The 54656-nt window shown below is 62.9% G+C and carries 58 protein-coding genes and 3 pseudogenes (2 of these 61 only partly in view); 33 read left to right on the top strand and 28 right to left on the bottom strand.

The window, feature by feature from the left end; translation table 11 throughout:
• Both NKI88_RS11315 and NKI88_RS11310 read right to left on the bottom strand, forming a co-directional pair.
• Positions 1-89, bottom strand: the 5' end (the start) of a protein-coding gene (locus NKI88_RS11315) for a (R)-mandelonitrile lyase (RefSeq protein ID WP_352655135.1). It extends 307 nt beyond the left edge of the window; the window shows 89 of its 396 coding nt (coding positions 1-89); it begins with the start codon at positions 87-89; its stop codon lies beyond the left edge, outside the window.
• A gap of 48 nt (positions 90-137) precedes the next feature.
• Positions 138-689, bottom strand: a complete 552-nt coding sequence (locus NKI88_RS11310; RefSeq protein WP_023683763.1) for a methyltransferase family protein — start codon at positions 687-689, stop codon at positions 138-140.
• A 147-nt stretch (positions 690-836) separates the two neighbouring features.
• Here NKI88_RS11310 and NKI88_RS11305 point away from each other — a divergent pair, with 147 nt between their 5' ends.
• The 3 genes from NKI88_RS11305 to NKI88_RS11295 all read left to right on the top strand — a co-directional run bounded on the left by NKI88_RS11305 (position 837) and on the right by NKI88_RS11295 (position 5219).
• Positions 837-1697, top strand: a complete 861-nt coding sequence (locus NKI88_RS11305) for an alpha/beta fold hydrolase (RefSeq protein ID WP_023671967.1) — start codon at positions 837-839, stop codon at positions 1695-1697.
• 247 nt (positions 1698-1944) lie between these two features.
• Complete coding sequence (locus NKI88_RS11300) at positions 1945-3996, top strand: elongation factor G (protein ID WP_023683761.1); 2052 nt, start codon at positions 1945-1947, stop codon at positions 3994-3996.
• A 725-nt stretch (positions 3997-4721) separates the two neighbouring features.
• Positions 4722-5219 carry a methyltransferase family protein gene (locus NKI88_RS11295; RefSeq protein WP_023671969.1) on the top strand — a complete coding sequence of 166 codons (498 nt, stop codon included), beginning with the start codon at positions 4722-4724 and terminating at the stop codon, positions 5217-5219.
• 22 nt (positions 5220-5241) lie between these two features.
• On the opposite strand, the gene NKI88_RS11290 is transcribed toward NKI88_RS11295, so the two are convergent.
• Both NKI88_RS11290 and trxB read right to left on the bottom strand, forming a co-directional pair.
• Positions 5242-6138, bottom strand: a complete 897-nt coding sequence (locus NKI88_RS11290) for a LysR family transcriptional regulator (protein WP_023671970.1) — start codon at positions 6136-6138, stop codon at positions 5242-5244.
• A gap of 80 nt (positions 6139-6218) precedes the next feature.
• The gene (gene trxB / locus NKI88_RS11285) at positions 6219-7193 is read right to left on the bottom strand and encodes a thioredoxin-disulfide reductase (RefSeq protein WP_023705868.1); all 975 of its coding nucleotides are present in this window, start codon (positions 7191-7193) and stop codon (positions 6219-6221) included.
• A 254-nt stretch (positions 7194-7447) separates the two neighbouring features.
• Between trxB and NKI88_RS11280 the strand changes: the two genes are divergently transcribed.
• Positions 7448-7924: an Lrp/AsnC family transcriptional regulator gene (locus NKI88_RS11280; RefSeq protein WP_023689719.1), complete on the top strand. Its 477-nt coding sequence runs from the start codon at positions 7448-7450 to the stop codon at positions 7922-7924.
• On the opposite strand, the gene NKI88_RS11275 is transcribed toward NKI88_RS11280, so the two are convergent.
• From NKI88_RS11275 to NKI88_RS11250, 6 genes are all read right to left on the bottom strand, one after another.
• On the bottom strand, positions 7914-8264 hold the full coding sequence (locus NKI88_RS11275; protein ID WP_352655132.1) for a hypothetical protein: 351 nt from the start codon (positions 8262-8264) through the stop codon (positions 7914-7916). The genes NKI88_RS11280 and NKI88_RS11275 overlap by 11 nt on opposite strands.
• An 82-nt stretch (positions 8265-8346) precedes the next feature.
• Complete coding sequence (locus tag NKI88_RS11270) at positions 8347-9327, bottom strand: phosphodiester glycosidase family protein (protein WP_352655130.1); 981 nt, start codon at positions 9325-9327, stop codon at positions 8347-8349.
• A 189-nt stretch (positions 9328-9516) separates the two neighbouring features.
• On the bottom strand, positions 9517-10170 hold the full coding sequence (locus NKI88_RS11265) for a D-glycero-alpha-D-manno-heptose-1,7-bisphosphate 7-phosphatase (protein WP_352655128.1): 654 nt from the start codon (positions 10168-10170) through the stop codon (positions 9517-9519).
• Positions 10163-10735: a D-sedoheptulose-7-phosphate isomerase gene (locus tag NKI88_RS11260; protein ID WP_023701614.1), complete on the bottom strand. Its 573-nt coding sequence runs from the start codon at positions 10733-10735 to the stop codon at positions 10163-10165. Before NKI88_RS11260 ends, NKI88_RS11265 begins: the two co-directional genes overlap by 8 nt.
• A gap of 8 nt (positions 10736-10743) precedes the next feature.
• The gene (rfaE1, locus tag NKI88_RS11255; protein WP_352655126.1) at positions 10744-12237 is read right to left on the bottom strand and encodes a D-glycero-beta-D-manno-heptose-7-phosphate kinase; all 1494 of its coding nucleotides are present in this window, start codon (positions 12235-12237) and stop codon (positions 10744-10746) included.
• 124 nt (positions 12238-12361) lie between these two features.
• Entirely contained in the window at positions 12362-12994 is a 633-nt protein-coding gene (locus tag NKI88_RS11250; protein ID WP_023671977.1) for a LysE family translocator, read from the bottom strand.
• A 134-nt stretch (positions 12995-13128) separates the two neighbouring features.
• Between NKI88_RS11250 and rfaD the strand changes: the two genes are divergently transcribed.
• The 3 genes from rfaD to waaC are packed head-to-tail and all read left to right on the top strand — an operon-like array spanning position 13129 to position 16030.
• Positions 13129-14079, top strand: coding sequence for an ADP-glyceromanno-heptose 6-epimerase (rfaD, locus tag NKI88_RS11245; RefSeq protein ID WP_352655124.1), 951 nt, complete (start codon positions 13129-13131; stop codon positions 14077-14079).
• A complete protein-coding gene (waaF, locus tag NKI88_RS11240) occupies positions 14052-15059 on the top strand; it encodes a lipopolysaccharide heptosyltransferase II (RefSeq protein ID WP_352655122.1) in 1008 nt (335 codons plus the stop codon). Before rfaD ends, waaF begins: the two co-directional genes overlap by 28 nt.
• On the top strand, positions 15056-16030 hold the full coding sequence (waaC, locus tag NKI88_RS11235; RefSeq protein WP_352655120.1) for a lipopolysaccharide heptosyltransferase I: 975 nt from the start codon (positions 15056-15058) through the stop codon (positions 16028-16030). Before waaF ends, waaC begins: the two co-directional genes overlap by 4 nt.
• Before the next feature lie 24 nt (positions 16031-16054).
• Here the strand turns inward: waaC and greA are convergent, their stop codons facing one another.
• Both greA and NKI88_RS11225 read right to left on the bottom strand, forming a co-directional pair.
• A complete protein-coding gene (gene greA / locus NKI88_RS11230; protein ID WP_023683753.1) occupies positions 16055-16528 on the bottom strand; it encodes a transcription elongation factor GreA in 474 nt (157 codons plus the stop codon).
• Positions 16529-16816: 288 nt separating this feature from the next.
• Positions 16817-17353: a tetratricopeptide repeat protein gene (locus NKI88_RS11225; RefSeq protein ID WP_023683752.1), complete on the bottom strand. Its 537-nt coding sequence runs from the start codon at positions 17351-17353 to the stop codon at positions 16817-16819.
• Between the two features lie 229 nt (positions 17354-17582).
• Between NKI88_RS11225 and NKI88_RS11220 the strand changes: the two genes are divergently transcribed.
• The 3 genes from NKI88_RS11220 to NKI88_RS11210 all read left to right on the top strand — a co-directional run bounded on the left by NKI88_RS11220 (position 17583) and on the right by NKI88_RS11210 (position 20204).
• On the top strand, positions 17583-18008 hold the full coding sequence (locus tag NKI88_RS11220; protein WP_023683751.1) for a DUF3775 domain-containing protein: 426 nt from the start codon (positions 17583-17585) through the stop codon (positions 18006-18008).
• A 198-nt stretch (positions 18009-18206) separates the two neighbouring features.
• Positions 18207-19283, top strand: coding sequence for an extensin-like domain-containing protein (locus NKI88_RS11215; RefSeq protein WP_352655162.1), 1077 nt, complete (start codon positions 18207-18209; stop codon positions 19281-19283).
• Positions 19284-19415: 132 nt separating this feature from the next.
• Complete coding sequence (locus NKI88_RS11210) at positions 19416-20204, top strand: extensin-like domain-containing protein (protein ID WP_023683749.1); 789 nt, start codon at positions 19416-19418, stop codon at positions 20202-20204.
• Between the two features lie 20 nt (positions 20205-20224).
• Here NKI88_RS11210 and NKI88_RS11205 read toward each other — a convergent pair whose 3' ends face one another.
• Complete coding sequence (locus tag NKI88_RS11205; RefSeq protein WP_023683748.1) at positions 20225-20944, bottom strand: gamma-glutamylcyclotransferase; 720 nt, start codon at positions 20942-20944, stop codon at positions 20225-20227.
• Positions 20945-21056: 112 nt separating this feature from the next.
• On the opposite strand from NKI88_RS11205, the gene NKI88_RS11200 reads away from it, so the two are divergent.
• Together NKI88_RS11200 and NKI88_RS11195 are read left to right on the top strand one after the other, a co-directional pair.
• Positions 21057-21764, top strand: a complete 708-nt coding sequence (locus NKI88_RS11200) for an LssY C-terminal domain-containing protein (protein WP_286440051.1) — start codon at positions 21057-21059, stop codon at positions 21762-21764.
• Positions 21765-21834: 70 nt separating this feature from the next.
• Complete coding sequence (locus tag NKI88_RS11195) at positions 21835-23145, top strand: hemolysin family protein (RefSeq protein WP_023705877.1); 1311 nt, start codon at positions 21835-21837, stop codon at positions 23143-23145.
• 28 nt (positions 23146-23173) lie between these two features.
• Here NKI88_RS11195 and NKI88_RS11190 read toward each other — a convergent pair whose 3' ends face one another.
• The gene (locus NKI88_RS11190; protein WP_050587720.1) at positions 23174-24052 is read right to left on the bottom strand and encodes a DMT family transporter; all 879 of its coding nucleotides are present in this window, start codon (positions 24050-24052) and stop codon (positions 23174-23176) included.
• A gap of 258 nt (positions 24053-24310) precedes the next feature.
• On the opposite strand from NKI88_RS11190, the gene NKI88_RS11185 reads away from it, so the two are divergent.
• Positions 24311-25606 carry a glucoamylase family protein gene (locus tag NKI88_RS11185; RefSeq protein WP_023705879.1) on the top strand — a complete coding sequence of 432 codons (1296 nt, stop codon included), beginning with the start codon at positions 24311-24313 and terminating at the stop codon, positions 25604-25606.
• Positions 25607-25771: 165 nt separating this feature from the next.
• Here NKI88_RS11185 and NKI88_RS11180 read toward each other — a convergent pair whose 3' ends face one another.
• On the bottom strand, positions 25772-26377 hold the full coding sequence (locus NKI88_RS11180; protein ID WP_023671992.1) for an NADPH-dependent FMN reductase: 606 nt from the start codon (positions 26375-26377) through the stop codon (positions 25772-25774).
• 89 nt (positions 26378-26466) lie between these two features.
• On the opposite strand from NKI88_RS11180, the gene NKI88_RS11175 reads away from it, so the two are divergent.
• The gene (locus tag NKI88_RS11175; protein WP_023683744.1) at positions 26467-26835 is read left to right on the top strand and encodes a winged helix-turn-helix transcriptional regulator; all 369 of its coding nucleotides are present in this window, start codon (positions 26467-26469) and stop codon (positions 26833-26835) included.
• A 500-nt stretch (positions 26836-27335) separates the two neighbouring features.
• On the opposite strand, the gene NKI88_RS11170 is transcribed toward NKI88_RS11175, so the two are convergent.
• On the bottom strand, positions 27336-27731 hold the full coding sequence (locus tag NKI88_RS11170) for an acyl-CoA thioesterase (RefSeq protein ID WP_023671995.1): 396 nt from the start codon (positions 27729-27731) through the stop codon (positions 27336-27338).
• Between the two features lie 224 nt (positions 27732-27955).
• On the opposite strand from NKI88_RS11170, the gene NKI88_RS11165 reads away from it, so the two are divergent.
• The 3 genes from NKI88_RS11165 to NKI88_RS11155 are packed head-to-tail and all read left to right on the top strand — an operon-like array spanning position 27956 to position 31697.
• On the top strand, positions 27956-29572 hold the full coding sequence (locus NKI88_RS11165) for a GMC family oxidoreductase (protein WP_023724935.1): 1617 nt from the start codon (positions 27956-27958) through the stop codon (positions 29570-29572).
• Positions 29569-30783: a mandelate racemase/muconate lactonizing enzyme family protein gene (locus NKI88_RS11160; RefSeq protein ID WP_352655117.1), complete on the top strand. Its 1215-nt coding sequence runs from the start codon at positions 29569-29571 to the stop codon at positions 30781-30783. Before NKI88_RS11165 ends, NKI88_RS11160 begins: the two co-directional genes overlap by 4 nt.
• Complete coding sequence (locus NKI88_RS11155; RefSeq protein ID WP_023683741.1) at positions 30780-31697, top strand: NAD(P)-dependent oxidoreductase; 918 nt, start codon at positions 30780-30782, stop codon at positions 31695-31697. Before NKI88_RS11160 ends, NKI88_RS11155 begins: the two co-directional genes overlap by 4 nt.
• A 92-nt stretch (positions 31698-31789) precedes the next feature.
• Here the strand turns inward: NKI88_RS11155 and NKI88_RS11150 are convergent, their stop codons facing one another.
• Positions 31790-32728: a diacylglycerol/lipid kinase family protein gene (locus NKI88_RS11150; protein WP_352655115.1), complete on the bottom strand. Its 939-nt coding sequence runs from the start codon at positions 32726-32728 to the stop codon at positions 31790-31792.
• Positions 32729-33388: 660 nt separating this feature from the next.
• Here NKI88_RS11150 and NKI88_RS11145 point away from each other — a divergent pair.
• Positions 33389-33625 (top strand): hypothetical protein, encoded by a 237-nt coding sequence (locus NKI88_RS11145; RefSeq protein WP_023733333.1) that lies wholly within the window; start codon positions 33389-33391, stop codon positions 33623-33625.
• A gap of 118 nt (positions 33626-33743) precedes the next feature.
• Here NKI88_RS11145 and NKI88_RS11140 read toward each other — a convergent pair whose 3' ends face one another.
• On the bottom strand, positions 33744-34376 hold the full coding sequence (locus NKI88_RS11140) for a hypothetical protein (RefSeq protein WP_352655113.1): 633 nt from the start codon (positions 34374-34376) through the stop codon (positions 33744-33746).
• Positions 34377-34663: 287 nt separating this feature from the next.
• Here NKI88_RS11140 and NKI88_RS11135 point away from each other — a divergent pair, with 287 nt between their 5' ends.
• The 3 genes from NKI88_RS11135 to NKI88_RS11125 all read left to right on the top strand — a co-directional run bounded on the left by NKI88_RS11135 (position 34664) and on the right by NKI88_RS11125 (position 35773).
• The gene (locus tag NKI88_RS11135) at positions 34664-35179 is read left to right on the top strand and encodes a hypothetical protein (RefSeq protein WP_023705887.1); all 516 of its coding nucleotides are present in this window, start codon (positions 34664-34666) and stop codon (positions 35177-35179) included.
• Between the two features lie 61 nt (positions 35180-35240).
• Positions 35241-35378 carry a hypothetical protein gene (locus tag NKI88_RS11130; RefSeq protein ID WP_352655111.1) on the top strand — a complete coding sequence of 46 codons (138 nt, stop codon included), beginning with the start codon at positions 35241-35243 and terminating at the stop codon, positions 35376-35378.
• A gap of 23 nt (positions 35379-35401) precedes the next feature.
• Complete coding sequence (locus NKI88_RS11125) at positions 35402-35773, top strand: DUF2314 domain-containing protein (protein WP_352655109.1); 372 nt, start codon at positions 35402-35404, stop codon at positions 35771-35773.
• A 116-nt stretch (positions 35774-35889) separates the two neighbouring features.
• Here the strand turns inward: NKI88_RS11125 and NKI88_RS11120 are convergent, their stop codons facing one another.
• Both NKI88_RS11120 and NKI88_RS11115 read right to left on the bottom strand, forming a co-directional pair.
• Complete coding sequence (locus tag NKI88_RS11120) at positions 35890-36858, bottom strand: hypothetical protein (RefSeq protein WP_352655107.1); 969 nt, start codon at positions 36856-36858, stop codon at positions 35890-35892.
• A gap of 46 nt (positions 36859-36904) precedes the next feature.
• The gene (locus NKI88_RS11115) at positions 36905-37951 is read right to left on the bottom strand and encodes a CapA family protein (RefSeq protein ID WP_352655105.1); all 1047 of its coding nucleotides are present in this window, start codon (positions 37949-37951) and stop codon (positions 36905-36907) included.
• 146 nt (positions 37952-38097) lie between these two features.
• On the opposite strand from NKI88_RS11115, the gene NKI88_RS11110 reads away from it, so the two are divergent.
• The 4 genes and pseudogenes from NKI88_RS11110 to NKI88_RS11095 all read left to right on the top strand — a co-directional run bounded on the left by NKI88_RS11110 (position 38098) and on the right by NKI88_RS11095 (position 44850).
• Positions 38098-39363 carry a hypothetical protein gene (locus NKI88_RS11110; protein ID WP_352655103.1) on the top strand — a complete coding sequence of 422 codons (1266 nt, stop codon included), beginning with the start codon at positions 38098-38100 and terminating at the stop codon, positions 39361-39363.
• Positions 39364-39485: 122 nt separating this feature from the next.
• Complete coding sequence (gene uvrB / locus NKI88_RS11105) at positions 39486-42662, top strand: excinuclease ABC subunit UvrB (protein ID WP_352655101.1); 3177 nt, start codon at positions 39486-39488, stop codon at positions 42660-42662.
• Between the two features lie 340 nt (positions 42663-43002).
• Positions 43003-44528: pseudogene (locus NKI88_RS11100) on the top strand (ABC-F family ATP-binding cassette domain-containing protein).
• A gap of 148 nt (positions 44529-44676) precedes the next feature.
• On the top strand, positions 44677-44850 hold the full coding sequence (locus NKI88_RS11095; RefSeq protein ID WP_023672009.1) for a hypothetical protein: 174 nt from the start codon (positions 44677-44679) through the stop codon (positions 44848-44850).
• A 49-nt stretch (positions 44851-44899) separates the two neighbouring features.
• Here NKI88_RS11095 and NKI88_RS11090 read toward each other — a convergent pair whose 3' ends face one another.
• Positions 44900-45514, bottom strand: a complete 615-nt coding sequence (locus NKI88_RS11090) for a glutathione S-transferase family protein (protein ID WP_352655099.1) — start codon at positions 45512-45514, stop codon at positions 44900-44902.
• Positions 45515-45734: 220 nt separating this feature from the next.
• On the opposite strand from NKI88_RS11090, the gene NKI88_RS11085 reads away from it, so the two are divergent.
• On the top strand, positions 45735-46163 hold the full coding sequence (locus tag NKI88_RS11085) for a VOC family protein (protein ID WP_352655097.1): 429 nt from the start codon (positions 45735-45737) through the stop codon (positions 46161-46163).
• Positions 46164-46165: 2 nt separating this feature from the next.
• Here the strand turns inward: NKI88_RS11085 and NKI88_RS11080 are convergent.
• Positions 46166-46348 (bottom strand): annotated as a pseudogene (locus NKI88_RS11080) (hypothetical protein); the annotation flags it as partial.
• On the opposite strand from NKI88_RS11080, the pseudogene NKI88_RS11075 reads away from it, so the two are divergent.
• A pseudogene (locus NKI88_RS11075) lies at positions 46265-46587 on the top strand (DUF1428 domain-containing protein). The pseudogenes NKI88_RS11080 and NKI88_RS11075 overlap by 84 nt on opposite strands.
• 7 nt (positions 46588-46594) lie before the next feature.
• On the opposite strand, the gene NKI88_RS11070 reads toward NKI88_RS11075, so the two are convergent.
• Together NKI88_RS11070 and NKI88_RS11065 are read right to left on the bottom strand one after the other, a co-directional pair.
• Positions 46595-48229 (bottom strand): tetratricopeptide repeat-containing sulfotransferase family protein, encoded by a 1635-nt coding sequence (locus NKI88_RS11070; protein ID WP_352655095.1) that lies wholly within the window; start codon positions 48227-48229, stop codon positions 46595-46597.
• A 204-nt stretch (positions 48230-48433) separates the two neighbouring features.
• Complete coding sequence (locus NKI88_RS11065; protein WP_352655093.1) at positions 48434-48607, bottom strand: hypothetical protein; 174 nt, start codon at positions 48605-48607, stop codon at positions 48434-48436.
• Between the two features lie 330 nt (positions 48608-48937).
• On the opposite strand from NKI88_RS11065, the gene NKI88_RS11060 reads away from it, so the two are divergent.
• The 3 genes from NKI88_RS11060 to NKI88_RS11050 are packed head-to-tail and all read left to right on the top strand — an operon-like array spanning position 48938 to position 49645.
• The gene (locus NKI88_RS11060) at positions 48938-49207 is read left to right on the top strand and encodes a hypothetical protein (protein ID WP_023672014.1); all 270 of its coding nucleotides are present in this window, start codon (positions 48938-48940) and stop codon (positions 49205-49207) included.
• Positions 49204-49470 (top strand): hypothetical protein, encoded by a 267-nt coding sequence (locus NKI88_RS11055; protein WP_023711156.1) that lies wholly within the window; start codon positions 49204-49206, stop codon positions 49468-49470. The genes NKI88_RS11060 and NKI88_RS11055 overlap by 4 nt, the downstream gene beginning before the upstream one ends.
• A gap of 37 nt (positions 49471-49507) precedes the next feature.
• On the top strand, positions 49508-49645 hold the full coding sequence (locus NKI88_RS11050; RefSeq protein ID WP_023683725.1) for a hypothetical protein: 138 nt from the start codon (positions 49508-49510) through the stop codon (positions 49643-49645).
• Positions 49646-50194: 549 nt separating this feature from the next.
• On the opposite strand, the gene NKI88_RS11045 is transcribed toward NKI88_RS11050, so the two are convergent.
• On the bottom strand, positions 50195-50611 hold the full coding sequence (locus tag NKI88_RS11045) for a Kazal-type serine protease inhibitor domain-containing protein (protein ID WP_352655091.1): 417 nt from the start codon (positions 50609-50611) through the stop codon (positions 50195-50197).
• A gap of 484 nt (positions 50612-51095) precedes the next feature.
• Between NKI88_RS11045 and NKI88_RS11040 the strand changes: the two genes are divergently transcribed.
• The 3 genes from NKI88_RS11040 to NKI88_RS11030 all read left to right on the top strand — a co-directional run bounded on the left by NKI88_RS11040 (position 51096) and on the right by NKI88_RS11030 (position 52493).
• Positions 51096-51308, top strand: a complete 213-nt coding sequence (locus NKI88_RS11040; RefSeq protein WP_006202520.1) for a cold-shock protein — start codon at positions 51096-51098, stop codon at positions 51306-51308.
• A 354-nt stretch (positions 51309-51662) separates the two neighbouring features.
• Positions 51663-51875, top strand: coding sequence for a cold-shock protein (locus NKI88_RS11035; protein ID WP_023672019.1), 213 nt, complete (start codon positions 51663-51665; stop codon positions 51873-51875).
• A 192-nt stretch (positions 51876-52067) separates the two neighbouring features.
• The gene (locus NKI88_RS11030) at positions 52068-52493 is read left to right on the top strand and encodes a BA14K family protein (protein ID WP_023672020.1); all 426 of its coding nucleotides are present in this window, start codon (positions 52068-52070) and stop codon (positions 52491-52493) included.
• Between the two features lie 68 nt (positions 52494-52561).
• On the opposite strand, the gene NKI88_RS11025 is transcribed toward NKI88_RS11030, so the two are convergent.
• The 3 genes from NKI88_RS11025 to NKI88_RS11015 all read right to left on the bottom strand — a co-directional run.
• On the bottom strand, positions 52562-53200 hold the full coding sequence (locus NKI88_RS11025; protein WP_352510485.1) for an MBL fold metallo-hydrolase: 639 nt from the start codon (positions 53198-53200) through the stop codon (positions 52562-52564).
• Positions 53201-53429: 229 nt separating this feature from the next.
• Complete coding sequence (locus tag NKI88_RS11020; RefSeq protein WP_023686110.1) at positions 53430-53744, bottom strand: hypothetical protein; 315 nt, start codon at positions 53742-53744, stop codon at positions 53430-53432.
• Positions 53745-53889: 145 nt separating this feature from the next.
• Positions 53890-54656, bottom strand: the 3' portion of a protein-coding gene (locus NKI88_RS11015) for a branched-chain amino acid aminotransferase (RefSeq protein ID WP_352655089.1). 127 nt of this gene lie beyond the right edge of the window; the window shows 767 of its 894 coding nt (coding positions 128-894); its start codon lies beyond the right edge, outside the window; the stop codon is at positions 53890-53892.

Genomic DNA, 54656 nt, shown 5'->3' with positions numbered 1-54656 from the left:
TCGATGATGGGCGTCTGCAGCACGCGGCCGGTGAAATACTTCTCCGGTGCGATGATGGTCGGCACGCTGCCGCAGGCAATGATCTTCATCTCTGGTGACCCCTGAGTTCAGTAGAACCTACCCTGCCCCGGTGCTCGCTACCACCCCAGCCGAGGCCAGAACAGGCCGGCACGTACGCGATAGTCCGCGTAGGCTCCGGCCAGCGGCGTGCGCGAAAATTTCTTCTCTTCGTCCAGCGCCGCAAACACATAGAGGATAGCGATCCCGGCGACCGGCACCAACGCCCAGACCGACCAGGTCGCGATCCCCCAGCCGATCCAGAAGACGATGTAGGACGTATAGAAGGGGTGGCGGACATGGCCGTAGGGGCCGTGGGTCAGCAGGCTGTGCGGATCGTCGGGTGCGAAGACGAAGCGCAGCCGCACCTTGCGCGACGTGACGATCGCCCACCAGAACAGGGCAGAGCTCGCCAGTTCGACGGCAAGTCCGGTGAGCTTTGCCGAACCCGGCTGCGATTGGATCCAAAGGGTGGCGAGAAAGAACAGCGCCGTGGCGATGACCGCCGCCGAAATCACCATGGCGCCTGGAGACATCGCCTGCGATTGGAAATGCGCCCGCATCGACCAGACATATTGGCCAAGCATCGCGATGCTGCAGATCGAGACAAGAAGATCGAGGACTGGTTCCATTGTCGGGATTCCGCGCGTGATTGCCATGGAGCCAGCGATCGTGCCGGCTATCTCTTTAGAAATCCTTTCTTAACCACATGTTTAAAGAACATATAGAGCCAGCGATGCGATGTTGGCGGTCAGGCAAATCTCAAGGTCTAATCCAGCATGAGCATCACTCACCGCACCATCCGCACGCCGCAGGCCGACTTGCGCCTCAGCCAGTCGTCTGGGTCCGGCATGCCCATCGTCATGATCCATGGGTCGGGCAGTTCGCGCGCCGTGTTTGCCCGTCAGTTCGATAGCCCGCTTGCCGACGGCCATCGGCTGATCGCCTTCGACCTTCCCGGCCACGGCGAGTCCTCCGATGCCCGCGACCCGGCGACCGCCTATACGATTACCGGCCTTGCCCAGACCACAGCCCGGCTTCTCGACGCTTTGGGCATCGGCCACGCCATCATCTTCGGCTGGTCGCTCGGCGGCCATGTGGCGGTCGAACTGGCCAGCTTTCACCATGCGGTCAGCGGCCTGGTGCTGACCGGAGCGCCGCCGGTGTCGCGGGGGCCGCTTGGCATGCTGCGCGGCTTTCACGCCAACTGGGACATGCTGCTGGCCTCCAAGAAGGTCTACTCCGAACGCGACATCGAGCGCTTCGAGGCGCTTTGCTTCGGCGATACCGCCAGTCCGTCTTTCCGCGAAGCCATAAGGCGCACCGACGGCAGGCTTCGCGCCGGCGTGGCGCGCAGCATGTTTGCCGGCAAGGGCGCCGACCAGAAACAGGTGGTCGAGCACGCCCCGTTCCCGGTTGCGGTGATCAATGGAGAGCATGATCCGCTGGTGCGGCTGAGTTACTTCGAGACGGTGGCCTATGGCTTGCTGTGGGAACAATGCCATGTCATATCAGGCGCCGGCCATGCACCGTTCTGGGAACGCCCAGACCTGTTCAACCCGTTGCTGTCGCGCTACGCCGAGATGGTGGTGAAGCAGAGTGCAGCCGCCACGCCCACGCGCCGCACCCAGGCAAGCTGAAATCGCCGGACGGTTCTGATCCCGGGGTCTTGCCTCGGCCGCCTGACGGCGCACCGGATTCCTATTTTCCTTGCCCTGCCGGCTAACCCGTGGGACGATGGGCTTGGGCAGGTGGCTAAGAGAAACAACCCCGCCCCGCGACGGTCGAACAGGCCGGCCGCCGCTCACGACAGGGTGCGATCGGCGCAAAACCGTTTCCACTTTTGCTGATCGCACTCCAAGGGCCAAGCCTGAGTGGAGGTCAGCCATGGGTACTCGCGCCGGAGGACGACGCACGGGACCGAAATGCATTGCCATAGTCGGTCCCTTTGCAAGCGGTAAGACGACACTTCTCGAAGCCATCCTCGCCCGTACGGGCGCCATCCCCCGCCAAAATCCCGTTTCATCGGGAAGCACCGTTTCCGATCATTCGCCCGAGGCGCGGGCGCACGCCATGAGCGTCGAGGCGACCTTTGCCACCACCGAATTCATGGGCGAGCAGATCACCTTCGTCGACTGTCCCGGATCGATCGAATTCTCCTTCGAGGCCGAGCCGGTGCTGGCAGCCTGCGATCTCGCGGTGGTCGTCGCCGAGGCCGACGAGAAGAAGATCCCAGCCTTGCAGCTCATCATGCGCAAGCTCGACGATCTCGGCGTGCCGCGCATCCTGTTCCTCAACAAGGTCGACAAGGCAATCGCCGGCGTACGCGATACGCTGAAGATGCTGCAGCCGACGAGCGCGGCGCCGCTGTTGCTGCGCCAGATTCCGCTGCGCAAGGACAATGTGGTGATCGGTTCCATCGACCTGGCGCTAGAGCGCGCCTACATCTACCGCGAATATGCCGAAAGCCAGGTTGCCGAAATTCCAACTGACGACAAGGCGCGCGAACTGGAGGCTCGCTTCTCCATGCTGGAGACGCTTGCCGACCATGACGACCAGTTGATGGAGCAGTTGCTGGAGGAGATCGAGCCGCCGAAAGACGCGGTCTTCGACGATCTTTCCGCCGACCTGCGCGCCGGCGCCATAACGCCGGTGCTTATCGGCACCGCCGAAAAAGGCAACGGCGTGCTGCGCCTTTTGAAGGCGATCCGCCATGACGCACCGGATGTCGAGGCGACGCGCAAACGGCTCGGCGTCCCCGACGGCAATCACACCGTGGTCCAGGTGATGAAGACCATCCACACCGCGCATGGCGGCAAGCTGTCCGTGTCGCGCGTACTCTCCGGCCAGATCGCCGATGCAGCCGAACTCTATTTGTCGAATGGCGAGACGGCGAAGGTCTCCGGCATCTACAAGATGCTCGGCAAGGACCAGTCCAAGCTCACCGCTGCCAAGGCCGGCGACACGGTGGCGTTGGGCAAGCTGGACGAGGTCAAGACCGGCCAGACGTTGAGTTCCACGAAGGGCGGTATCAAGCCGCTGGTCACGCTTACGCCGCCGCAGCCGGTCTTTGCCTTTGCGCTACGGCCGAAGGAGCGCAAGGACGAGGTCAAAATGTCGGCGGCCATCCAGCGCCTGGCCGAGGAAGATCCCTCGCTCACCTTGCGCCACAACCAGGACTCGGCCGAGACCGTGCTGTCCGGCCATGGCGAGATGCATCTGCGGGTCGTGCGCGAGCGGCTGGAAGGCAAGAATCAGATTCCGGTCGAAGGCCATGCGCCTGCCGTCCCCTATCGCGAGACGATCCGAAAGACGGTGCAGCAGCGCGGCCGCCACAAGAAGCAGTCCGGCGGCCATGGCCAGTTCGGCGATGTGGTGATCGAGATCAAGCCGCTGCCGCGCGGCTCCGGCTTTCAGTTCTCGGACACCATCACCGGCGGCGTCGTGCCCAAGACCTACATCCAGTCGGTCGAAACCGGCGTGCGCGATTATCTGAAATCCGGCCCGCTCGGCTTCCCTGTCGTCGATGTCGCCGTCAACCTCTCCGACGGCTCCTACCACGCCGTCGATTCCTCCGACATGGCTTTCCAGATGGCGGCCAAGCTGGCCATGAAGGAAGGCATGGCGGCCTGCTCGCCGGTGCTGCTCGAGCCGGTCATGAAGGTCGAGATCGTCACGCCGTCCGAAGCCACTTCGAAGATCATCGCGCTGATCCCGCAACGGCGCGGCCAGATCCTTGGCTACGACGCGCGGCCTGACTGGCCGGGATGGGATGTCGTGGAGGCGACCATGCCGCAGGCCGAGATCGGCGACCTGATCATCGAACTGCGCTCGGCGACCTCCGGCGTCGCCAGCTATCGTTGCGCCTTCGATCACATGGCCGAGCTGACCGGTCGGTTGGCCGACGAGGCGATGAACGCCAACGGCAAGGCTGCCTGACAGGCCGAAGGATGATCCGCACAAAAAACGGCGCCCGGATGACCCGGACGCCGCTCTTATTGCGGACCGTCTTCTTGGGAGGAAAACGGCAGGTCCGCCGCACGTATCCGCCGCGCCATGCGGCACTGACAGACGAATAGGTTCGGACGCGGTAGCCGCCTGAGCCCGGATCTTCCGAGTGATGCCCCCATCTCCCGGTCGAACCACACCGCGTCCTATGATCTGCTTAAACGATGAATCGCGCCTGCGGCATGTTACCTGAGGTTACATGTCACTGTTACGCGGCGATTTTGCTCGATTTTTCGCTGGCTACGGCAGGCCCGGAAACAAAAAAGCCGGATCAATGAAGATCCGGCTGAGTTTGATTGGAAGTGCCTGTTAAGGCTAACCTCCAGAGGGGAACACTCGAGGGCGCTAATGGGAGGAGAACGCGCCCAGGAGATGATCTATATATGTGCTGTTCATGCCCAAGAAACAAGCATCTATTTTGCAACACACGCATGCAAAAAGGTACAGGCTGTGGTCTAACCCATGTCTAGGGGCCATAGGACCACGAAAAGTTGCCAAATGAATGGCGCGACCGTGCGGTTGCCTTCGCAGAACCGCAAGTCGGGCTGATTCTCGCGCTCGCGGGCAAAAAGCCGAATGACGTTGAATCGGGCAGCAGGCGTTTATTTTTGCGGCAGCGGGATGGAAAGGGTCGGCCGGAAGAAGGGAGACCTGACATGCGGACACCCCAGGCGATCGCCGGCAGCGCGGTCTTCTTCATCGCCGCACCTTGTGTCGTGGCCGGGCTGGTGCCCTGGCTGCTGACGGACCGCTACCGTCTGCCGCTGTCGACGGTGCCCGGCTTCGTGCCGGCTGGCTCCATCCTAATCGTCGCGGCCATCGCCCTGCTCGTCCATTCCTTTGCCCGCTTCGCGCTCGAAGGCATGGGCACGCCGGCGCCTGTAGCACCCACCGAGAGACTGGTGATCGGCGGCGTCTACCGCCATGTCCGCAACCCGATGTACGTCGCCGTGCTGTCGATCATCCTCGGCCAGGCGTTGCTGTTTTCAAGCTGGAGCGTCGCTGCCTATGCCGCCATCGGCGCGATCGTCATGGGCTCTTTCGTCAGGTTCTATGAGGAGCCGACTCTCGCCCGCCGCTACGGTGGCGAATACGAGACCTACCGCCGCAATGTTCCCGGCTGGCTGCCACGGCTGACGCCTTGGCGGGGGTGACCAGCACCTCCCAAGGGCATGTTTAAAATGACCAGCTGCGCGCTTTGGCGATGATGAAGTCGCGGAAGACGTGCAGCTTGGCCTGGTTCTTCATTGCATCGGGATAGGCGAAATAGGTGTCGAAGGACGGCACCTCGGTCTCCGGCAAAAGCTGCACCAAATCCGATTCCTTGGAGATCACGTAGTCGGGCAGCATGGCGATGCCGGCGCCGCCCTGCACGGCGCGCTTGATCGACAAGATGTCGTTGATCTGCAGCGTCGGCACCCTTTGCCCACCGTCGAAATCGCCGATCGTTTCCAGCCAGTTCAGCTCCGACAGATGCGACGGCACCGGCACACCGAAAGTGACGATGCGATGGTTCTTCAGATCGGCGACCGAGGTCGGCTTGCCGTGCTTGCCGACATAGGACGGCGAGGCATAGAGGTGGAAATGCACGGTGAACAGGCGGCGCTGGATAAGGTCGGGCTGCTGCGGCTGGCGCAGCCGTATCGCGCAGTCGGCCTGGCGCATGGTGAGGTCGAGTTCCTCATTGGCCAGGATCAGCTGCAGGCTGATTTCCGGATAGAGCTCGATGAATTCCTGCACCCGCTCGGTCAGCCAGCCGGCGCCGAGCCCGACCGTGGTCGTTACCCTCAGCACGCCTGAGGGACGGTCCTTGGCCTCGGTCAGCTTCGACTTGATGGTCTCCAGCTTCATCAGCACGTCATGCGCCGTGCGGAACAGCATTTCGCCCTGCTCGGTCAGCACCAGGCCGCGGGCATGGCGATTGAACAGCGGCACCCCGACATCATGTTCGAGCGCGCTGACCTGGCGTGAAATCGCCGATTGCGACAGGTGCAAAGTCTCGGCGGCATGGGTAAACGACCCAGCCTCCGCCGCTGCGTGAAACACGCGAAGCTTGTCCCAGTCCAACGCCATTGAGTTCCCCTCGTTCTGTTTTTGGCGTCTGAATGAAAAATCAGGCTTTTGAACGGCTTGCGACGCCGTCTTGATAGATTTTATTCCGCCGCTTCGCGGTGCACCTCGATGCCGGCCAGGTATTTTTCCGCCTCGAGCGCGGCCATGCAGCCGAGCCCGGCGGCGGTCACCGCCTGACGGTAGATGTCGTCGGTCACGTCGCCGGCGGCGAACACGCCGGGAACGTCCGTGCGGGTCGAATTCGGCGCCGTCCACAGATAGCCGTTCGGCTTCTGCTTCAGCTTGCCGACAAACAATTCCACCGCCGGCGCATGGCCGATCGCCACGAAGACGCCGTCCACCTGGAGATGGGTGACCTCGCCGGTCACCGCATTTCTGAGCTTCAGCCCTTCGACCGAAGGCGGCAGCGGCGTCTTGCCGGGCCGGCCGGTGATCTCGTCGACGATCGTGTCCCAGATGACTCGGACATTGTCCTTTTTCAACAGCCGCTCACGCAGGATGCGCTCGGCGCGGAAATCGTTGCGCCGGTGGATGACGGTCACGCTCTTCGCCAGATTGGAGAGATAGAGCGCCTCCTCCACCGCCGAATTGCCGCCGCCGATGACAGCGACATCCTTGCCGCGATAGAAAAAACCATCGCAGGTGGCGCAGGCCGACACGCCGAAGCCCATGAAGGTCTGTTCGGTGGGGATGCCCAGCCATTTCGCCTGCGCGCCGGTGGCAATGATCAGCGCGTCGGCCGTGTAGGTGGTGCCGGAATCGCCCGTGGCGCGGAACGGCCGCACATTGAGGTCAACCTCGGTGATGATGTCGTTGATGATATCGGTGCCGACATGCTCGGCCTGCTTCAGCATCTGCTCCATCAGCCACGGGCCCTGGATCGGATCGGCGAAGCCCGGATAGTTTTCGACATCGGTGGTGATCATCAGCTGCCCGCCCTGCTGCAAGCCTGCTACGAGCATCGGCTTGAGCATGGCGCGCGCGGCGTAGACTGCGGCGGTATAGCCGGCCGGGCCGGAACCGATGATAAGGACAGGCGCGTGCTTGGTGGTCATCTAAAGCCTCTGCGGGGCAGACAATCGAGTGTGCCTTGGAACGACGTGAAATGTTGCTGGTAATGTAAGGGTTGCCAACCACACCAGCAAGACGATCAGGCCGTCGTCCCCGGAAAGCTTCGGCCTACAGGCTTATTCGCGCAATGGCCGCTTTCGTTACGGTTGCGAAATCGCCCGACCAAAGGGCTGGCATCGACACAAAAGTCGTTTAAGGACGAGAGTGCGAAAGATTCTTGCGCTAAGCCGAGACCGCCATGCCCCTGAAAGCCGACCTCGACGCCATCGACTGGAAGATTCTGCGCGAGCTTCAGGCCGACGGGCGCATGACCAATGTCGAACTGTCGAGCCGCGTCGGCATTTCCGCCCCGCCCTGCCTGCGCCGTGTCCGGCGGCTGGAGGAAACCGGCATCATCAGAGGCTATCGCGCCTTGCTCAACGCGCCGGCGCTCGGCATGGATGTCGTCGCCTTCTGCCTGATCGGCCTGCATCACCAAGCCGACGCGGAGCTCAAAGCTTTCGCCGAGCGCACTCGCGGCTGGCCGATCGTGCGCGACGCCTGGATGGTCTCGGGCGAATCCGACTTCCTGCTGCATTGCGTGGCGAGCGACCTCGGCACGTTCCAGACCTTCGTCATCGAAGAACTGGCCTCGGCCCCCAATGTCGACACGGTGCGCACCGCGCTGACCATCCGCCGCGTCAAGGACGAAGGGCTGGTGGCGTTCAGCGCCTGATAAGCGAGATTAACTTCGAAAAAGCATGTGCGACGCCGACCAAGACATACCCCAACAGACACACTGCTACCTCTCCGACAACTGGCAAAAGAATGAAGCCGTCGCCAGGGCCGGGGCTCTCGCCAGGAGACATCTCCGGCAAAGCTAAAAAGCCTAGCAAAATAGGTGAGCAAGCAAGCCAGACGAATGTGATGACATGCGGCAACCATTTGAGACGGAAAATGTTTTTTGACGCGAGAAACGCCGCGCCGATCACAATTATGTTGACGACGAATATGAGCCAGAAAGCGAATTCTGGCGCCAAAATCGTAGGGTATTCCGGGTCAGATTGCGTGAACATGAGCGGCCAAGGTTGAATATGCCATCCGGTTTCAGCTACGGAATCGGGAGTACTTTGACCACCCTGCCAAGGGCAGGATCTGCTACCTGCGCTCCACCGTGAGAACAACAGGCAATCCCCAGGGCACATCTAGCGGTGCTTGAAGCAGTGAGACGTCGCCATCCGCGACCTGGGCTTCCCACTTGGCATAGTGTTTCAACCGGAAGTTCCCGGAGCGGACGCTGAGGCAGGCAACAGGCCCGCCATCGAGGTTTAGCGCCGTCTTGAGATCGAGGTCGGTCTGCAACAGGAAGTTTGCTAGCCGGTCCAGCGAGAAGAAAGCGTCCTTGGTCGAACCGACGATGATCCAGCCCTGACGATCTTCCGCGATAAAGGTGCGGTTGGCCAACCAGTTGCTCTTGGCGCGTACATTGTTGCGGCCGTCCTCACCGACAAGCAATGGATAGGAAACCATAGCGTTTTCTGCATTCTGCGTGACTGCGCGCCAGTCGCGCGAGGTCAGATCGACCACATGCGTGCCCGAAGCATTCACGATCCACGCGCCGGCCCTGGCGTCATATTCATCCGGCCCGAGCCTGGCGCCCATGCTGATCAGCGGCGTGTCGGCCTCGCCCTTCAGCCCGAAATAACTGCCATTGGCGATCAGAACGGTGCCGCCTGTGCCTTGTGGATTGAGTGCCGCTTCCCACTGGTCGATGTCCTTGGCACCACTGGGCTCGTTACGGGCAACGAAACGGAATTTGGCTGGATCGAAACGGTTGAGATAGAGCCGGTCAATTTCACGGTCGCCCGCCATGACGGGGATTTCTCTGACCTGGAATCCAGGCTCGGTTTCATTCCATGAGCTGGCTCCAGCGGTCACATCAGGAATTTCCGATTTCAACGCAAGCTGCATGGCAGGCGAGAGACGCGCATCGTCGGGTGCAACGGCGATCCAGTAGCTTCCGCCGCGGCGAAGAAGTGCATTGAGCCCGTACACGCCGTGTTTTTGCCAGACATACCCCACGGCTGAAAGCACAGCCAATATCAACAAGACAACGGCAACAGAGATTGCTTTCTTCAATGAATTCCCCTCGTTCTCGATGGAATGACATCTGCAAATTTCTTGCTTGAATGATGTCTGATCTCTGCAGTTTTTCCGCAAAAGAGCGTGGTGCTTTCCTGGGGAATAGCGTATCGGCTCGCCGTTTCTGCGAAACGGTGAAACGCTCAAGCTAACCTATTGAGATTGCGTCGCAACAGATCCGGAAAGCTAAATCAGTCTCGATCCGAGCGACTCGACAGCCCTCAAAAGCCGTTCCAGATCATCGGGGTTGCGCAGCGGCAGAACCTCGAAGCCCGGCTCATTACTTCCCTCGCCATCCACCAGCCAGCCGCGCGGCAGGCCGGCACGTTGTCCGGCCTGCATATCCGCGGGATTGTCGCCGACGATCAGCGAGCGTTTGAGATCGAGGCCGAGGCACTGCTGGGCCACGAGCAGCATGCCCGGATTGGGCTTGCGCATCGGGTGGTCGGCGACCGCCAGTGGCCCGCTGCCCGCCTCGTGGTAGGCGCAGGCCAGAACCATGTCGACGAAGGCATCGCCGGTGGCAAGCAGCTCGAGAACCCGGCCGTTGACCGCGGCAAATTCCTTCCAGCCGAAATAGCCGCGCGCGATGCCGGACTGGTTGGTGACGATGACCACCGGGATGTTGCCCCGGTTGGCGGCCGCGATGACCGGCACGATGCCGTCGCGCAGCACCATTTTGGCGGGATCGTCGGGATAACCCGTATCGACATTGATGGTGCCGTCGCGGTCGAAGAACAGCGCCGGCGTCCCAGCGAGAAAGGACTGCAAACCCACCCGCTCGACCCACAGGCCGGGTTCAGCCAGCGGGTATGGGCCGTAGGCCCCGATGTCAGCCATTCGACAGACGGTCTTCCACCACCTCGCAGAGATAGTGGTAGAGGCAGAGATGTCCCTGCTGGATGATCGGCGTCGAGGTCGAGGGCACGTTGAGCAGGATGTCGGTGAGCGGCTTGAGTTTGCCGCCGCCGTCGCCGGTGAGGCTGACCACCGTCATGCCCATCATGCGCGCCTGTTCGGCGGCAGCCAGAATGCTCGGCGAATTGCCGCTGGTCGAGATCGCCAGAAGCACGCCGCCGGCCGCGCCATGCGCTTCGACCTGGCGCGAAAACACGGTGTCGAAGCCATAGTCATTGCCCCAGGCGGTCAGCATGCCCGCGTTGGCCGGCAGCGCAATCACATTGTAGGCCTTGCGCTCCTTAAGGAAGCGGCCGACCAGTTCGGTGGCAATGTGGATGGCGTCGCTGGCCGAGCCGCCATTGCCGCAGACCAGCAGCGCCTTGCCCGAGGAAAGCGCGGCGACGACCGCACTCACAGCACGTTCCATCTCGGCGGTCAGGTCACGCTCGACTGTCGCGGTGATCGCGGCCGCCGAGCGGACCAGATAGTCATTCAGTCCGGACATGAAATCCCTCAGTTGGTACCGCCGCCGGCGCGCAATTTGCCGATCGTGCCGGTGGTGCTCTTGCCGGCGACAAGGTCGACCAGGACGACGCGCCCGCCCGCCTTCTGCACCACATCGGCGCCGACAACGGTCTCGACCGTGTAGTCGGCGCCCTTGACCAGAATGTCGGGCAGAAGCGCCTCGATCAGCGCCAGCGGCATATCCTCTTCGAACACCACGACCGCATCGACCGAGGCCAGGGCGGCGAGCACGCAGGCACGATCATGCTGATCGTTGACCGGGCGCCCGGCGCCTTTCAGCCGACGCACCGAGGCATCGCTGTTGAGGCCGAGCACCAGCCGGTCGCACTGGCTGCGCGCCGCGTGGAGAAGACTGACATGGCCGGCATGCAATATATCGAAGCAGCCATTGGTGAAGCCGACGCTCAGGCCCTCGTCCTTCCACGCCGCCACCATGCGCGCGGCCGATGCGGCATCGAGGATGGCGTCCTTGTGGGCGGTGGGGCCGTGCGAGCGGAACAGCGCGCCGGTGAGTTCCTCCACGGTCAGCCGCGCGGTGCCGCGTTTGCCCACCACCACACCGCCGGCGGCATTGGCGATGGAGGCGGCCATGACGCGATCGGCGCCCGCGGCCAGAGCCAGCGCGAAGCTCGCGATGACCGTATCGCCGGCGCCCGAAACGTCGAACACTTCGCGCGCCTGGGTGGCGATGTGGCGCGCCTCATCCGCGCCGACGACGCTCATGCCCTTTTCGCTGCGGGTGGCGACGACGAACTCGAAGCCATGCGCCGAAATCAGCTGGCGTGCCGCCGCGACGATCTCGTCGTCGGCGAAAACCGGGCGACCGACAGCTTCGCCAAGCTCCTTGCGGTTGGGCGTGATGGCGGTCGCGCCGGCATAGCGCGCATAGTCGCGGCCCTTGGGATCGACCAGCACCGGTTTTCCCGCCTCGCGGCAGATGGCGATCAGGTCGGCGGCGACGCCGTCGAGCAAGATGCCCTTGCCATAGTCGGACAGAATGACGATGTCGGCGCGCGTGAGTGCGGCGCGAAAATGCCGGACCAGGTCCGCCCGTTCCTTGTCGTCGAGCGGCTTGATCTCTTCCTCATCGAAGCGCAGCACCTGCTGATTGAGCGCGCTGAAGCGGCTCTTCGACGACGTCATGCGGCCGCGCTCCTGCCCTAGGCCCGCCGTGTCGGCGCCGAGTTCGCCAAGCATCCGCACCAGATTGTCGCCGGCCACATCGGTGCCGATCACCGATATGGGAATAGCGCTGGCACCCAGCGAGACGATGTTGGCGACAACGTTGCCTGCGCCGCCCATCGTCGAGGTCTCGCCGCGCCCGTGCAGCACCGGGATCGGCGCTTCCGGCGAGATGCGCTCGATGACGCCGTTGACGAAACGGTCGAGAATGAAGTCGCCGACCACCAGCACGGCAACGTCGCCAAAGCGGGCAATGGCGCGGTGCAAAGGTTCGGGCGAAGGCGGATTGTGCTTGATCATGTCACTGGCAATGCGAGGGAAAGGCCGACCTCAATCACGCTGAAAATTGTCAATTTACGGGCCGGATCGTTCATGGCGAAGCCGATATACCGCAAATCCGCGCAGCGCAACGTCAGGGCGGCCGTCAGCTCTTCTGCAACGCGACGTGGACGCCCAGTCCGACCAGCACCGCCCCGCCCGCCCGCTGCATGATGCGCTGCGCACGGCTGGAGCGCTTCAGCCGGGCGATCACCATGCCTGCCAGCAACACGCAGACAATATCTGCCGAGGAGAACATTAAATTGACGATGGTGCCCAGCACGACGAATTGCAGCCACACCGGGAACCCCGCCGAGGCATCGATGAACTGTGGCAGGAACGCCATGAAGAAGATCGCCGTCTTCGGATTGAGCACTTCGACGGTGATGCTCTCGAAAAATGCCCGGCGCGCCGATTTGCGCTCGATCGCCGGCAGCGCCGTGTCACCGTCCCCGCGCTTGCGGAACAAGGACACGCCAAGCCAGATCAGATAGAGCGCGCCGATGAGCTTGACCGCCATGTAGAGCGGCGGCACCGCATGGAAGAGCACCGACAGCCCGGCGGCAGCCGCAAAGACATGGAAATAACCGCCAAGATGGATGCCAAGTGCCGCCGTCAGCCCCGACCAGCGCCCGCGCGCCATGGTCTGCGCGGCGGCATAGAGCATCGCCGGTCCTGGAATATAGGCAAAGATCGCCGTGGTGGCGAAAAACGCAATGAGCAGTTCGGTCGACGGCATTTTTTGTCCCCTAGCTTGCGGGCCTCGAATAAAGCGGGCCGCTTCGCGGTCTCACTGTGGCGTCGTGGTGCTTCATCGACAGTACGCTTGGCCTCCCTTATAAGGACCGGAATCGCAAGCAACCAGAGGCATTCATGATCATCGTCACGGGCGGGGCCGGCATGATCGGCTCCAACATCGTCGCCGCACTCAATGCCGAAGGCCATTATGACATCCTCGTCGTCGACGACCTCACCGACGGCCACAAGATCGCCAACCTGGCCGATTTGCAGATAGCCGACTATCTCGACAAGGACGAATTCTTGGCCACCTTGGAAGCCGGCGACCTAGGCCGCGTCGAGGCCGTCTTCCACCAGGGCGCCTGCTCGACCACCACGGAATGGAACGGCAAGTTCATGATGGACGTGAACTACGCCTTCTCAAAGCGCTTGCTGCATGGCTGTCTTTCGCTGCGCATACCGTTCCTCTATGCCTCCTCGGCTTCCGTCTACGGCGGCGGTTCGGAGTTTCGCGAGGACCCCGCACTTGAGCGGCCGCTCAACGTCTACGCCTATTCGAAGAAACTATTCGACGACTATGTCAGGCGCACTGTGTTCGACACCGATCATTCGCAGGTCGCCGGCTTGCGCTACTTCAACGTCTATGGCCCGCGCGAGGCGCACAAGGGCGCCATGGCCTCGGTCGCCTTCCATCTGTTCAATCAGGTCGGGCGCGGCGAAAACCCAAAGCTGTTCGGCGCCCATGACGGCTTCGGCCCCGGCGAACAAAGCCGCGACTTCATCCATGTCGGCGATGTCGCCGACGTCAATCTGTGGCTGTGGAAGCGCGGCTCGAGCGGCATCTTCAACTGCGGCACCGGCCGCGCCCAGCCGTTCCGCGCCATTGCCGAGACCGTGATCGATACGCTGGGCAAGGGCGAGATCGAGTTCATTGAATTCCCCGATCACCTCAAGGGCAGCTACCAGAGTTTTACCCAGGCTGATATGTCCCGTTTGCGTGCAGCCGGCTATAACGGGCAATTCCGCACAGTGGAAACCGGCGTCAGAGACTATGTCGAATGGCTGAAAGCCCAACGATCCTCGTGATCGGCCCACGCTGGGTGGGCGATATGGTCATGGCGCAGTGCCTGTTTTCAGCGCTGAAGGACGTCCATCCCAACGCCGCCATCGACGTGCTTGCCCCGGCCTGGGCGGCCCCGCTGGTCAAGCGCATGCCCGAGATTCGCCAGCAGATCGATTTCCCGCTGCAACCCGGCGCGCTTGAATTCATCATTCGCCGCCGCTTCGGCCGCCTGCTGCGCGGCCGCTACGACATGGCCTACGTCCTGCCGGGTAGCTGGAAATCGGCGCTGATCCCGTTCTTTGCCCGCATTCCGCGCCGTTTCGGCAATTTGCGCGAAATGCGCTATGGCCTGCTGACCGACATCTTGCCGCTGCCCGATGCCGTCAAACGGCACACCGCGCAGGCCTATTTTGGCCTCGCCCAAGGCGGACATTTCCGGCCGCCGCGGCTCACCGTCGACGCCGGCAATCAGAAAGAGCTGCTCGCTCGCTTCGCACTTCAGCCGGGAAAATTCGTCGCCATGATGCCCGGCGCCGAATTCGGTCCGGCCAAACGCTGGCCTAGCGAAAGCTATGCCGGCCTCGCCAGAGAGATGATGGCGAAAGGATTCAAGGTCGCGTTGTTCGGCTCGAAGAACGATCGCGACGTCACCGCCGAGATCGCAGCACTCGCGCCCGGTGTCGTCGATCTGGCAGGAAAGACGCGGCTGGAGGACGCCATCGACCTGATCGCCGCGGCCAGGCTGGCGGTGTCCAACGACAGCGGGCTGATGCATGTCGCGGCCGCCGTCGGCACGCCGGTCGTTGCCGTCTACGGTTCGACCTCGCCGGAAAACACGCCGCCGTTGGCTGAACAGCGCGAACTGATCTGGTTGCATCTGTCCTGTTCGCCCTGCCACCGGAAGGTCTGTCCGCTGGGCCACCTCAACTGCCTGAAGACGCTGGACGTTGCCCGAGTGGCAGCGGCGGCGGACAGGTTGCTGGAACTCCCGGCCGCCGCATGAAGGTGTTGATCGTCAAGACCTCCTCGATGGGCGACGTCATCCACACCTTCCCCGCCGTCGAAGATGCACGCCGCAAGCGCCCGGATATCGCCTTCGACTGGTGCGTCGAAGAGGCCTTTGCCGGCATCGTCGCGCTGCATCCGGCGATAGCAAAGATCCATACCGTCGCCATCCGGCGCTGGCGCAAGCATCTGTTCAACGCCGGCACATGGCGGGAGGCGACAAGCTTGCGCCGCGCTCTGCAAGCAGGCGAGTACGACCTCGTCATCGATGCGCAGGGGCTGCTGAAATCGGCCCTGGTGGCGAAACAGGCAGCGGCACCAATCGCAGGTTTCGACCGCGCAAGCGCGCGGGAGCCCTCGGCAACGTTGTTTTACCAGCGCAAATACGCCGTGCCGCGCAACCTGCACGCCATCGAACGCACGCGCCGGCTGTTCGGGCTGGCGCTCGGCTACGAGCCCGATCTTTCGGCGCTCGCATCCGGGATTGTGCCGCCTCCCGGCGGCCTGGCCGGCATTGACGGCAAGACGGCCTTCCTGCTGCACGGCACCAGCCGCGAGGACAAGAAATGGCCCGCCGAAGACTGGATCGAAACGGCTCGCCTGCTGGTTGGTAGCGGAATGACGCCGGTCACCACCTGGTCGAACGAGCGTGAGAAGGCGGTGGCCAAGGCGATCTCGAAAGCCGTGCCGTCAACGATCGTGGTGCCGAGATCGCCGCTGGCAGACATTGCCGCGATCCTTGGCCGCTCGACGCTGGTTATCGGCGCCGACACCGGTCTGACCCACCTCGCCAGCGCCTTCGGCCTGCCGACGGTCGCGGTGTTCCTGGCGACCGAGCCGGGTTTGACCGGCCCGCGCGGGCAATATGCCTCAACGTTGCTGGCCGCAGCGGGGGAGCGCCTAACGCCTTCGAAGGTGGTGGCGGAAGCTAAGAAGCAACTGGCGCTCAAATCACGAGCACCAGCCTAGAGCCTTTCAGAAGTATCTGAGGTGCTAGATAAATTGCACCTGGACGATCTCATAACCCCTGGCGCCGCCGGGGGCGTTGACCTCGATGGCGTCGCCGACTTCCTTGCCGATCAGCGCGCGCGCGATCGGCGATGAGATCGAGATACGGCCCGATTTCACATCCGCTTCCTGGTCGCCGACAATCTGGTAGGTCTTCTTTTCCTCGGTGTCCTCGTCGACCAGCACCACCGTGGCGCCGAACTTGACCTTGTCGCCGCTAAGCTTGGTGACGTCGATCACCTCGGCCCGAGCAATATAGTCTTCCAGTTCGTTGACACGGCCCTCATTGAGGCTCTGCGCCTCTTTGGCGGCATGATATTCGGCATTTTCGGACAGGTCGCCATGCGAGCGCGCTTCGGAGATCGCCTCGATGATACGCGGCCGCTCTTGCTGCTGGCGCCAGCGCAGTTCTTCCTTCAATGACGCGAACCCCTCGCCTGTCATCGGGACCTTGTTCATGATGCCTGACCTTTCCTGCCGCCACCCCCGCATTTCGGGGAAAGCCTTGTCGATGGGTATAAAAAGAAAACGGGTCCGGCAGCCTCGGGCTAACGGAACCGTTTCACCGCAATTTTCCCCAATATAGCGATCCTCGCGCGTTTTTCACGCTGAAAAAGCAGGCTTTTTGAAAAATCATGAGCCGACTTGCGCAATTGCCGTCACGGCGTGTGCAGCGTGTTGCAGTTGCGACAACAAAAACCGGCTGCGATTGCTCGCAGCCGGCCCAGAGAAGCCGTTGGGGTGGGGTCAGCTTCTCATGAAATGGTAGATCTGTTCGGCCAGCATGCCGTATTCGCGCGAATCTTTGCCCGTCCGCTTCTCGATCTCGGCCAGCTGCGCCTGGGCGCCGGCCAGATCGCCGATCTGCAGATGGGCCTCGCCGAGATATTCGCGCACCAGCGTGTAATCCGGGTTGATGCGGAGCGCTTCCTCGTAATAGCCGAGGCCGACGGTGACACGGCCGGAATGGCGATGCGAATAGCCGAGATAGTTGAGGATGCGTGGATCCTGCTTGTTGGCGGCAAGGCTGAGCACGGCGATCGCCTCGTCATAACGCCCGGCCATGGCCAGGTCGTGACCAGCATCATAGATGTTATCGTCGTCCAGCATGCCGTACTTCGGCGCGACGCATTTCTGCTTTTTCTTGTCCCAGACCTGCCCCTTCTTGCACTGGGTGGTGGTCTCGGTACCACCGCCACCGCCGCCGGCCGCAAACACCGGAACCGCAAAGAACTGCAGCGCCACAAGCGCCGCAGCCGCCTGGATCAACACTCTTTTATGCATCGAAGCCTCCTTGAGGGATAATGACGATCTTGAGGGAAAATGACGATAATGAAAAGCTAACGCCGGGATGCAGACTTTTCATCCCGGAAACCCGCAGCCGCCGAAACTATTTGTGCGGCCGTGCCTAACCTGAATTCGGTCAAAGGCGGGAGCCAGGGATCAGAACATGACGTGACGCGCGCTGCAAATCCGCTATCATTCGGGAAATGATCAGCGGGGGTGCCCGAGAGTGCAACAGCGCCGTGAGCGGGAATGGGAGCTATCGATCGGCCCGGACACCGTGCGCCTGTTCATTCTCAAGGCAAAGGGACTGAGTGCTGCCGTCAACGAAGACTATGCCGACGGTGCCGAGCATGAGGTCGAGCTCGATGGTGAATCACATGCCAATCACCACCATGACGGTCTGGCGGAGGAAAGCGCGGAAGACCTCACCGAGGAAGAGCTGCGCGAGCTGATCAACGACCTCAACGTCGACGAAGCGGCCGAGTTGATCGCGCTGGCCTGGGTCGGCCGCGGCGACTATGACGCAGCGGAATGGTCCGATGCGGTTGCCGCCGCGCGCGACCGCGCCAACAAGCGCACGGCGAAATACCTGCTCGGCATGCCGCTTTTGGCCGACTGGCTGGAAGAAGGGCTGGAAGCGATTGGCGCGTAACGACGTCGTTACCGTTCGTGATGGGCCGCAGGCAACCTCCGGGCGTTCGCGCCGTTGAGGACGATGGGGTCGCTTGTACTTTCCCGAACATCCAGGGTTGCACTGGTCATGGTCGTCACGGCTCTGCTGCTGACGCCCCTGCTGACGCAAGCCGACGCCAAACAGCGCAAAAAGCATTACACGCCGCTGTCACAGCGGTTGGAGCAGCTGTTTTCACCGCGGGTCGACTCGCATCCTAAGCCGCGCAGCAAACACCGCCAGAAGCCCAGTCCAAAGCGGCACATCACGCCAAAGCAGGTGGAACAAAAGACCCCGGATAAAAAGCCCTCGCCCGCCGATGTTCCGGTGCAGCCCTCGCGCGTTGTCCCGCTGCCCGAGGCGCGTCCTTCAGAGGCGCCGAAGACCGGCGCGGCACCGATCGAAAAGCAAAAGGCCGAAGGTCCGAACCCCCTTGGCGCGCCCAACCGGTCCAATGACGATCGATTCAACGAAGAAAAGTCCCGTTTTAAAAAGCAGGCGCGGCCCGGACCGTCAGCCCCGAAGCCGTCGACCGATAGGCAAAGCGAGCCCGAGCCGCCGGCCGCGGCGCCGATTCCGACACAAAAGCCAGACACTTCGGAACCTGAAGCTCAGCCGCCGGCCGTTGCTCCGCAACCACCTGAAAAACCCGATGCCGGCGACAAGAAGATGCTGCCCGATGCGCGCTCGGCCGAAGTGCCCGATGCAAAAATGCCGGCGGCGGAAGTCGCCTGTCGCGAGCGGCTGACGGCCCTTGGTGTCGAATTCGAGGAGCATAAGGCGGAAAGCAATCCCGACATCGGCTGCTCGATCCCCTATCCCCTGGTGCTGAAGTCGCTCGGAAAATCCATCGCCATCGGACCCACGACCGAACTCAACTGCCCGATGGCCGAGGCGGCAGCCCGCTTTGCCGCCGAAATCATCCAGCCTGCGGCGAAAGCCGAGTTCGGCGCCGACCTGAAATCGATCAACCAGGCATCGGCCTTTGTCTGCCGGCCGCGCAACGGCACGCGCCATCTGTCGGAACATGCCTTCGGCAATGCGCTCGATATTGCCAGCTTCACGTTGTCGGATGGCAGAAAGGTCGAAGTCGGTCCAACGCCGCCCGAGAAGGACGGCAAATTCCTCAATGCGGTGCGCAAGGCCGCCTGCGGACCGTTCAAGACCGTGCTTGGGCCGGGCGCGGACCCGGACCATTCCCTGCATTTCCATCTCGATCTCGAACCGCGCCGGAATGGTGGCACTTTCTGCCAGTAATGGCCCTCCAGTGATCGTCATGCCGGTGATGGTCTGGCTGCCGCATTTCGGCCGCAGGCATGAACGGGAACGCTGAGTTTTCCTTTACCCTTGATCGTTAAAATCCCATCGATCAAGGACAGGATTCCGCCCATGGCCGCAATATTTCGCGCCGCCGCGAAGGCAAAAAGCGCAGCGATACTGGCCACCGGTCTTGCGCTGGCCGCCGTTTCGGCTTGCAACACTGGCAGCGTGCTGTCGCTGCAGCCGGCCGTCGATGTCGGCTCGCAGACCGCGGCCGTGCCGCAATATGAAGGCATGCAGAAGCTCGTCCCGTCCAATCCCTATATGACTGCCGCCTATCCGCGCATGGACGAGCCGATGTCGGAGCCGCAGCAGATGCCGGCCAGCGAAACCGATTGCCGTGGCGAGCTGAAGCGCCTTCGCGTCGTCTACACCGATGTCCAGCCGATCCATGAGGGACAGTGCGGCATAGACTGGCCGGTCAAGGTCTCCGCCATCGGCGGCATCCAGATGAAGCCCGCCGCGACATTGACCTGCGACATGGCCGCAAGTTTCGCCGCCTGGACCAGCAACGAACTGGTTCCTTCCGCCCGCTGGCGCTATTTCTCGGGCGTCAAGACCATCCACCAGGGCTCGAGCTATTCCTGCCGCAACATCGCCGGCGAAGGTGTCCTGTCCGAGCACGGCAAGGGCAACGCCCTCGACGTCATGAGCATCGAGCTCAACAACGGCGACGACATCGATGTGCGCAAGCCCGGCCTGTTTGCCTTCCGCACCCGCGGCTTCCTCAACAATGTGCGCGCCGACGGCTGCCAGTATTTCACCACCGTGCTCGGTCCCGGCTACAATTACGATCACCGCAACCATTTCCATTTCGACATCAAGAACCGCAAAAGCGGCTACCGCGCCTGCCGCTAAGGCGTTTCACCGTTCAGAAATCAGTCGGGATTGGCGTTCCCGGTGGAAGCGATGATTTGCTCGGCTACCAGATCCTGAATGCGCCAAAGGTTCCTGTCGCGGATACCGCTCTCTTCCAACTTGCTGACGGTTCGGAACAGGTATTGAGCCGACGAGCCCCAATGCCCGGCAGCCCGCGCCAGCGTGTCGGCAACCTGCTCCAATGGCAGCCGGCCCGCATAGGCCCTGCCGTCTGGCGCGGCGACGAAAGCCAAGGCCCGCAACGGCCCATCCTTGGTCTTGACCTTGATCCAGCATGGCACGTTAGTCGGCGGGTTGGCATCGATCTCGCGGCGCATCAACTGGCCAAGTTGCCCGACATGGTCTTCCGCGGGCAGCCGATAGACGATGCCGTTGCAGCTGCCGCCTCGATCGAGCGCCAGCATCAGCGCCGGCAAATCACGGGTTCCGCGCCAACGGGTCAGCGTCAGGCAGAACGAGCGGTGCCATCCTGGCGCCGTGGCCGGGCGCTGCTCGACATGGGCGAATTCGGGGTTCCAGATCAGCGACCCGTAGGCAAAGACCCATAGCGCTTCAGGCCGATGCTCCGACAGAAGTTGCTCGACAAGACTATCGAACTCCGCGTCCGTATGCTCGGTTGTTCCGGGCTCGGGACCCGCATCCGGTTCGACACGCTCGACCCTTGCGACAAGGTCCGCGGTCAATGCCATCGAGCTGCGACCCACCGGCTTCTTATCCATTCCTGCTCACCCCCCGCAAAAACGATGGCCGACGATAGAACGGCTGCTCGCCGCTGGCCATTGATTTCCAGGGTCCGTCAGGCACAGATACCGCACGGATCGAGCCGCTTTCATGAGCCGACGAAGCCTGCAACGACGCGCATTGACCTGGCTCGCCGCTCTTCTGGCGGTCTGGCTGGCCCTCGCCTATGTCGCCGCGCCGGAATTCTGGACGGTTCGCGACCGCGGCTTTCGCACGCAGACTTTCGAGATGGTGACACACACGCCGCAAGGCATTCCGGGCGACCCGATCAATATCGGCCTTGTCGGTACCGAAAAAGAGATGGTCCATGCCTTCGCCATGGCCGGATGGGATACGGCCGATGGCGTGACGCTAAAGACCGCGATCGAAATCGGTGAGAGCGTGCTGTTCGACCATCCCTATCCTGACGCCCCGGTCAGCCGGCTGCTGTTCGAAGGCCGCGCCCAGGATCTCGCCTTCGAAAAGCCGGTCGGCGGCAGCGCCGACCGGCGCCATCATGTCCGCTTCTGGCGCAGCGATGCGACCGGCGACGACGGCCGAACGCTCTGGATGGGCTCGGCCAGCTTCGACCGCGGCGTTGGTCTCAGCCACGATACCGGCGCCATCACCCACCATATCGCCCCTGACATCGACGCCGAGCGCGATCTCGTGATCCACGACCTGTCGGCGGCCGGCATGGTGATCTCGGTGAGCGACATCCCGGGCATCGGCGCCACCAGGACCGGACGCAACGGCGGCGGCGATCCCTATTTCACCGACGGCAAGGCTGTTGTCGGGGTGCTCAGGCAATTCCCCTGAACCACTGTCATTTTCCAAAAATCATCGCGGACTATTTTCCTGCGGCCCGCCGCAATGCTATTGAGCCCTGATGCTATACGTCGAAATCGCCACCGTGGTCGTCCTCATCTGTGTGAACGGCCTTCTGTCGATGTCCGAGCTCGCCATCGTGTCGTCGCGCCCGGCGCGGCTCAAGGCGATGATCGACCGCGGCGTCAATGGCGCCGGGCGTGCGCTGACGCTCGGCTCCAATCCCGGCAAATTCCTGTCGTCAGTGCAGATCGGCATCACTCTGGTCGGCGTGCTGTCGGGCGCCTTCTCCGGCGCCACGCTGGGCGACAGGCTGTCGGTGTACCTGGCCTCGACCGGCATGCGCGAAAACATCGCCGATCCGCTCGGCGTCGGCATTGTCGTTGCGATCATCACCTATTTCTCGCTGATCGTGGGCGAGCTGGTGCCCAAGCAGATCGCGCTGCGCGATCCCGAGCGTGTTGCGGCCCGCGCAGCGCCTGCGATGACCATCCTCGCCACCGTCTCGGCGCCGCTGGTGTTCCTGCTCGACATTTCCGGCCGCGCCATATTGTGGCTGCTTGGCCAGCGCGGCGAGAGCGAGGAGAAGGTCACCGACGAAGAGATCAAGATGCTGGTCGCCGAGGCCGAGCACCACGGCACCATCGAATCCGACGAGCGGCGCATGATCGCCGGCGTCATGCGGCTCGGCGATCGCGCCGTGCGCGCCGTGATGACGCCGCGCACCGAGGTCGACTGGATCAATTTGCAGTCCGATGAGGGTGCCATCCGCAAGCTCTTGATGGAGACCCAGCATTCGCGCCTGCCGGCCGGCGATGGCGGCGTCGACGTCATGGTTGGCGTTGTTCAGACGCGCGACGTGCTGGCCGCCCTGCTCGCCGGCCGCGCACTCGATCCGCGCAAGCATGTGCGCGCCGCCCCCATCGTCTACGATCAGGCCGACGCGCTGGATGTGCTGCAGAAGCTGAAGGAATCCGACGTGCCGATGGCGCTGGTGCATGACGAATACGGCCATTTCGAAGGGATCGTCACGCCTGCCGACATTCTCGAGGCCATCACCGGCGTCTTCCGCGCCGACCTTGATGCCGGCGACGAGGAAAACGCCGTCAAGCGCGAGGACGGCTCATGGCTGCTCGCGGGATACATGCAAGCCGACGAGATGGCTGACGTTCTCGGTATCGACCTGCCGGAAAACCGCGACTACGAGACCGTCGCCGGTTATGTGCTGTCGCACATGCACCATCTGCCGGCGACCGGCGAATGCGTCGACGCGCAAGGCTGGCGTTTCGAGGTCGTCGACCTCGATGGCCGCCGTATCGACAAGCTGATCGCCACCCGGCTGCCCAGCGGCCATCGCGAAGTGGTGCGTTGACACTCTGCCGTCAAAGCGAATAGCGCCCTCAGACCGCGGCTTCGATCGGTTCGGCAAGCTTCGGATTGGAGCGCGAGGCGATCAGGCAACTGGCCACGATCAGGGCCGCTCCAGCCAGCGTGGTCCAGGTCGCCGCCTCGTCGAAGAACAGCCAGCCAAACACGATCGCCCAGATGAAGGCAGAATACTCCGTTGGGATTAGATATTGCGCTTCGGCCCGCGCGTAGGACCAGCTCATCAGGAACTGGCCGGAGAGCGACAGCGCCGTCACTCCGGCCAGTGGAAGCCAGAGATTGCCCGGCAGGGCAACCGCGAGCCAGGGAGCGGCGGGGAGAAGGACGGCGACAACGCACAGGTTCTGGAACAGCATGATCTCGACTGGTTTGGCCACCAGCGCCTGCCGCCGCGAGAGGATCAGATTGTAGGCGTAGAACACCGTCGATGCGAGCACCGCCACCGTGCCAAGCAGGGCATCCCCGGTATAGTTCCCTTGCCCGAACTGTCCGGCCATGATGATGACGACGCCGGCGATGCCCGCCAGCGACGCCCAGATCGCCTGGCGCTGTATGCGTTCGCCCAAAAGCAGCGCCGCCAGCAGGAGAGCGAACAGCGGCGCGACGAAACTAAGCCCGATCCCATCCGCTAGCGGCAATCTGGCAAGGCCCCAGAAGAACGACAGCAGAACGATGCCCACGACCACGGCGCGCAGCGCGTGTAGCCGCAGCACGGAAGGCGTGGGAAGGGAACGCGGCCCCGCCGCCCAGGCCGTGCCCGCGACCACGCTCGCAAGCATGCTTCGCCACAGCACCGTGTTGTAGACACCGACGGCGATGACCAGGATCTTCATTGCCGCATCCATGGCGGACAGAAGGAAGATCGCAAGTGCACAGACCAGCACCGGGGTCATGGGGGAAACGACGCCTGACGGGCTGGGTAACTTCACGGGGCATGCTCATGTGATGGATCGCAGCCGGATATATCAGGGGAGGACGGCCAGGCCAGATGGCAGGGCCGTGCATATGGCGGTCCAACCGATCTTCGCAGCCCCTCGATTTGAATTCGGTGCGTCGGCAGCGCCTTTCGCTATCGGCCCCAGCCTGCCCTCACCCATGATTGATCCGCTGGAAGAATGGCAAAAGCAGCCAAAGCCTCTATATCGATTGTCATGGATGCATCGAACGAACACGCGCTAAACGACGAGCTTCTCCAAGATATCCAGCGCCTGTCCTTCGAGTATTTTCTCAACGAGGCCAACCCTGCCAACGGCCTGGTCGCCGACCGCAACACGCAGGCGTCGCCTGCCAGCATAGCCGCCGTCGGGCTCGCTTTGTCGTCCTATCCCGTCGGTGTCGAGCGCGGTTTCATGACGCGCGATGCCGCAATCGAGCGGACGCTCGCGACGCTTCGCTTCTTCTGGAACGCCCCGCACGGGCCGGAGCCCGATGCCACCGGCTACAGGGGTTTCTACTATCATTTCCTCGACATGAAGACCGGCCGCCGCGTCTGGAATTGCGAACTGTCCACGATCGATACCGCCCTTTTGCTTGCCGGTGTTCTGGCCGCCGGCGCTTATTTCGACGAGGACGATGAGCTCGAACTGGAAATCCGCCAGCTTGCCGATGCGCTCTACCGCCGTGCCGACTGGCGCTGGGCGCAGAACGGCGGCGCCACCGTCACCCATGGCTGGCGGCCTGGAAAAGGCTTTCTCCGCTACCGCTGGGAAGGATTTGACGAGGCGCTGATCCTGTACGTCCTGGGTCTCGGTTCGCCGACCCACTCGCTGCCGCCCGAGAGCTACGCGGCCTGGCTGTCCACTTACAAATGGAAGACCATCTACGGCCGCGAGATGGTCTATGCCGGCCCGCTTTTCATCCACCAGTTCTCGCATATCTGGATCGATTTTCGCGACATCGGCGATGCCTTCATGCGCGATCACGACCGGGACTATTTCGAAAACAGCCGCCAGGCGACGTATCTGCAGCGCGATTACGCAATCCGCAATCCGAGGGGGTTCGCGGGCTATGGCGAGAATTGCTGGGGCGTCACCGCCAGCGACGGCCCAGGTCCGATCGCGCGGCGAGCCGATGGACGCCGCTTCTTCGGTTATCTCGCCCGCGGCGCACCGTTTGGCCCCGATGACGGCACGCTGTCGCCATGGGCGGCAATCGCCTCCTTGCCTTTTGCGCCGGAAATCGTGCTGCCGGCGCTGCGCCATTTCCACGAGATGGACCTGCGCGACGGCAACCCTTACGGCTTCACCGCGAGCTTCAACCCGACGATCGCTGCCGACGACGGCCGCGCCTGCGGTTGGGTATCGCCGGACCATGTCGGCATCAACCAGGGGCCGATCGCCCTGATGATCGAGAACTACCGGTCCGACTTCCTGTGGCGATTGATGCGCCGCGTGCCGGCCATCACCACAGGACTGCGCCGGGCCGGGTTTTCCGGCGGTTGGCTGTGACAGGCGGCGATCCTTCGCGCGGGATCGTCAAGGCATCAGCGCGAGTTTGCCGGTCCGACTCCACCATCCGGCCAAGGGAGCCGAGAGCGCCTCTTCACGCGAACGAAAAAGGGCGGCGCAAACGCCGCCCTTTGGAAAAATCATCGATCCTTGGGAGGATAAGGCTCAGGCCGCCTGGGCTTCGCCGGCAATCGCGTCGGCCTGACGCGCTGCCTTGAGCACGCGGGCCCACCAGGCAACGTCGTTGACCAGCGCCGTGGCAGCCTGGTTCAGATGCTCGATCTCCTCGAGCTTCTTCTCGCCCTGGCGCACCGCCAGGAAATCGCTCCAGGCAATGTGAACGGCGGATTTGACCGGCGCCATCTGCAATTCGACCGCGGCAAGACGCAAATGTTCGACAGCGCGCGAGCCGCCGACGCTGCCATAGCCGACGAAACCGGCCGGCTTCTTGTTCCATTCATTGGCGGCGTAATCGATGGCGTTCTTCAGCACGGCCGTCGGGCCATGATTGTATTCGGCGGCGGTGAAGATGAAGCCGTCGAATTCGGCGACCTTCTTTTGCCAGCGCTGGGCAACTTCGTTCTGCGACGGCGCCCAGGCGGACGAGGCGACCTCGTCGAAGAAGGGCAGCGGCCAGTCGCGCAGGTCGACGGTCTCGACGTCGATGTCGGCATGAGATTTCGCGATCTTGGCGATCCACTGGGCGGGCACATCGGCGAAACGCGCGGCGCGTGTCGAACCGACGACGATGGCGATTTTGGGCTTGGACATGGGGCTCTCCATATATGCAAAAGCTGGTATCGTTTGGATACCGGCGCTATATGAGATACTGACAAATGGCAGCGCAAGGAGGCACCGTTATGTTACTGAGGCACCCGCACAACACCGAAGACTGCCGCGCCGTCTCGGAAATCCTGCAGCGCGTCGGCGACAAATGGACCGTTCTGGTCGTCGGCAAGCTGGGCGGCGGACCGCTGCGTTTCAATGAGTTGCGCGCCGCTGTCGGCGGCATTTCGCAGAAGATGCTGACCACCACCTTGCGCGGTCTTGAGCGCGACGGCTTCGTCACCCGAACCGTGTTCCCGACCATCCCGCCACGCGTCGACTATGAGCTGACGGAGCTCGGCCATGAGCTGCTGGTGCCGGTCGGCGCGCTCGGCGAATGGGCGCGGAAGAACACCTCGCGGGTCCAGGCGGCGCGTGAAAGATTCGATGGCGTGCACGCCTGAAAACCGTTGCCCAGCAATAGTTTACGGATTTTGCCGTCGACGACGCGTACCCGGGTTTAACTGGATCCGCCCTTGCATCGTTGGTCACGCCATCGCGACATAGCTGCAGCGTTTCGTTCGCCGGCGCATCATCATTTTGAGGCTGACGAGGTCTTCCGCTGACGGGCCCTCAGGCCTTTGACGCAGGGTTGCTGCAACACACTGCGCCGCACGTCTCTACCCTTGCAGACCGCTGGGCAGTCCGCTCGTTGCCAACGGTCCGGTCGTGCGTGCAGGCAACGCCTGGAAGCTCTTTCCTGATCTCGGTATAAGCGGTCGTGCCAAGCAGGCAGATCACCGCGACGAGGGCCGCCACGAGCCAGCCGTTCAGCATGTGTTGACGCATTGTCTTCCCTCGGCCGCCCGCAGAATCGGATGTGAAGGCAACCATTGGATGTCGCGCAGCGCATCGCCCGCGCGGGGGATGTTACATAAGCGCAAGCTTGGCAGAATCGACGATGTCAACTTTCGGTTGGAATCGGCTTCGGCTTGCCGTCGCTATCCAGCGCCACCATGACGAAATCGGCGTGGGTGACCTTCTCCATCAGGTCGGAGAGGTAGCGTTGCGCCCAGGCCTCGACCTTGAGCGTCATGGAGGTGCGGCCGACGCGCTCGACATGGGTGTAGATGCACAGCGTGTCGCCGATCTTCATCGCCTTGGCGAAGGACATTTCCTTGACAGCCGCCGTCACCACGCGACCCTTGGCCCGCTCGGCCGCACGGATGCCGCAGGCAAGATCCATCTGCGCCATCACCCAACCGCCAAAGATGTCGCCGGCCGCATTTGCATCGGCCGGCATGGCGAGCGTACGCAAGGTCAGATCGCCGATCGGCCGTCCGTCCGCGTAATGCACCATCTGCCGGATCCCCTGAAACGATTGCCCTCGATCCCCTAGCGTCATGGACCCAAGAGGTCAACGCGACGGGCGAGGCTCCCGGCGCAATGTCGGTTCCATGGCAGCTTTTCCGGCCAGGCGTCTCACGGTCGCATTTTTCACAACGCATGCCGGAAGGCACCGCGACTTCGGAAGCCTGCCGCGGATAGGCTGCAGCCAGTTTTGCGGAGCCGCCAACACCAATCATGCAGACCTATGACTTCATCATCGTCGGCTCCGGCTCAGCCGGCTCGGTTCTCGCCGACAGGCTGTCGGCTTCCGGCCGTTACTCCGTGCTGGTGCTGGAAGCCGGCGGCAGCGACCGCCGCTTCTATGTCCAGATGCCGCTTGGCTACGGCAAGACTTTCTTCGACCCCGCGGTCAACTGGAACTACAAGCCCGAGCCGGACCCCGGCCTTGCCGGCAATGTCGACCATTGGCCGCGCGGCAAGCTGCTTGGCGGCTCAAGCTCGATCAACGCCATGGTCTGGATCCGAGGCGCGCGCGAGGATTTTGATGACTGGCGCGATGCCGGCAATCCCGGTTGGGGTTATGACGATCTGTTGCCGGGCTTCAAGGCGCTTGAGGACAATGAGGCCGGCGCCGATAGATGGCGCGGCACCGGCGGGCCGCTGCATATCACCGACACGACGAACGCCGTCCATCCGCTGACCAGGCGCTACCTCGCCGCCGGCCAGCAAGCCGGGCTGCCGCTCAACCCCGACTTCAACGGTGCCGCCCAGGAAGGCGTCGGCACCTACCAGATCTCCACCAAAAACGGCCGCCGCATGTCGGCCGTGCGCGCCTTCCTGCGCCCCGCGATGAAGCGCAAAAACGTCCGCGTCGAGACGAATGCGCTGGCGAGCAGGATCCTGTTCGAGGGCAAGCGAGCCGTCGGCATCGAATATCTGCAGAACGGCGAGACCAAGACGGCGCGGGCTGGCCGCGAAGTCATCCTGTCCGCCGGCTCGATCAACTCGCCGCAGCTCTTGCAACTGTCCGGCGTCGGCCCCTCGTCACTGCTCAAGGGGCTTGGCATCCCGGTCGTCCACGCCAACGAAAATGTCGGCGCGCATCTGCAGGACCATGTCGGCATCAACTATACCTTCAAGGGAAACGTGCCGACGCTCAACCAAATCCTGCGGCCCTGGTGGGGCAAGCTGCTGGTCGGCATGCAGTACATCCTCACCCGCTCCGGCCCGCTGTCGCTGTCGATGAACCATGGCGGCGGCTTCTTCCGAACCGACCCGGCGTTTTCGCGCCCCAACATGCAGCTTTATTTCCAGGCTTTCTCGACCGTCATTCCGAAGAGCGGCGAGCGGCCGATCCTGACGCCGGATCCGTGGCCGGGCTTTTCCATCGGCCTCTCCAACTGCCGCCCGTCCAGCCGCGGCGAGATCATGATCCGCTCCAGCAATCCGCTGGACTATCCCAGGATCGTAGCCAACGCCTATTCCACCAACGCCGATGTCGACGAGATGCTGGCGGCGGTGAAATTCGTGCGCAAGATAGCCTCGATGCCCGCCATGGCCGAGATCATCACTGAGGAGGTTTTGCCGGGCCCATCGATCCAATCGGATGCCGACCTGATCCAGGATTTCAGGAAGCGCTCAGGCACCGTCTATCACCCGGTCTCGACCTGCCGCATGGGGCCGGACGCCGGGGCCGCCGTCGTCGACCCGCGCCTGAAAGTGCACGGGCTCGAAGGTCTGCGTGTCATCGACGCCTCGATCTTTCCCGCCAACATCACCGGCAACACCAACGCCGCCTCGGTCATGACCGGATGGAAGGGCGCCGAACTGGTTCTGGAGGACCAAAAATGAAGATCACCGACGTCAAGACCTGGGTAGTCGGCAACCCGCCGCCCGGCATCGGCGGCAAGTATTTCATCTTCGTCAAGCTGACCACCGATGGCGGCGTGGTCGGTTACGGCGAGGCCTACAACGCCACCTTCTCGGCTCACATAACGGCCAAGCTGGTCGAGGACATGGCCGAGCGTTACCTGATCGGCCACGATCCGCATGACATCGAGACCTTCTTCCGCCGCGCCTATTCCTCAGGATTTACCCAGCGCCCCGACGTTACCGGCATGGGCTGTTTCTCGGCGCTGGAAATGGCCTGCTGGGACATTGTCGGCAAGGAAGCCAACAAGCCGGTCTACAAATTGCTCGGCGGCCAGGTGCATGAGACGCTGCGCTCCTACACCTATCTCTATCCGCACACCGGCAGCGTCCATTCGGAAGACGCGCCGGACGGCAGGAACGTCTACAATGACCCCGAATTGGCGGCCGCCTGCGCGCTCGAATATGTCGAGCAGGGGTTCAACGCCGTCAAGCTCGACCCGGCCGGACCTTATACCGCCTTCGACGGCCACCAGCCGCGCCTGATCGACATCGATGTCTCCACCCGCATGGTCAAGGCGATCCGCGAAGCGGTCGGCACCCGCGCCGATATTCTGTTCGGCACGCATGGCCAGTTCACCGCGTCGGGTGCGCTGCGCATGGCACGAGCCATCGAGCCCTACGATCCCTTGTGGTTCGAAGAGCCGGTCCCGCCGGACATGCCCGAAGTGATGGCGCATGTCGCCCGCGGCACCTCGATCCCGATCGCCACCGGCGAGCGGTTGACCACGAAGTTCGAATTCGCTCGCGTGATCGAGAACCGCGCCGCCACCATCCTGCAACCGGACCTTGGCCGCTCAGGCGGCATTCTCGAAACCAAGAAGATCGCCGCCATGGCCGAGGCCTACCACATCCAGATCGCGCCGCACTGCTATTGTGGGCCGATCGTTGGCGCCGCCAACATCCAGCTGGCGGTGACGCTGCCCAATTTCCTCATCCTGGAATCGCTGAAGCAGTGGGACGGCTTCCACGCGACACTGCTCAAGAAGAAGATCGAATGGCAGGACGGCAATGTCATTCCATCGAAGGAGCCGGGCCTCGGCGTCGAGCTGGACGAAGCGGTCTGCGACGCGCATCCCTACACCGGCAAGGACCTGCATTTGCAGATGATGCAAACGCCGCTGATGCCGTGAGCGAACGCTACGCCTTCATCGGCCTTGGCCATCTCGGCGGCAACCTTGCCGCCAGCCTGTTGCGCAACGGTTTTGTCGTCATCGTCTTCGACCGCGACCCCGCCGCCGTCGAGCGCCTCGTGGCGCTCGGCGCCACGGCCGCGACCAGCCCGGCCGAAGCGGCGGCACAGGCCGGCAATGCCATTACTTGCCTGCCCTCGCCCAAGGTCAGCGAAGCGGTGCTGGCGAATGCCGGCGGCCTGCTCGAGGGTCTGCCCAGGGGCGGCTCCTGGATCGAGATGTCGACCAACGGCCGCGACGAGATCCTGCGCCTAGCCGCCCTCGCCGCGGCCAAAGGCATCGAGACGCTGGAGTGCCCGGTCACCGGCGGCGTGCATCTGGCCGCGGTCGGAAAGATCACCGCGCTTGTCGGCGGCGATGCTGCGCTTTACGAGCGCCATCGTCCGGCCATCGAAGCGATGTGCGCAAAGTCGTTCCTGATGGGTCCGGTCGGCTCGGCGGCGGTGATCAAGGTGATCACCAACATGCTGGCCTTCATCCATCTCGTCGCCGCCGGCGAGGCGCTGATGTTGGCCAAGCAAGGCGGCCTCGACCTCGCGCAATCCTACCACGCCATCGTCGCCTCCTCCGGCAACAGCTTCGTCCATGAGACCGAAAGCCAGCTCATCCTCAACGGCTCCTACGACATTGGCTTCACCATGGACCTGGCACTGAAGGACCTCGGCTTTGCGCTTGCGATGGGCAGGGAGTTCAGACTGCCACTCCAACTGGCGCCGCTTGTGAGTGAGATTTTCCTGATGGGCAAACAGGAATATGGCGGCGGCGCCTGGTCGACCCAGATCGTCAAACTGCTCGAGGATGCCGTCGACATGGATCTGCGCGCGCCCGGTTTCCCAGCCAAGCTGGAAAGCTAAGCCGGGTAAATATGTCCTGCGATTTCATGCCCTTGGCCGGTTCGCCGGAATCGCCGCTCAAACCACCTGAATCAATCCCTCAACGCCTTGATTCAATATCTCAGCGTCAGCGCTCCGGGCAGGATCTCAAACGTCGCGGGTATACGCCCCGGCGACTCGCCGTCTATGTCGACCAGCGCGCTATTCTTCTCGACATCGCCGATCGGTTCGACCACCACTTTCCGGCCGCGCAGGATGGTGATGGCGGGATGGTTACGATGCCGTCCGCCATAGAGCAGGCGGATGTCCCAGATCAGCTTGAGCTTGCCGGCCGCGCACAGGATGACGATGTCGAACTGGCCGTCGGCGAGTTCGGCGTCCGGGGCGATCATCATGCCGCCGCCGAAGAACTTTCCGTTGGCGACCGCCACCAGCGCCATGCGCGCCTCGACCGGGGTGCCATCGTCGACGGTGATCCGGACATCCTGGAAGCGGTAGCGGATGAACTCGACCACGGTGCGCCAGAAAAACAGCGCCTTGGCCGACATCCTGCCCTTGCGCTTGTCGGCATTGACCGCACGGTCCGTGGCGCCGGACAGGCCGAGGCTGGCGATATTGATGAAGTGCCGGCTGGCCAGCGCGCCATGGTCGTCGATGTAGCAGATGCGCCCGGCATCGACCTTGCGCGCCTTGGCTTCGGCGATCCGCTTCAGCACCGCATCCACCTCTTTCGGCAGCCCGAGCCCGCGCGCGAAATCGATGCCGGTGCCGCAAGGCAGCAAGGCAAGTTCGGTTGTCCGGCCGCTCTCATCGAATGCCTGCAGCAATCCGTCGGCCACCTCGCTGGCGGTGCCGTCGCCGCCGGCCGCGATCACCAGCTCGAAGCCGCTTGCCGCGAGGTCGAGCGCCAGCCTTTCGGCGTCGCCCTCGGCCTGCGTCTCGCGCAGCTCGAATTCGCCGAAATGCTTTTTCAGCGATGCGGCGACCTCCGGCCAATGCCGTTTCAGCCGGCCGCCGCCGGCAATCGGATTGAGCACCACCCCGACTTTCAATACGCACCCTCCCCGCACCGAGCCGATAGGCTCGATGCTTTGCCTGCATTGAAGCCCGCGCCAGCCGGCGGAGCAAGGGGCACAGCCGATCAGGCGCCAAAAAGCGGGCGGGCTGTCTAATGCAGCTGGAGTCGAAATTCCGAGCTTTGTGGCAAACCGTCCCCGATAATCCCGTTATCCACAGGCTCACGCCCATTCCCCAAAACCCTTACCCGGCGTAAGTTTAACCCATCTCAGGCGGCTACCGATCGTCGCGCCGAAAGGCAAAGCGAAAAGGCGGATTTCCTGAGGCCCGTACGGCCCGAAGCGAGAGCAGGCTTGCTTGTTCGAGGGACGGATGCCGAGACCTACGGGGCCGCGGAAAGCGTGCGAACGCCAACGGCGGACCGATGCTGCCATGAAGGACGGCGAAAACCTTCGATGGCGCGCCGAACGAAGCTCGCAAGGGTGGAGAACGGCGTGGTCTGGAACGGGCACTGCCCTCGGGCGGTGACTGGCAGGACCGTCAAAATCAAGGCCGGCATGGCGCGACGACTTCACGGAAGTTGCTGCCGCGACCGTGTCCTGATCTGACAGGGAGGCGCTGGGAGAAATCCCGGCGCCGACTGTCTTTTGGGCCAAGGTCCGGTCGGCGAAGCGACGCGTGAAGAAGCCGATACTTTGCTGGAACGCGATTTCGGCGCTGACGGAACCATCTTCATCACCAGGCGCGATCAGCAATTCACCGACATGATCCCGCGCCTGATCGACAGAGGCGTGTCCTTCGTCGAGATCGGTGGCAATGACGCGATCATGCTCACCGTGCTTTCGGCGGCAGATTTCGCTCCGCCCGAAGGCGCCCGGGCGCTGTTCAGCCAACCGTTCCGATCGATCCGGCCACCCGTCGCACCGGGCTGATCGTCGCCGTGCGCAAGCTGCACATCGTGCTGCCGGCGCTGTTCGAAGCAGGCGCGAGGCTGGAGCGCGTCTACAACTGAAGCCGCGCCCTGCACCGCGGCCTGCCCGGCGGGCCAAGCTAGTTCTTCGGGCCGATGCCCGGGATCAAATTGAGGCCAGCGTTTATATATTCCGGCCGTATGGCGCCGCTGATGAGCGTGAAGGTGGCGAGCATGATGCTGGCCAGCGCACCGTCATGCCATGGCCTGAGGGCCAGCGCGTTGACGGCATAGGCCCAGAATGGGAAGGCGAGCATCGACATGACGATGTTGGCTCCCGGAGCCTCCGCATCGTCCGCTGAATCGCTGACCGATTTCAGATACACCGGCGTCATCGCCAGCGCGACGATCAACATGATCCATGAAATGGTCCAGACGCTGATACCGGCCATTTCAATCTTATAGATGGCTGCCTGCACCTTACCCGGAATGTCCCCCGGATTGCCTTTGGTCTCTTCCGCCACCGCATCGGTCAACGCCTTGGCAACCGGCTGCTCGGTGGCATTGACCAGGATGGAGTTGACGAAGATGAAAAATGCCACGACTTCGGCAGGCACGTACTTCGCAACCCGGTCGAGATAGCCGTCGCCGCCTTTCGATCCTTGATCTTCTTGCTTGTCATCGTCGACGCCGAGCGGAGCATCGCCTGGAAGGCCCTCGAGCGTTGAATCCCTTTTCGGCACAGGCTCGGCGGACCGGACAATTCTTCCCATGACAAACCCCTCCTATATTGTTGTATCGCCCCGTGAGTATCGTAGTAGAAAACCGGGCCAAGAAACAGTTGTCGCGGCCATAGCCGACAAGATTTATTCAGGCTTCTTCCTGCAAATGCATCACGCCCCCGCCATATCTGCTACCGGGTGTCTCGAAATCCACCTATAGTGAGCCGTACCCGAAAAACGCATCCCCCCGGCTCATCGCGTGATCGCGGCCAAAATCCCGCCTTGTTCGCGCGCGATGGAAGGACTGGCTGCCGGGGGGCAATCCGAAGGACAAGACCGTGATCAAGACCGCCCTTGTCGCCATGACCATTGTCGGCTGCGACTGCGACGCCAAGCTTTGCGAATATATCGGCGAGACGCCGGCGAAGTGGGCGACTATCGCCGACTGCGAAGCGGCGATGAAAAGCCAGATGCTGCACCAGAAGAACTTCGACTATCCGCTGGTCTCTGGCATCTGCCGCAGCAAGGGGTCGGCGTCTTCTTCGCAACTGGCCGCGGCCGCATCCCGCCCGGAACTGAAGCCGGCCAGCCGGAATGTCCAAACCCCGTTGCCGCCGGAACTGAGCCATCGGCCGAGCGTTCCCGTCGGCTCCCCGACGACGGCCATGGAGGCAGCAGCGGTACGGCCCGTCGCCTACGAGCAAGTGGTCGATGGCGGAACAGGCGTGCTCTACCGCACCAGGAACGGCTACGCCGTGGTCAAGACAGATCTCGGCCGCGTCGCGTCGGCAACGGTCGGCATGGCCAAGCGGTCCGCGAACTGGCTGGCAGGGCTGGTGCCGAGCGGGTTGTGAGCGGCCTGCCGCCGGACCATACCACGCTGTCGCACTGCCGTTGAAAACTCCAGATAGATGCATGATGGTGTCAGGCATCGACACGCAGGAGCGCCATTTCATGAAGCATGCAGTTCGAACCATGCTGTCCCTGATGCTGGCGTTGGCGCCGATTCCGGCCGGTGCGCAGGATTCCGGCCAGGGGGCGACAAGGTTGTAGGGGTCGCCAGGGACGATCCGGACATGGCGGCGGCCATTGCGCAGGCGCGCGCCAGCCTCGATGAATACCTGTCCTTGTCGGATGCGCCGCCAGCCGGGACAACCAGCTACAAATTGAAAGTCGAGGTCAGGGACGGAGACGCCTCGGAGCATTTCTGGATCATCCCCTTCCACAAGACCTCGACCGGATTTGCAGGAACATTGGCCAATGAGCCGCAAGCGGTGCACAATGTCGTGGCCGGCCAGGAACTCGAATTTAACCGGGACGATATTTCCGACTGGGGCTACACCAAAAACGGTCGCCAGGTCGGCAGCTTCACCGTCTGCGTGATGTTCAAGACGATGGCGCAAGAAGACGTCGAATATTATCGCCAGAACTACGGCTTCGCCTGCTGACGCGCGGCAGCCTGGCTAATGCATGCGCCCAAACAGGACCGCCGTTTTGGGGCAACGATATGCATGAAAACAAGACCTGAAGCGCGTCGCATGAATTCGTTTCGACGCGCGGCGCTTTAGGCCTCGCCATCCGTCGCGCCGATCTTGCGCACCAGCGCCGCGGTCGCCAAGATCGCGCCCATATCGGCGATCATCGGCGCGATGTGCTTGGTGTAATCGAGTGGCACGGAAATGGCGGGCAGTTCGAAGAAATTCTTCGGCTGCGGCAAGAGCAGGAAACCATCGCTGCCATTAAGTGCCACCCGCGCCGGATCATCGCGCCATGTCTCGTGCAGCCATTTCAGCGCCTGCGCCAACCGGCCGCTCACCAGCGGCTGCGCGGCGGCGACATTGTCGGTGCGAAATTCGTAGTCGCCGTCGAGCAGCGGATCGCCGCTGGACAGTTCCTGCATCTTGCCGGCGAAGATGCCGCGGAAGAAACCGACCACCGCGTTGCTGCGGCGCGTCGCGACCAATATGCCGGGGAACGGCGCAATGGTCTCGAAGGCGACGACAACGCCCTTGAAGACCGTCGACGAGCCTTTGCCCGACCCTTGGCGCAACTCCGCCTCGTAAAGCTCGAAGGGAAAATCCTCGTAGCGGCCTGACACGATGTCGTCGAAGCTCTGCCGGTTGAAGGCGCCGACCACGGCGCGCGGCAGCCGGTCGAAGGAATTCGGCGTCACGCTGTGCTGATAGCGCACATCCCTGATGAAGCCGAAGATGATCGGCAGCAGCGTGTCACGGAACGATTGCTGCAGCCGCGTCGCCGGCCTGTTCGCCAGGAAGTACAGCAGCAGCGCCGCGAAGAAACCGCCGACATAGAGGAACACATGCGGCGTCGAGAACCATTGCTCGTTCAAGTCGGCGACCTTGTTGAACAGCCAGGCCACCAGCACGACAAAAACCAGCAGCAGCCCCAGAAACACCGGCACCCGCCAGCGCACCTGGCGGTAGGCCGAAGCCCGTCCAGCCTCATAGATCTCGATATTCTTCCTGATGCCGGCGACCACCGCTTCATCAGGCATGAACTCAGCTGCTTCCATCGCCCCCTCGCGAAGTCCGTTTATGCCTATAATAGCGGGAAAGTCGTCAGTCGCCAAAGATCGCCTTCAGCCTGGCTTCGACCTTGCCCTTCATCCGGCCAGTCAGCGCCTCGACCGGAACCAGCCGCTCATGCCCGCCTGCGCGCAACCGCATGAAGGGATGCATCCGGTAGCCGGCGATCGCACCGCGCTTGCCGAGATCGGCGCTGACATCGACGACGAAAATGCCGGCGATGCGGCCGGGCCAGGGCTGCCGCGCCAGCGCCGTGCCGAGGAAGTCGCCAAGCCCGTAAGCCACGAGCGTCTTGCCGACCCATTGCACCGGCTGCACGACATGGGCGTGGTGCCCGGCAATCAGCCCCACGCCGTGACCGGCCAGCAACCTCGCCAGCGTTTGCGTTTGCGGCTGCGGAAAATGCCGGAACTCCCAGTCCCAGTGCGGCACCGCACAGGTGAGATCGGTGTTCTTGTCGGCCGCGCCTCTCGGCCATGCCGCCGGATCGCTTTGCATCGAGACAAGCTCGGTGAATGGCCCGGCGTCGCCATTACGCCACAGTGTGAAGGCGGCAAAGCCGATCGTCAGCGGCCCGGCCTTGACCTGCTCGACCGGTCCTTTTTTCGCGGTGCCGATGGTGCGGATTCCAAGCCGCTTCAACGCCGCAACGGTCTCGTCGAAACCGGCGACGCCCTGGTCGAGCACATGGTTGTTGGCCAGCGACAGCACGAGCTTTTCACGCGCGATGCCTACGGCGGCAAGCGCCGCGGCAAGAAACCGCTCGCTCATCGCATGGTGAGTGCCAAGCCGCGTGCCAAACGCCACGCTCGGCCGCTCGACGACCGGACTTTCGCAATTGCCGATCACCAGATCGGCTGAGCCCAAGAGCTTTGCGATTTCCGGATCGCACTCCGGCGCACTACGGTTGGCCACCGCCGAAATATCGCCGACAAAGGCCAGCCGCACCTTCCGCCCCGGCGGCGGATCGATGATCGTCGTCGCCGCCCTCGGTGCAAAATCCCTGACATCGCCGCCGAGAGATGGTTTCAGGAAGCGCGGCAGCCATGACAGTTTGTAGGAAAGCGGATAGTTCGACACGCGACGCCCAATCGTTTGCCCAATCGGTTAGCTTGTGTAGACGGTCTGCCCGGGAAGTGTCGACCGTCAGTCCTTGAACACTGCCGCCGGCAGACACGGCGCCAAATGCGTGTAATGTCTGCGCAATGGCATAGTGGAGGAATGAGATGACACGTTTTGCAGGCCTGCTGGCGTCCGCCTTCCTCCTGTTGCTGCCTTTATCTTCGGCCCACGCCGCCGCGCCCGAAGCAGCGACCGCGCTGTTCGAGGCCAAAACGGTGGCTGAGCGCAACCGTGCGCTCACAACGCTTGAGTCTGCAGCGAAAGGCGATCCGGCGTCAGCCTACGCCGCCGGCGCCGGCGAATTCTTCACCGCCCTGGAAATCCTGGCCGGCGGCCTGCACCGCCACGGGTTCGAAAGCCCGCAATCCTTCATGCTGCCGCTGATGCGGCTGCCGGTTCCGGACAATCCCAATCCCGAACCGCTGACCTATGAGCAGTTCCGCGCCATCCTGGTCGCCTTTCGCGACCGGTTGGAACGGTCGGCGGCGACACTGGGTTCGGTGCCCGCGGGAGCCGATATCGGCATGGTCGTCGACCTCACCCATGCCGGCATCGATCTCAACGAGGACGGCAGTATCACGCCGGATGAAAGCATCGCGGCGGTCATGGCCGCGCTGTCGCGCGGCGGTATCTCGTCGGACGGCGCCGCTCCCTCGCTCACATTCCGCTTCGATCGGGCCGACGGTTTCTGGCTGAAGGGCTATGCCGAATTCCTGATGGCGCAGGCCGATTTCTGGCTGGCGCATGATTTCAGGACCATGTTCGACGGCTCGTTCCACATGCTGTTTCCGCGCGCCAAACTGCCGCTGCAGGACATTCTCGTGCCTCCCGCCGGGGACATGGGCAGCAGCATCTTCTCATCGGAATGGCGCATCGCGGATTTCATCTCCATGGTTCACCTCGTCAACTGGCCGGTGGTCGAGCCCGAGCGACGTCAAGCGGCGCGCCGCCATCTGCTCGAAATGATCCGGCTGTCGCGCCAGGACTGGAAGGCGATCCGCGCCGAGACCGACAATGACCGCGAATGGTTGCCGGGACCGCAGCAGAAGGGCGAGAACCCGCTCACCGGGCTCGAAGTCGGCGAGGAGCAGGTCGAGGCCTGGCTCGCCACTCTGACCATGGCCGAAGACCTTTTGGAAGGCCGCAAGCTGCTGCCGCATTTCCGCATCACGGCCAGCACCGGCCAGGGCATCAACATGAAGCGTTTCTTCGAAGAACCGAAGCCTTTCGACCTCGTGCTGTCGATTACCGGCCCGGCCATCGCGCCCTACCTCGAGAGCGGTGAGATCGTGACCAGCGGCGAGTTCGACCAGATCCAGCGTCAGTTCGGTGGCGGTGGGTTTTTGACCTTCGCGCTGTGGTTCAATTGAGCAGGTGGCCCGGCTTCGCGTAACACAGCTCCTGACACCCTTGTGTCAGGAGCTTCGACCCGCTTAGCGCCCTTCGCCACTGCACTCTTTCCATTTTGGCGGACTCTGCCCATATTTGGGGCATGGCCAAACTCCCTGACAAAAAGACACCGTCTCCGGCGGGTGACAACGGCGCTTCGCCGCCGAAGCGGCGCAGCCCGCTGACCGATTTCCTCGATGCCTCGGAGCCTCTGCACAGAGGCGGCTTCGCCGAGGCGCCGCAGGCCGACTTCACCGGCACGCCGCTGACCGGCTCGATTGCCGACTGGGCCGAGCAGATCGAGCAGGAGGCCGAGAAGGAAGGCCGTCTCACCGGTAAGGGCGATGGCAAATCACCAACGTCCGCGAAGAAGATCCCGGAGCGGTCCGCTGCGCCCAGCCGCAGTTCGCGCGGGACCTCGATGGGTGGCGCGGCAACGGCGCGCGAGCGCACCGCCGCCGGCCTCAACCCGGTCGCCGGTCTCGACATCTCGCTGGAAGACGCCGAGACGATGGCCTCGGGCAGCGTCACCGCGACGGTCGCGGCGCTGTCGGCGCTGATCGAATCCGGCAACCCGCTGCACAAGGACGGCGTGCTGTGGACGCCGCACCGCCCTGCCCGCCCGGAAAAATCCGAAGGCGGCATCGCCATCAAGATGGTGTCGGATTTCGAGCCGGCCGGCGACCAGCCGACCGCCATCAAGGATCTTGTCGAGGGCGTCGATAACAATGACCGCACCCAGGTACTGCTCGGCGTCACCGGCTCCGGCAAAACCTTCACCATGGCCAAGGTGATCGAGCAGACGCAACGCCCTGCCTTGATCCTGGCGCCCAACAAAACGCTGGCCGCGCAGCTCTATTCCGAGTTCAAGAAATTCTTCCCAGACAATGCGGTGGAGTATTTCGTCTCCTATTACGACTACTACCAACCGGAAGCCTACGTTCCGCGCACCGACACTTTCATCGAGAAGGAATCCTCGATCAACGAGCAGATCGACCGCATGCGCCATTCGGCGACGCGTTCGCTGCTCGAGCGCGACGACGTCATCATCGTCGCCTCGGTGTCCTGCATCTACGGTATCGGCTCGGTCGAGACCTACACGGCGATGACCTTCCAGATGCAGATCGGCGATCGGCTCGACCAGCGGGCGCTGCTCGCCGACCTCGTCGCCCAGCAGTACAAGCGCCAGGACATCAATTTCGTGCGCGGCTCGTTCCGCGTGCGCGGCGACACGATCGAAATCTTCCCGGCCCACCTTGAGGACCGCGCCTGGCGCATCTCGATGTTCGGCGACGAGATCGAGGCGATCACCGAGTTCGATCCGCTCACCGGCCAGAAGACCGGCGAGCTGAAGAGCGTCAAGATCTACGCCAACTCGCACTATGTGACGCCGCGTCCAACGCTCAACCAGGCGATCAAGTCGATCAAGGAGGAGCTCAAGCACCGGCTGGTCGAGCTCGAGCGCGCCGGCCGCCTGCTGGAGGCACAGCGGCTCGAACAGCGCTGCCGCTTCGATCTTGAGATGCTGGAAGCCACCGGCTCCTGCGCCGGCATCGAGAACTATTCGCGCTATCTCACGGGACGCCAGCCGGGCGATCCGCCGCCGACTTTGTTCGAATATATCCCGGACAATGCGCTGGTCTTCATCGACGAAAGCCACGTCACCGTGCCGCAGATCGGCGGCATGTATCGTGGCGACTTTCGGCGCAAGGCGACGCTGGCGGAGTATGGTTTTCGCCTGCCCTCCTGCATGGACAACCGTCCGCTGCGCTTCGAGGAATGGGACGCCATGCGACCGCTCTCCGTCGCGGTTTCTGCGACACCCGGCGCCTGGGAGATGGAACAGGCCGGCGGCGTGTTCGCCGAGCAGGTCATCCGCCCGACCGGCCTGATCGATCCGCCGGTCGAAGTCCGCCCGGCGAAAAGCCAGGTCGACGATGTCGTCGGCGAAATCCGCGACACCACGGCCGCCGGCTACCGCACGCTGGTCACCGTTTTGACCAAGCGCATGGCCGAAGACCTGACCGAATATTTGCATGAGCAAGGCGTGCGCGTTCGCTACATGCACTCCGACATCGACACGCTGGAGCGCATCGAGATTCTGCGCGATCTCCGCCTCGGCGCTTTCGACGTGCTGGTCGGCATCAACCTGCTGCGCGAAGGCCTCGACATTCCTGAATGCGGTTTCGTCGCCATCCTCGACGCCGACAAGGAGGGCTTCCTGCGCTCCGAGACGTCGCTGATCCAGACCATCGGTCGCGCCGCCCGCAACGTCGACGGCAAGGTCATCCTCTATGCCGACCAGGTCACCGGCTCGATGGAGCGGGCGATGGCCGAGACCAACCGCCGCCGCGAAAAGCAGATGGAATGGAACGCGGCCAACGGCATCACCCCGGAATCGGTGAAGTCGCGCATCTCCGACATTCTGGACTCGGTCTACGAGAAGGACCATGTCCGCGCCGATATCTCGCAGTTCACCGACGGCGCCGGTGCGATGATGGGCAACAATCTCAAGGCTCATCTCGACGCCATGGAAAAGCAGATGCGCGACGCCGCCGCCAATCTCGACTTCGAGAAGGCCGCCCGCATCCGTGACGAGATCAAGCGGCTGCGCGAGATGGAACTGTCCATCTCGGAAGACCCGCTGGCCAAATACGCCGACATGGAAAGCCCGGTCTCCGGCCGCGAGAAGGGCAAGCACAACAAGGGCGTGGCCAAGCACCGTACGGCTGAGGAACAGGAGCGTTTCCGCAAGTTCGACGACGCACGCGCGGCTGAAGAGGCGGCCAGGGCTGCCCGGTCCAACCTCTTCCGCAAGCCGGCGCTCGACGAAATGGGTGCCGAGGGCGCCGTGCCGGTGAAGAAGCCGCTATTTGCCAAGCCGTCGATCGACGATATGGGGCCTGGTACCGACATGCCGACGCCGTCAGGCGCGGTGTCGCGCTCGCTGTTCAAGAAACAGTCGGCGCAGGAAGCGCACGGCTCCGACTTCGGCATTCCGGGCGGCGCCACCAAGCCACTGTTCAAGAAGAATTCGCTCGACGAGATGACCGTGCGGCGCACGGAAAAGCCGGTCGAAGGGAAAGTGCCGGCCAAGCCCCAGCCAATCTCCCCCCGAGTGGAGGAGATGCCCGGCAGGGCAGAGGGGGGCGCGAAGGAACGCGACGTTTCCCCAAAGCCATTCGTTCGCCAGCGCGCCGGCATCGGCTCCTACGAAGACCCAGGCGACGCCCGCCGCGAAAAGCGCCGGCCGGGCAAGACGGGACGGCCGGGGAAATAGCACCTCTTTCCTTCTCCACTTGTGGGAGAAGGAAAGAGCGCTCCACCACCGCCGCATCCGTCGCCCACTTGCCTCCACCCCCGCCTTTGGTGTAATCGCTCCACACACTCAAAGTTTTGTCTTGAAAGGAGGGCTGCGTGTCTATCGATCACCATCATCAGCGTGGCCCGATTTCTGCCCTGCGAGTTCGCTTGCAGGGTTGACCAGGGACATTACGGGTTTTTTCCCGTTTCGATTTTTTGGTCTGCCTTTCGTGGTGCGCAAAGCTGAGCCTGATGGCCGGCAAGCACACCGTCAAAGTGCATCCGGAGTTGTCTCCGGCGAGACCAGAGAAATCACAATGGCCCTGATCAGCCTCAAATCCCTCGGTGTCACCATGAGTGCGCCGCTGTTTTCCAACCTCGATCTCACCATCGGCACCGGCGACCGGCTCGGCATCGTTGCCGCCAATGGCCGCGGCAAGTCGACCTTGCTCAAATGCCTGACCGGCGCGCTGGAGCCGACCTCGGGCGACATTTCTCGCACGCGCGGCCTGCGTGTCGGCCATGTCGGGCAGTCGGTTCCGCCTGCCCTTCTTAGCCGCACCTTCCATCAGGTGGTGGCCGATGCCTTGCCGGCCGAGCAGGCCGACAGCGAGATGTGGCGCGTCGATGTGGTGCTGGATTCGCTCGACGTGCCCGAGCCGATGCGCGAACGGCCGATGCAGGCGCTGAGCGGCGGATGGCAGCGGCTGGCGCTGATCGCCCGCGTCTGGGTCACCGATCCGGATGTGCTTTTGCTCGATGAGCCGACCAATCATCTCGACCTCGCCAAGATCAGCCAGCTGGAAAGCTGGCTAATCGCGCTCCCCGCGAGGTGCCGGTGGTCATCGCCAGTCACGACCGCGCCTTTCTCGACGCCGTCACCAACCGCACGCTGTTCTTGCGCCCGGAGGACTCGCCGGTGTTTGCACTGCCCTATTCCAAGGCCAGGCAAGCGCTCGACGACCTGGACGCTTCGACGGCGCGCCGGTTCGAGCGCGACATGAAGGTGGCGCAGCAGCTGCGCAAGCAGGCCGCCAAGCTCAACAACATCGGCATCAATTCCGGCAGCGACCTTTTGACGGTGAAGACCAAGCAACTCAGGGAACGGGCGGAGAAGCTGGAAGACGCCGCGGTATCGGCGCATCGCGAGAAATCGGCCGGCGCGATCCGACTGGCCAACCGCGGCACCCATGCCAAGGTGCTGATTACGCTGGACGACGCCGCGGTGGAAACGCCGGACGGCATGCTGCTGTTCAAGACCGGCAAGCGCCACATTTGCCAGGGCGATCGCATTGTGCTGCTCGGCCGCAACGGCGTCGGCAAGTCGCGTTTCGTCGATCTGATCCGCAACGCCATCGCCGAGCCGGACACGGTGCCGAACGTCAATGTGACGCCATCGACGGTGCTCGGTTACAGCGACCAGGCGCTGGCCGGCATCAGTGGCGACGAGACCCCGCTGGCCCTGGTCTCGCGCCGCTACGATGTCGGCGAGCAACGCGCCCGCTCGCTGCTTGCCGGCGCTGGCGTGGTCATTGAGATGCAGGAGAAAAAGATCGGTGTGCTGTCCGGCGGTCAGAAGGCGCGGCTGATGATGCTGGCGCTCAGGCTCACCCACCCCAACTTCTACCTGCTGGACGAGCCGACCAACCATCTCGACATCGACGGCCAGGAAGCGCTGGAGGAGGAACTGCTCAAGCACCAGGCGAGCTGTGTGCTCGCCTCGCATGACCGCTCCTTCATCCGCGCCGTCGGCAACCGCTTCTGGCTGGTCGACAAGCGGAAGCTGACCGAAGTCGAAGACCCCGAGGATTTCTTCCGCTCGGTGGCTGAAACAGCGGGCTGAGGAACTACCACCATGGGCCGCACCGTGTTGCGGTCCATGCTTTCGCATCTCCCGCAAATATTTTCAGCGTTCTGTCGGATCGGCTGAACCTGCTGCGTCCTTGGGATGCCGACACGATGATGCCGGCTTTATCTGAGGAGAACGCATCATGTCCATTTTGTCATCCATAGGCCGCGTCGCCGCCCGTTACGCACAGAACCGCGCCCGCTATCGCAGCGAGCGCGAGCTTCTGGCCCTGCCGATCGAACTGCGCAAGGATATCGGCTGGCCGGAAATCCTCATCGACGCGCAAAACGGCCCGCGGATCTGCAGGGCGCCCTGACCATGCGGTCGGGAAAGATCGATGCAGGCCGCCGCGGCGCGACCGTTGCTCAGTCATGCGTATCGCCAGACAGCGGCGTCGCCTGCATCGATCGACGCTTTTCGAACGCCTCGAACCAGCGCGTCAGCCGCGCCCGCGCGCGAAAGGACGGCAGCTGGCGGAACGCCATCCAGGACAGCGTGGTGGCAAGCGCTATATGGCCGACATGGAGCGATGTCTCGTCGTCCAGCGCGCTTTCGATCCAGTCATAGCTGGCCTCGATTTTTTCCCGGTAGCCTTCGGCAAGCGCTGCATAGCGCAACTGTTCGGGCCGCCTTTCCGTCTCCCAGCGCAGGCCTATGCCCGTCTGCGCCAGGCCTTGGGCGACGGCCTGCAGCCGCAACGCCTGCCAGCGCGCTTCGCCGTCCTGCGGCAGCAATTTGCGGCCGTCATGCAGCGTATCGAGATAGGTGCAGATGACATCGGAGTCGAAGAGCGGCGGCGCATCCGGCCGCAGCAGCACCGGCACCTTGCCGAGCGGGTTTTCGGCGTAGACACGGGCATTGCGCAAGGTCGGGCTGGTCTCGTGATGAATGACCTCGAGCCGGTCGGCAAGCCCGACTTCATGGGCGAAGACGAGCGCCTTGCGCGCAAAGGGCGAATGGGTCTGGTAATAGAGGATCATTGTCGTCTCAGCGGGTTGGAGAAGCAGTCCCCTTTTCTAGCCTGCTCATACCGAGGATTGCGCTCTGATTGGGCGCCGCCGACGCAAGTTCATTTCACCCCAAAAATCGCATCGGCCCAAAAAATCGCATCAGACATGTAGGATTGCCGCCGCCTCGTTCGTCCTGAGGTTCGCAAAGGCCAGACCAAGCGCCCAGACCAAACCCAAAGAGGAACAAGACATGACCGACCAGACCCCCATTCAGCCGGCCGCGAAAGTTCTCGGTGGATTGACCCCCTATCTGCAGCTGGACGGCGCCTTCAAGGCCGCCGAATTCTACAAGAAGGCCTTCGGCGCCGAGCAGGTGTTCTTCTATCCGCCCGATGAGCAGGGCCGCACCATGCACATCCATCTCCACATCAACGGCTCGACGCTGATGATTTCCGATTTCTACCCCGAAAACGGCATGCCTGCCGTCAAGCCCCAGGGCTATACCATGCAGCTCCATCTCGGCGCCGACGAGATCGAAGGCTGGTGGAAGCGCGCGGTCGATGCCGGCTGCGAAGTCGCAGTGCCGCTGCAGCTGATGTTCTGGGGCGACCAGTGGGGCAACATGCGCGATCCCTTCGGGGTCGAATGGGCGATGAACGCGCCGGCGAAGAAAGACTGACCACCGCTGACAAAGCTCCTCACCGGCTGACGCCGGTAAGGAGCTTTGTGAGATACTCCAAGGAGAACCTGATGTCCTATGTCGATGGTTTCGTGCTCGCCGTGCCGAAGGCAAATAGCGATGACTACAAGAAGCTGGCCAACCTCGCAGGCCCGATATGGAAGGAACACGGAGCGCTCGCCTATGTCGAATGTATCGCCGACGACGTGCCGTATGGTGAGTTGACCTCGTTTCCGCGTGCCGTTCAAGCAAAGACGACGAGATCGTCGTCTTTGCTTGGGCCGTCTATTCGTCCAGGCAAAGCCGCGACGCGGTAATGGCCAAGGTGATGGCCGATCCCCGTTTGACACCCGATTTGGGGCCCATGCCCTTCGATATGAAGCGCATGATCTTCGGCGGCTTCCAGCCCTTGATCGAGCTTTAGCCGCTGCTCAGGCCAGCTTGTCCAGCAGCGGCTTCAACCTGTCGCCATAGCGCTTCCAGAGATCGACCGAGCCCTGATACATCGGCTGGCGCACCTGCGCGGCCGAGGCCGTGCGCACCGGGCGGTCGGTCTCGTGGAACGACAGCGCCTTGTCGTCCCAGGACAGGCCGAGATGCCCGATCAGCGCCCGCGTCTGTCCCTCCTGGTCGGCCACGAAATCCTCGTAACGCACGTCATGGACGACGCCCGGCAGAACATCGTGCCAATGCGCCATGATGTCGGTGTAGATGTTGTGGAAATCGGCGAGCTCGCCCAGATCATAGCCGTAGCGGTGGTTGTCGCCGCGGAAATGCACCTTGTAGATCGAAAGGCAGGTCGCCGCCGCATCGCGCGCGCAATGGATGATCTTGGCTTTCGGCAGCATCATATGGATGAAGCCGATGAGCAGGAAGTTGCCGGGCATCTTGTCGGTGACATGCCTGAAGTTGGGATAGCGCTCATGCAGCATGTCGAGATAGGCTTGGCCCGCCTCCGCAAACTCCGCGTCGGATACATCGACCAGTCCCCAGGGGAAACCTCCCGGCATGGTCAGCGGAAATTGCTTGCCGACCGCGGTTTTCAACATGCTGAGCTCGCCCGCGCCATAGACTTGTGGATGGCTGGCGATGATCTGTTCGACAAGCGTGGTGCCGGAGCGCGGCATGCCGACGACGAAAATCGGCGTGTCGTCGGAGATTGCACTTGGCTTGTGCTTTTCGAAAAAGCCGGCGTTGAACACCGTCTTCATCGCCTCGAATTCGGCCCGCGTCCTGACCGGATCATAGTCGATGCCCTTGCGGCGGATCGCATTGCCTTCAGCGAAATAGTCGAAGGCCCTGTTGTAGTCCTTCAAATCGTCATTGGCCTTGCCGAGACCGAAGGACAGCTGCATGCGTGCCAGGCTGTCGGCCGGCGCCTTGGCATGCTGGGCCTCCATGCCGGCGAGTTCGGCGTCGCGCTCCTTCTGGCGCTTGACCTGCGTCAGCATCAGCCAGGCTTTTGCCATGCCTGGCGTGATCGCCAACGCCTGCCGGAACAGGTCGGCCGCCTCATCGAGCTTGCCTTTTTCCATCAGCCCGACGCCGAGCCCGTGCAACAGGTCGGCATCCCTGGGCCGGATCGTCAGCGCCTCGCGAAAGGTCGCCAGCGCTTCGTCCAGACGCCCGGCTTCCTGCAGCGTTTCGGCAAGCCCGATGCGGGCGCGGACATGGAAGGGATTGCGCCCGATTGTGCCGCGATAGATGTCCTCCGCAGCCTCCAACTGGCCGAGCTGTTTCAACGCCGAACCCAGATTATCGCGTGCCGCGAGCTGGTCGGGCTTGAGATCGACCGCGCCGCGGAAGAAATCGGCGGCCGCTGCAATGCGGCCTAGATCGCGCATCACCGTGCCGAGATTGTTGAGGAAATTCGGATTCTTCGGCTGCAGACGCACCGACTGCTCGATCAGCTCCAGCCCTTCGGGGCTGCGCCCGGTCTGGTGCAGCAGCAGGCCCAGGAAATGTGCTGCCGCCGGGTGGTTGGCCTTGCGCGACAGCACCTGCCGGTACAGCGTCTCGGCCTCCTGCCGGCGCCCGGCCTGATGCAGCTGCAGCGCCTGCTGCACATATTGGTCGAGGCCCAGCGGCGGCTGTCCGCCACCTCCAGCACCCGCCGCTCTTCTCTGATCTCTGTTGATGGGAAACCTGCCGTGTTTGTCCGCTTGCCGGACCTAAGGCATGGAAGAGACAGATTCAAGGGTGCGGCCGGATATCCTCTTCGTCCGGACAAGGTGGTGCGGCGCGGTTGAGACCCACGCAACCCAGCCCGGTCAAATCAACCGGTTGCTTTCGGCGAGCCGGCGCTCCCGCCGCTGCGTGCCGTCGGTGTCGGCAATCTTGCGCCGTGCCGCTTCGTCGCTTCTTATCGTCAGGCGCACTGACATTGACTTGGGGAAGAGGACGATTGGCTCGATTGTTGCGGTCGGACGATCCGGCGTTTTCATGAATCTCATATGTTTTGCCCTTTCGTAAAAATTAGTCTTAGGCACCGGAATAATTATTCCGGTGCTCTCTAAATAAGAAACTGGCTGATATTGTCCCACGATAGCAGATTTATTAGGGATTTATAGGAGAAATTTTTTATATCGGTCGAGCCGTGGCGGAAATCAGCTTGAATAACCAACAATTTCGGATTATTGATCTGAGATCGTTTTTTGGGTCAAGCTTGGCATATAGCGGCGTCGGAGATACTCGACCCGCCAAACTCATTCCAATCGCCGATGGTTGAGTTCCCGGTTGATGCCGGAAAGCATCGACGAACCAGAGCCAAGCCAATGCCGGATCGCACCACCCGTTCCATCGCCCATTTCGCGGCACCCTTCGTGCTTGGCGGGCTGGAAGGGCAACTGCCGGCCGGCGACTATGATATCGATCACGACGAAGAGCTGATCGAGGGCATGTCGCGGCTTGCCTGGCGTCGCGTCGCCACCTTCATCCATTTGCCGGCAAGGGCGGTGAAGAACCCGGCCACCAGCCAGCTTGTCGCCATCGACTACCTCGAACTCGAAACAGCGCTGAGGCGCGACCAGGAGAACGCAGCATGATCCGCTTCCAGCAGAATGCGCGTCCGCGCACCGACACGCCCTCGCACCTCTTCGCCATCGGCCAGACCGTGCGCATGAAGAGCCGCAGCGGGCTCGCCCAGAAGACCGCCGAGCTGTTTCAGATCAAGAGCAGATTGCCGGTCAAGGATGGCTCGCCGCAATATCGCATCCGCAGCGAGCAGGAGACCTATGAGCGGGTCACCACGGAAGACAACCTCGAAGTGGCGGACGCCCCGGCTGTCCCCGACAGCCCGGCCGTCTGACACCGCACCCACCCAGCACGTACGAAGGAGCAGACAGATGGCCAAGGGTCAGCAGCGCAGCAATCGCGAAACGCGCAAGCCCAAGAAAGACAAGGTGGTGGCCAAGGCCGCCTCCCCGTTCGGTTCCTCGGTCAAGCAAGCAGAGAGCAGCCTGAAGCCGAAGTCGAAGGGCTGACCAGGCAGGGCGCGCCTGGCGCACCTGCCGGCAATGGACTGACGATCTCGGACTGACGATCTCGCGCAAAACTCTGCAACGGAGGCTTGCTTGACGTTCTTCGTCGAGCCGCTCGCGCGACGTCGACGAAGCCACGCTCGACAAGGTATCGCTGGACGCGCCGAACCTGCGCGCCGCCCTGCAGGGCGCCACCGCGCTGTTCCACAGCCTCGCCATGCCGCAGATCCCCGACCGTCTGCGCATTTGCGACGAGGACGGCGCAGAGCTTTATGCCGGCCCGGCCGACGGGGCGTATTCGGCGTAGGCAACCACTCCGATCCGCGACCTTGCCTTCTCCCTTGGGGGTGAGAAGCGGTCCGCGCAGCAGACGAAAAGCCAATTGTTGGCTTTTCGAGTTTCGAACGCCCTGAGCCTGCGAAGGACCAAGGGTGGTCCGGTCCACCCGCCCGGTCCCCGCTGCTTCGCAGGGTCCCGGCATTCGCCGCCTTTTATCGTGCCAGTGGGACGGTATCGCCTCCGGCGGACTCACCCGACAGGGGAGAAGGAAAATCAGCAGGGGCCGTCCTCGACGACGCGGTAGTCGGCGGCACGGGCCTCGCAGGCGTTGGGAAAGGTGCGCAGCTCGCCATGGCGGCGGGCGCAGACCGGGGCGTATTCGCGCGTGCAGAATGTCGGCTCTTCGCCGCCACCACCGCCACCACCGCCGCCGTCGCGGCAAGGGCCGTCGCGAACGATGCGGTAGCCTTCCCGTTCGGCAAGGCAGGCATTGGCGAAGGTCTGGCGGTCACCGCGGTGCCGCGCGCAGACCGGCTCGTATTGCCTGGTGCAGAATTCCGGTTCCGGCCGTGGCGGGCGCGGACGTGGTCCCGGCCCGTCATCGACGACGACGGTGCAGGCCGCAAGAAGACCCGACAGGAAGAGAATAGTAAAACCCTGGCGCGAGAAGATCGTCGCAAGAAATCTCATGAATATGCCTCCCTCGAGACCCCCGTCCCCGGCGCAAAACGCGCCTGTCGATCCTCGCCATTCCCTTGCCAAATGCAACCCCCGTTTGCGGCGCGGGAGCCATGCGATGCCCGGCCCGCGCATTGGTTTGGCCCTGGACCAGACCGCTGGACCATGCGTGGCCGGGCTCTGGCTGATGAACTCTTAAGAACCCAGGTTTATCGAAGCGCCTTCGTTGGGATGCGTCGATGGACGCGGCCCGCGGCGCTATCTTGCAACTATCACGTTTCCGTGCGATAAATTTTGTGTTCGGGCATTTGCGACCCGGAGAGCGGAACGTTTTGGACGACCTTTCCCCGATACTGTGAATCTCTGACGGCCCCGTTTTCGGCGGGGGGTTTTACCATGCGCGAATGCAGGACTGCCGAAGCAACCACCGGGACTTGCCCACGATGCCAGGCGGCGGGCAAACCATAAGACTGACACGGGTGAAGGAGTTTCCCCAATGGCCCAGACCGGCACCGTTAAATTCTTCAACGCGACCAAAGGCTTCGGCTTCATCACGCCCGACGGCGGCGCCAAGGATGTGTTCGTCCACATTTCCGCGATCGAGGCCTCGGGCCTGCGTACCCTCGTCGACGGCCAGAAGGTCACCTTCGACGTTGAACCCGACCGCATGGGCAAGGGTCCGAAGGCGGTCAACCTCCGCGCGGCCTGAACCGGCGGTGCCCGCGCGCCCGCCAGGGGCGCGCAAAAAAGCACTCAAGCGTGTTTGAACCGGCTCTGTCAGAGCCGTCCAGAGTTTCGAAGGCGCGACGTTTCTGGTCGCGCCTTTTTCATGTCCGCCGTCGCCGCAGGCAAAGGACGCTCTACCGGTCCATGGCGTGGCTGATCGCCGGAGCAATCGTCTGGCGCGAATTGCCTTCGGTGCAACAATCTATTTGACCAGCCTTCAGCGTTGCCGCCCTGGCCAAAACTTTCTCTTGCCGATAGCGCTAAAATAAAGGACAAATTTCCCTTCGGGCATTTGCCGGCCCGAAACTGGACTTTATGGGATCAAAGGGAGCTTCCCATGCCGCAGACCGGCACTGTCAAATTCTTCAATCATGCCAAAGGCTTCGGCTTCATTACGCCCGACGACGGGCAGAAGGATGTCTTCGTTCATATTTCGGCCGTGCAGGCTTCGGGTCTTTCCGGTCTGGAGGATGGACAGAAAGTGACATTCGACACCGAGCCGGACAAGCGCGGCAAGGGTCCGAAGGCCGTCAACCTGTCGGTCGGCTAAGCCGGCTCAAGACAGTCCGGACGGAGATTGACGAGGCGGAGCGCCTTGCGTACGCGCTTGGTTTTGCCGCAAGAACTGGATCGTATCAGCCAATTCCGTTCAGCCCCCGTTCAGCCACGGTCTTCTATTAATCGTCCCCTAGGCTGGACCGCATCCCCGAAAACTATCCGGGCCGGCACGAAGGAGACCAAAATGAATCGCATTTTCAAGACCGCCATCCTGGGCGCCGCTCTCGCCGCGACCACCCTCGCCACCTTGCCTGCCGCCAATGCCAAGGACTGGAACCGCTGGCATCATGGCCATGGTCGTCATCATAATGGCGACGCGCTTGCGGCCGGTGTCGTCGGCCTTGCGGCCGGCGCTCTGATCGCCGGTGCGCTGAGCAACCCGCAGCCGCGCTACAGCAGCTATGACGACGACTATGACTATCGCGAAGTGCGGCCGGCGCCGGTGCGCCGTTACTATGCCGAACCGCGGGTCGTCTATGCCGACCGCTATGCCGAGCCGTGGACCCGCGATTGGTACGAATACTGCTCGGACCGCTACCGGAGCTTCAATGCCCGCAGCGGCACGTTCACCGGCAATGACGGTGAGCAGCATTTCTGCGTCGCGAATTGAGGCTTCCCTGCCCCAAAAAAAGCGCTGACCGCAAGGCCAGCGCTTTTTTTGTTGGCAGAAAGACATCGCTAAGTCAGGAAGGGATTGGTCCGCCTTTCCTCGCCAAAGCGGCCACCCGGGCCGTGGCCGCAGATGAAGCCGATCTCGTCGCCGAGCGGCAAAAGCTTGTCCTTGATCGAGGCGATCAGCGCCGCATGGTCGCCGCCCGGCAGGTCGGTGCGCCCGACCGAGCCGCGAAACAGCACGTCGCCGACATGAGCGAACTTCGCCGCGCGATTGTAGTATACGACATGGCCGGGCGCATGGCCGGGGCAGTGCAGCACCTCGAACATATGTGAGCCGAACGAAACCGTCTCGCCCTCTGTGAGAAACCGGTCGGGCACGCAGTTGCGCGCCCCGGCAATGCCGTAGCGCTGGCCCTGGTTCTCGAGATTGTCGAGCAATAGCTTGTCGGCTTCGTGCGGGCCGATGATCTCGATGCCGAGTGCTTCCTTCAGCTCCATGGCGCCGCCGGCGTGATCGATGTGGCCATGGGTGATCCAGATCGCAGCGGCGGTGATCGCATTGTCCTTCAGCACCGCCAGCACCTTGTCGATGTCGCCGCCCGGATCGACGACGACGCCATGCTTGTCATCCATGTCGAACAGGATGGTGCAGTTCTGCTGGAAAGGCGTGACCGGCACGATGCCGGCATTGAGCTGACCCATGATTGTCCTTTCGCTGGTCCAGAGTGATGTAGAGGCGTGGGCGAAGGCCGTCCACTGCTGAAAGGCAAACAGTCCGTCCCAAACAGAAATGGGCGGCCCAACGGCCGCCCATTTGACGAAGCCTGAGTCTCGGGCAATTCCAGGAAAAGTGTAAAGCGGTTTTCCGTCCGGAATTGCGTAAAACAACAAACTAGATCATTCGCCGTGAAACGGTGAATGATCTAGAGGCTTACTTCTTCATCGCGCCCATGACCGCACCGATGATGCCGGTCAGGATGGCGCCGCCGCCGGCGCCGCCGAGCAGGTTTTTGAGGTTCAGCGTATCACCCAATCCGCCCGCTGCCGTGGCAGCCGCTGCCGGGTCGGCCGTGCCGCCGAGCAGGCTGCCGAGGATCGCCGCGCCGCCGACGCCGCCAACGGCGCCACCGATGATTTTGGTCAGCTGGCCCATCGCCGCATTCTTCAGCGCAACGCCGACCGCCTGACCACCGACAACACCTGCAATTACCTGTACAACGAGCGCAATGAGCGTATTCGTATCCATGTACCTAGTCCCTCCATAGCTGCCAGCCTCCCGGGCCGACACCATCATGAGACGCTGAATTATACGAAAGTCAAATGCACAGATGCTGAAATAAAGGGGCCGGCCTCAAAACCGCCCCTGCTTGCGAAAAAAGCTGTGACTTTCGTTATTCTGCGGCTATCGCATGCTTAGGTTGCACCGCAGCAGAATAGTCGTTCATCAAAGTCTTGGCGATCTCGCCGACCTCGAATCGGTACGGACCGATCTCGGAGACCGGCGTCACTTCCGCTGCCGTTCCGGTGAGGAAGCACTGTTCGAAGCCTTCGAGTTCCTCAGGCATGATGGCGCGCTCGACGACTTCAAGGCCGCGGTCCTTGGCGAGGCCGATGACGGTGCGGCGGGTGATGCCGTCGAGGAAGCAATCGGGCTTCGGCGTGTGGATCTTGCCATCCTTGACGAAGAAGATGTTGGCGCCCGTTGCTTCGGCGACCTGGCCGCGCCAGTCGAGCATCATGGCATCGGCATAGCCCTTGGCCTCGGCGGCATGCTTGGACATGGTGCAGATCATGTAGAGGCCGGCGGCCTTCGACTTCGACGGCGCGGTGCGCGGATCGGGCCGGCGCCATTCCGCCAGATCGAGACGGATGCCCTTGAGCTTCTGCGCCGGGTCGAAATAGCTCGGCCATTGCCAGATGGCGATGGCGCAGTTGATGCGGCTGTTCTGCGCCGACACCCCCATCTGTTCGCTGCCGCGCCAGGCGATCGGCCTGACATAGGCGTCCTGGAGACCCTGCTTCTTCAGAAGCGTGGTCGAGGCGTCATTGAGCTCGGCCACGGAATAGGGAATATTGAAGCCGAGCAGGCGCGCCGATTCATGCAGACGCTCGGTGTGCTCGTTGAGCTTGAAGATGGCGCCGCCATAGGCGCGCTCGC

Source organism: Mesorhizobium sp. M0317 (assembly GCF_040321555.1).
GTDB lineage: Bacteria > Pseudomonadota > Alphaproteobacteria > Rhizobiales > Rhizobiaceae > Mesorhizobium.
The sequence above is the reverse complement of the archived record's forward strand: the minus strand, read 5'-3'. Positions and strand labels throughout refer to the sequence as shown.

Coding starts and splice junctions, on each gene's coding strand:
- NKI88_RS11310 (WP_023683763.1), bottom strand. CDS start 689: ATGGAACCAGTCCTCGATCTTCTTGTCTCGATCTGCAGCATCGCGATG.
- NKI88_RS11305 (WP_023671967.1), top strand. CDS start 837: ATGAGCATCACTCACCGCACCATCCGCACGCCGCAGGCCGACTTGCGC.
- NKI88_RS11300 (WP_023683761.1), top strand. CDS start 1,945: ATGGGTACTCGCGCCGGAGGACGACGCACGGGACCGAAATGCATTGCC.
- NKI88_RS11295 (WP_023671969.1), top strand. CDS start 4,722: ATGCGGACACCCCAGGCGATCGCCGGCAGCGCGGTCTTCTTCATCGCC.
- NKI88_RS11290 (WP_023671970.1), bottom strand. CDS start 6,138: ATGGCGTTGGACTGGGACAAGCTTCGCGTGTTTCACGCAGCGGCGGAG.
- trxB (WP_023705868.1), bottom strand. CDS start 7,193: ATGACCACCAAGCACGCGCCTGTCCTTATCATCGGTTCCGGCCCGGCC.
- NKI88_RS11280 (WP_023689719.1), top strand. CDS start 7,448: ATGCCCCTGAAAGCCGACCTCGACGCCATCGACTGGAAGATTCTGCGC.
- NKI88_RS11275 (WP_352655132.1), bottom strand. CDS start 8,264: ATGTTCACGCAATCTGACCCGGAATACCCTACGATTTTGGCGCCAGAA.
- NKI88_RS11265 (WP_352655128.1), bottom strand. CDS start 10,170: ATGGCTGACATCGGGGCCTACGGCCCATACCCGCTGGCTGAACCCGGC.
- NKI88_RS11260 (WP_023701614.1), bottom strand. CDS start 10,735: ATGTCCGGACTGAATGACTATCTGGTCCGCTCGGCGGCCGCGATCACC.
- rfaE1 (WP_352655126.1), bottom strand. CDS start 12,237: ATGATCAAGCACAATCCGCCTTCGCCCGAACCTTTGCACCGCGCCATT.
- NKI88_RS11250 (WP_023671977.1), bottom strand. CDS start 12,994: ATGCCGTCGACCGAACTGCTCATTGCGTTTTTCGCCACCACGGCGATC.
- rfaD (WP_352655124.1), top strand. CDS start 13,129: ATGATCATCGTCACGGGCGGGGCCGGCATGATCGGCTCCAACATCGTC.
- waaF (WP_352655122.1), top strand. CDS start 14,052: ATGGCTGAAAGCCCAACGATCCTCGTGATCGGCCCACGCTGGGTGGGC.
- waaC (WP_352655120.1), top strand. CDS start 15,056: ATGAAGGTGTTGATCGTCAAGACCTCCTCGATGGGCGACGTCATCCAC.
- greA (WP_023683753.1), bottom strand. CDS start 16,528: ATGAACAAGGTCCCGATGACAGGCGAGGGGTTCGCGTCATTGAAGGAA.
- NKI88_RS11225 (WP_023683752.1), bottom strand. CDS start 17,353: ATGCATAAAAGAGTGTTGATCCAGGCGGCTGCGGCGCTTGTGGCGCTG.
- NKI88_RS11210 (WP_023683749.1), top strand. CDS start 19,416: ATGGCCGCAATATTTCGCGCCGCCGCGAAGGCAAAAAGCGCAGCGATA.
- NKI88_RS11205 (WP_023683748.1), bottom strand. CDS start 20,944: ATGGATAAGAAGCCGGTGGGTCGCAGCTCGATGGCATTGACCGCGGAC.
- NKI88_RS11200 (WP_286440051.1), top strand. CDS start 21,057: ATGAGCCGACGAAGCCTGCAACGACGCGCATTGACCTGGCTCGCCGCT.
- NKI88_RS11195 (WP_023705877.1), top strand. CDS start 21,835: ATGCTATACGTCGAAATCGCCACCGTGGTCGTCCTCATCTGTGTGAAC.
- NKI88_RS11190 (WP_050587720.1), bottom strand. CDS start 24,052: ATGACCCCGGTGCTGGTCTGTGCACTTGCGATCTTCCTTCTGTCCGCC.
- NKI88_RS11185 (WP_023705879.1), top strand. CDS start 24,311: ATGGATGCATCGAACGAACACGCGCTAAACGACGAGCTTCTCCAAGAT.
- NKI88_RS11180 (WP_023671992.1), bottom strand. CDS start 26,377: ATGTCCAAGCCCAAAATCGCCATCGTCGTCGGTTCGACACGCGCCGCG.
- NKI88_RS11175 (WP_023683744.1), top strand. CDS start 26,467: ATGTTACTGAGGCACCCGCACAACACCGAAGACTGCCGCGCCGTCTCG.
- NKI88_RS11170 (WP_023671995.1), bottom strand. CDS start 27,731: ATGGTGCATTACGCGGACGGACGGCCGATCGGCGATCTGACCTTGCGT.
- NKI88_RS11165 (WP_023724935.1), top strand. CDS start 27,956: ATGCAGACCTATGACTTCATCATCGTCGGCTCCGGCTCAGCCGGCTCG.
- NKI88_RS11160 (WP_352655117.1), top strand. CDS start 29,569: ATGAAGATCACCGACGTCAAGACCTGGGTAGTCGGCAACCCGCCGCCC.
- NKI88_RS11140 (WP_352655113.1), bottom strand. CDS start 34,376: ATGGGAAGAATTGTCCGGTCCGCCGAGCCTGTGCCGAAAAGGGATTCA.
- NKI88_RS11130 (WP_352655111.1), top strand. CDS start 35,241: ATGATGGTGTCAGGCATCGACACGCAGGAGCGCCATTTCATGAAGCAT.
- NKI88_RS11125 (WP_352655109.1), top strand. CDS start 35,402: ATGGCGGCGGCCATTGCGCAGGCGCGCGCCAGCCTCGATGAATACCTG.
- NKI88_RS11120 (WP_352655107.1), bottom strand. CDS start 36,858: ATGGAAGCAGCTGAGTTCATGCCTGATGAAGCGGTGGTCGCCGGCATC.
- NKI88_RS11110 (WP_352655103.1), top strand. CDS start 38,098: ATGACACGTTTTGCAGGCCTGCTGGCGTCCGCCTTCCTCCTGTTGCTG.
- uvrB (WP_352655101.1), top strand. CDS start 39,486: ATGGCCAAACTCCCTGACAAAAAGACACCGTCTCCGGCGGGTGACAAC.
- NKI88_RS11095 (WP_023672009.1), top strand. CDS start 44,677: ATGTCCATTTTGTCATCCATAGGCCGCGTCGCCGCCCGTTACGCACAG.
- NKI88_RS11090 (WP_352655099.1), bottom strand. CDS start 45,514: ATGATCCTCTATTACCAGACCCATTCGCCCTTTGCGCGCAAGGCGCTC.
- NKI88_RS11085 (WP_352655097.1), top strand. CDS start 45,735: ATGACCGACCAGACCCCCATTCAGCCGGCCGCGAAAGTTCTCGGTGGA.
- NKI88_RS11065 (WP_352655093.1), bottom strand. CDS start 48,607: ATGAAAACGCCGGATCGTCCGACCGCAACAATCGAGCCAATCGTCCTC.
- NKI88_RS11060 (WP_023672014.1), top strand. CDS start 48,938: ATGCCGGATCGCACCACCCGTTCCATCGCCCATTTCGCGGCACCCTTC.
- NKI88_RS11055 (WP_023711156.1), top strand. CDS start 49,204: ATGATCCGCTTCCAGCAGAATGCGCGTCCGCGCACCGACACGCCCTCG.
- NKI88_RS11050 (WP_023683725.1), top strand. CDS start 49,508: ATGGCCAAGGGTCAGCAGCGCAGCAATCGCGAAACGCGCAAGCCCAAG.
- NKI88_RS11045 (WP_352655091.1), bottom strand. CDS start 50,611: ATGAGATTTCTTGCGACGATCTTCTCGCGCCAGGGTTTTACTATTCTC.
- NKI88_RS11040 (WP_006202520.1), top strand. CDS start 51,096: ATGGCCCAGACCGGCACCGTTAAATTCTTCAACGCGACCAAAGGCTTC.
- NKI88_RS11035 (WP_023672019.1), top strand. CDS start 51,663: ATGCCGCAGACCGGCACTGTCAAATTCTTCAATCATGCCAAAGGCTTC.
- NKI88_RS11030 (WP_023672020.1), top strand. CDS start 52,068: ATGAATCGCATTTTCAAGACCGCCATCCTGGGCGCCGCTCTCGCCGCG.
- NKI88_RS11025 (WP_352510485.1), bottom strand. CDS start 53,200: ATGGGTCAGCTCAATGCCGGCATCGTGCCGGTCACGCCTTTCCAGCAG.
- NKI88_RS11020 (WP_023686110.1), bottom strand. CDS start 53,744: ATGGATACGAATACGCTCATTGCGCTCGTTGTACAGGTAATTGCAGGT.